Genomic DNA, 57,671 nt, shown 5'->3' with positions numbered 1-57,671 from the left:
CCTGACAAAGTGGCAGGTTGTTCGGTAGGGGCATTAGTGGGTGCTGCCTATGCCAATAATCATTTGGGTGAACTTGAAACCTGGGTGAGTGGATTTTCAAGTTGGGATGTACTCGGGTTAATGGATTTAGGCTGGCGAAAAGGCGGACTTATCAGTGGTGAAAAAGTATTTGATGTATTGGCTAATCGTATTGGCGACCTTAACATTGAACAGCTGAATCGTCCCTTTGCTGCAGTGGCTACCGATTTATATTCTGGGCAAGAGATTTGGTTTAAAGAAGGTGACTTACGCCATGCGGTTAGGGCTTCATGTTCAATGCCGGGCTTTTTACCCCCAGTACAGCAAGGGCATCGCTGGGTTGTGGACGGTGCGGTAGTGAATCCTGTGCCGGTATCATTAGCTCGCTCTATGGGCGTTGATGTGGTTATTGCGGTGGATTTAAATGGCCATCGTCGTGGCCAAATGCACTTAATCCCAGAGCAAGTAAAAAGCCGCAAAGCCACTAAGTCTGAACCTATTGATGAAAAGCGCGAGCTTGAATCTGGCTTTATGGACCTATGGGGTAAAGGCAAAGATTATATGAATGGCTTAACCGATAAATTCTCTTTAGGAAGCTCAAAATCCCATCCGGGTATGCTGGCGGTGATGTCACAATCGATGGATATTTTAGAACAACGCCATAAACGTTCACGCCTAATGGGCGAGCCACCTGATATTTGCATCGTACCTGATGTGGGTGATATTGGCACCATGGAGTTTCATCGCGCTAAAGAAGCGATTAAAGCAGGTGAGCAGGCTGTAAGTGATATTAAACATTTAATCGAAGCGACCTTAAAGAAATGTTGAAGCAGTATCGAATATAGTGGTGTGTTTATGATAAATACACCCGTTGATTGCCGCTGTGTGAATATTTGCTATTTTATCGGTATTTGTCATTAAATCCGCGTTTGTTATTCAACTAGGGCATTGTCTAACCTGCGCAGTCTGATGTAGTTGATAAGATTATTCACTCTCTCATAGTTATCTCATAGTTAACTCATGGTTATTTAGTCATTATCTAGTAGTTATCTAGTAGTGACTTGCCCGCAATGATCTATCCGCAATGGTCTACCCGCAATTATCTAACGATAACTACCGAGTCATTAGATACAGTGGGTACGTTATTTATGTTGTTGATCTAGCCATTTAAGGTTCGATCAATGACTTAATACCGTCATTCAGCACCATTTTAAGTTGTCAAATACAACCCTTATGGCGTTTGCACATCAGATTATCGATTCAGCAAAGCATCCCAAATCGCTAAATTATGTCGATTTTATCCCCTTGTATTAGCCTGTCAAAATTAGTTGCTATTCCTACAATATCTATCGTTGATAGCAAGTGTTTTTTCAATATTAAGTACTGCCGACAATTATGATCTGGATCAAGGTATTACTCCGCGTAAATGTGTCTAATACACTCTATCTTGTGTTGTGCGTGTATTAAAGCGCTATATATAGTGCTTGTAAAGGATGGTTGTATGCTTGTAGTAGTGAAAAGGGATGGATGCCGAACTGCTTTTGATGGATGTCGAATCAAAGAGGCTGTTGTGGCAGCAATGGAGTCTGCAGGTATAGCCGACCATCAATATGCACAGCAGTTAGCGCAGACGGTAGAGCAGCAAATGGCTGTGAAGACCGAAGTTGATATTCACGAACTACAAGATGCAGTTGAAAATTTATTAATGTCGGGCCCGTTTAAGTCGGTGGCGCGTCATTACATTGAGTACCGTCACGATAGAGATAAACACCGTGAAACCCAGAGTAAATTAAATTGTGCTATTCGCGGTTTGGTTGAGCAATCTGATAGTGCCATTTTAAACGAAAATGCCAATAAAGATGCCAAAGTCATCCCGACCCAACGAGATTTATTAGCGGGCATTGTGGCCAAGCATTATGCCAAAACGCATTTACTGCCAAAAGATGTGGTAGCCGCCCATGAAAAAGGCGAAATTCACTATCACGACTTAGATTATGCGCCTTTTTTCCCGATGTTTAACTGCATGCTAATTGATTTAGCCGGCATGTTAACGCATGGTTTTAAAATGGGTAATGCTGAAATTGAACCGCCTAAGTCTATCTCAACTGCTACCGCAGTTACGGCGCAAATTATTGCCCAGGTCGCGAGCCACATTTATGGTGGTACCACGATTAACCGTATCGACGAAGTGTTAGCTGAGTTTGTGCAAATCAGTTATCAAAAGCACCTTAGCGTCGCAAAAAAATGGCAAGTGGCTGACGTAGAAGGTTATGCGATGACACAAACCGAAAAAGAGTGTCATGACGCATTCCAGTCACTTGAATATGAAGTGAATACCCTGCATACCGCCAACGGCCAAACGCCATTTGTCACATTTGGTTTTGGTTTAGGCGTGTCGTGGGAGTCGCGTTTAATTCAGCAATCGATGTTAACTGTACGTATGGCGGGTTTAGGTAAAAATCGTAAAACAGCAGTCTTTCCAAAATTGGTGTTTGCCATTAAAGATGGCGTGAATCATAAAGCGACTGATGTTAATTACGACATTAAAAAGATGGCCTTAACGTGTTCAAGTATGCGCATGTACCCTGATATTCTTAATTATGATCAAGTCGTAAAAGTCACTGGTTCGTTTAAAACCCCAATGGGATGTCGCTCATTTTTGGGCGCCTATGAAGAAAATGGTCAATTGGTCCATGAAGGCCGCAATAATCTAGGTGTTGTCAGTCTTAATTTACCGCGTATAGCGTTGGAAGCAGGTAAAGATGAACAGCGTTTTTATCAAATACTCGATGAGCGTTTGTTAATTGCCCGCAAAGCCTTAGAAACGCGTATTGCCCGTTTAGCTGGCGTTAAAGCACGAGTGGCACCAATCCTTTATATGGAAGGCGCCTGTGGCGTGCGCTTAAATGCCGATGATGATGTGAGCGAAATCTTCAAAAATGGCCGGGCATCAATTTCGTTAGGGTTTATTGGTCTTCACGAAACTATTAATGCTTTATACAGCAATGCTGAACATGTGTTTGATAACACACAATTACGTGATAAAGCTGTCGCCATTATTAGTCATTTAAAGCAAGCCACTGAGTCTTGGAAACAACAAACAGGTTATGGCTTTAGTTTATACAGTACCCCAAGTGAAAATTTATGCAGCCGTTTTTGTCAGCTTGATACTACCCAGTTTGGCGTAGTGGCAGGTGTGACCGACAAAGGCTATTACACCAATAGTTTTCACTTAGATGTCGAAAAGAAAGTAAATCCTTTTGATAAGATTGATTTTGAACAACCTTATCCAGCGATCGCTAATGGTGGGTTTATTTGTTACGGCGAATATCCCAACATGCAGCACAATATTGAAGCGCTCGAAAACGTTTGGGATTACAGTTATAGCCGAGTGCCATATTACGGCACCAATACTCCCATTGATGAGTGTTACGATTGCGGTTTTATTGGTGAATTTAATTGTACTAGTAAGGGCTTTGTGTGCCCTAAATGTGGTAATCATGAGCCAAGCCGAGTGTCTGTTACTCGTCGTGTGTGTGGTTATTTAGGTAGCCCAGATGCACGACCATTTAACTTCGGTAAGCAAGAAGAAGTTAAGCGTAGAGTGAAGCATTTATAATGCATTACAGTGCATATCATAGCGTTGATGTGATCAACGGCGAAGGCACCCGCTGTACGTTATTTGTTAGCGGTTGCGAGCATGGTTGTAAAGGTTGCTATAACCAAAGTACTTGGCGTGTAGATGCTGGCCATGTTTTTAGCCAAACACTAGAAGATCAGATTATTGATGATTTAACCGATACTCGTATTTACCGTCGAGGCTTGTCGTTAAGTGGTGGCGATCCGCTGCATTCCGCCAATCTTGAAGGTGTCTTAAAATTGGTTACGCGGGTAAAGCTGGAATGTCCCGATAAAGATATTTGGCTGTGGACCGGTTATCAACTGGCTGAACTTACACCGCAGCAACAAGCTGTGGTGAACTTTGTGGATGTGTTGATTGACGGTAAGTATGAGCAAGATAAAGCCGATCCCGCGCTATTATGGCGCGGCAGTAGCAATCAACAGATCCATCGTTTTATGCGCTAGCGTTTTATATGAAGGCGTTAAGACGAGTCGCTTAATGTCAGCACTTTAACTGTCAGCGCGCTAATCGTTAGCACGTTAATCGTTAGCAAATAAATGTTTAACCCGCTAATCGTTAACTCGTTAATGATTAGAAAGACCCACAATATGGCGATAACGTTTAGTGCGTTGTTTGGTTTTATATTGATCGATTAATAAACTCCACAATGGTGAATCATTAGTGTGTGGCGACTTACCTTGGCTTACACGACGAAGTTGGCGTTTAATGACGGCCATCATCGCCAGTCCAGCCAAAGGTTTACTCTGCCAATTGACTGTTGGAATTGACGGGACAAACTCTGGCTGAATTTGCCATCTATTGGCTAAGTCAGGATAGAAGGCGAGGGCGCTAGCGATACCACACAATGCAAAACCAGCATCAATAACTTGTTGAGCCACAGGTAGGCGATGAATACCTCCGGTTAACATTAATGGAATAGGGCTACGCTGGACCAATTGCGCTGTTAAACTTAAAAAATAAGCCTCTCGAGCTAACGTTCGCTCATCAGCACTGCGACCTTGCATGGCTGGTGCCTCGTAGCTGCCACCTGATAATTCCACCATTTCAACGTGATACTGTGCCAACATATTAATGACCTTTTCGGCGTCGTCGACATCAAAGCCACCGCGTTGGAAATCAGCAGAGTTGAGTTTTACTGCTACATCGAAATCGGCACCACATTTAAGTCTTACTTGCTTAACCACTTCGAGTAATAACTTGGCACGATTTTCAAGCTTTCCGCCCCATTGATCATTACGTTGATTGGTTAACGGCGATAAAAATTGAGCCAGCAAATATCCGTGTGCAGCATGAATTTGCACTCCATCAAACCCAGCTCGTTGAGCCAATTGTGCCGTGGTAACAAACCGTTGGATAACCTCTTCAATGTCTGCTGTTGTCATCGCTTTTGGTTGAGAGAACATGGATGAGTGTTTGCCTAAATCGAGTGCGATGGCAGAAGGGGCTAGATTTTTACCGCCCATCGCTTTAAACACCTGACGGCCTGGATGATTGATTTGCATCCATATTCTGGCGTTATTTTGCTTAGCTGTTTTGGCCCATTGGATGAACGGCTCAAGTGCGCTGTTGGGATCTAATACTACTCCGCCAGGGCCGGTCATGGCTAAGGGATCAATCATCACGTTACCGGTGATCATTAATCCTACGCCGCCTTTTGCCCATGCTTCATACAAGTTGAACAATGCGTCATCAGGTTGTTGTAAGGTGTTAGCAAGGTTTTCTTCCATTGCGGCTTTAACCAATCTATTGGGGATGATGGCACCATTGCTCAAGGTGTATGGTGTGAAAATGGTATTAGCCATGAAATAATATCCTAAGGTAAGCCGCTGAATTAATGTGTTGTTTATCCTACAAGTAGCCTAGATAGTCAATTGTCCTTATTAGAAAGGGATAAAAAAAGCACTGCCACAGGCAGTGCTTTCATCATCTCGTTACTCAATTTAGCGCTAGATTTAACGCTAAATTGAGATCTAGATTTCGAGCAAACAAAATCCAGATTGATATGTTTTTAAATACGATAAGTTAGGGTTAACTTCGCATTACGCTCTTCGCCGGGTAATCCGCCTAAGAACATGGCTTTATCGTAATATGTTTCATTAAATAAGTTATTAATGTTCAATTGAATTTTATAACGTTCAACGTCATAACTAATCGCTGAATCGATTACCGTATAACTTGGCACATAACCATCTGGAATACCAAAAGAACTAGAGTGTGTGCTGCGTTCATCGACATATTTAGCCCCAAGACTGATTGATACCGGTGCTGGTAAGGCAAATTCTGCGGCATAAGTTACCCAAGCGCCCGCTGTGACGTAAGGTACACCTTTTTGGCGTTGGCCATAATCACTGCTATTTGGATTTTGATTGTCTCTAGCATCTTGGTAAACCGCGTTAACGTTGACTTTCCATTGGTCACTTAAATATGCATTCAGATCTAGCTCCACCCCTTTAGTATCTTCGCTGCCGTCGTAAAAATACGGGAAGATATCAGGTGTTGCTTCGCTGCTTTCGTATTCTGGATTGCTATAAGCCACATTAGTACGTGATGTTTTGAAAAAGACCAAAGATGCAAGCAATTGATCATCAAATGCTTTGGCACGAATACCTAAATCATTACTGATAGATTGAGAATCTTCACGGTCTGCTTCATTGCCTTTTACATCGCCTAACACACTGTATGCTGTACGGCCTTTAGAATGATTAACGAAAATAGAGATATCGTCAGTAGGCATATAAGTTAGGCCTAAATTGTAGGTTACACCGTTATCTGTGGTATCCGCTTCTGGTTGAGGGTCAGCTAAGCTACTACTATAACGAGCATCGACACCCAAGTGTTCATAACTTTGTTTAATTTCATTGAATGCGACACCAATACGGCTAGTAAATCCGCCACCTAAATAACCCACATGTTGTAAGCCCAAGCCCCAAGCTGTGACAGATTTATTGTAGTTACTGGTTAATAATGGATCGTAGTCTTCAAATTCACCTTCGCCCCAATTGGGGTTACGGATATCATAAATATACGGTAGCGAACCTTGATATGACAAATTACCATCGGCATCTTTCAAGGTGTAATCTGCGTCGTAAATTGAATACTGTTTAAAGCGAATATCGCGATCTTCAAAGTTAGCATTAACTAATAATTCGTTACTGATATTGCCAATGTCGAAGTCATAACGTAAGTCGGCAAAATACTGCCATGACTTTTCTTCTGCCGAGACTTTGCGGTATTCCTGACGGCGTGCCGCATAAGGGTATAGAGTGCCATCTTCAACCAAGGGCGCACGTGGGTCAGCGTTAATTACGCCACTACGTTGCCAATAAACATAATTATAAGCCCCTGTTTGACGAGCAAAGCTGGTTTCGTAATTACGGTATTGCAGTTGTTGGTTTAAAAATAAGTCATCGGTTAAGTACACATTATGACTTAGTTTAAAGCGCAACTCTTCGCCTTCATTGTCTTTCGCCATTGGTGAAATAAGACCGTTATGACCAAACTCATACGGTGTTAGGCCATCATTTGCGCTTAACGAGTCGGTTAATTGTTGGCGCTGATCGTCTGTTAGTTGTAAACCATTACTGGTAGGGTCGTTGACTAAGTCTTGCCAGCTGACTTCACCAGCGGTTTTCCCCTCGACTGAAGCTGCGTTATAAATGCGGATAGGATGGCCGATTGAATCGACGGGGATCGCATCGCTAATATATGCTGTTGATAGCATAATATTTTGGTTTTCATTCAATACATATTTAAGCGAGCCATATATTTCATCGCGGTCGGTACCAAGATCTCGATAACCTGTACTACGAGCCGTTTTTGCCACGAGGCGATAGGCTAAATCGTCAGTTATTCCGCCCGTAGAATCAGCCATGAGAGAATAACTATCCCATTGACCCACTTCAGCTTCAAACAACTGTTTACTGTCAAATTGAGGTTTTTTCTCAATAAGGTTAATCACGCCACCCGCGCTGCCCATACCATACAGACCAGTAGCAGGGCCCTTGAGTACTTCAACGGAACTCACGTTGGTTAGTGAACGAGTTGGATTAAAGGTGTTACCTAATCCAGCACCGCCATACATACCATCGTAAGTGTAGTTGGCGCCTAATCCGCGCACGACCAAATTGTCGCCAATACCATAATTATTACCCGCTTGAGTTACGCCGCTGATGTTACGAACCAAATCTTGCATGTTGGTGATGCCTTGGGCATCAATTAATGCTTCATCAACAATCACCACCGCGGCAGGCGTTTCCATCAGCGACATATCAGATTTGGTTGCTAAGCCGGAGTTCATCACTACTTGGTTTTGTCTGCCATAAACTGTTATTCGTTCATAATTGGTAGAGGATGATGCATTGGTCGTATCATCTGCAGGTTGTGTTGTAACCTCAGATTGGGAAGTAGGCGTTTGTGCGTGAGCATAAACGGGAAACAGCACACTTTGACAAGCAAGGGCGAGTAGCGATAAACGTAATGGCGTCATAACGGGTTAGGCTCTTTATTAACAATGTTGCGAATGATAATGATTATCATAAGTATTGCAATGGTGTGTTGTGATAAATGTGGCAAAGAATGGGTTTTGGTGATTTGATTGCTGATCAATTGCACAATTTGAGTGAGGAATGAGCATGGTTAACTTGCCAATAAAGGGCATAAATCATGGTAAAGCTTAGGTATTAAGTGGCTTAAGCACACATTAGTATTTGTTATCCAATAAGTGCACCGCGTCTCACGCTGATGATTAATTGTAATGCGATAATATCCAGATTGTTTGTACAGGGTGAAAAACTTTGCCTGTACATTCATATATGAAGCGTTTGCTATTCGCATCTTAGGTGGTTTTGGGTATATAATCTGCCTCCGAAACGGTGTTGTGATAAACGTATAAGCGTAAACGATTCACTAACACGCCAAAGCACTTAAGGTAATCAAATGAATTTAAAGCTAGAACTGCAGACATTGAATGATAAATTAGACAAGTTTCGTCGCAAGTTAGCTGCGGCTGAAGCACGTGGCGATGCCACGATTGTCCTGCAGTTTAAGAAAGAAGTGGCGACAGTGACTAAGCGAATCGCCAGCATTAAAGGCCAGCAAACTCGCGAGTTTAGCAAAGAAGGTGTGGCGTTGAAAGCGTTAGGATTTAAGCGCGTGCTGACTAAAGCCGAACAAGCCGATATGGGTAAGTTAAACAAGTCGGTTAAAGGTTTAGTCGTTGTGCATCCTTTAACGGCATTAGGCCGTGAAATGGGCATAAAAGATGTGACGGGTTTTGCGCCTGCTAAGTTCTAATATTTTCTTTTACAGTTAGTTGTCGTAAGGTTAATTCATGTCGGTAAAGTATATCGCAACATCTAAGTTACCCACTCCTTGGGGTGTTTTTGCTATGCACGGTTTTGAAGAAACCGCGACAGGTAAAGAACACGTTGCTTTGACATTTGGTCAACTGGATCCCACAGAGCCCATGTTAGGTCGTATTCATTCTGAATGTTTGACCGGTGATGCATTATTTAGTTTACGTTGTGATTGTGGTTTTCAATTACAAGCAGCAATGCAGAGTATTGCTGAACAAGGGCAGGGGTTTCTTCTGTACTTGCGCCAGGAAGGCCGTGGTATTGGGTTGCTTAATAAAATAAGAGCTTACGAGCTGCAAGATGCTGGTGCCAATACGGTTGAAGCGAATGAGCGTTTAGGCTTTGAAGCTGATATGCGTAAATACGACATGGTTTTGCCGATGTTAACGCAAATTGGCGTGACTAAAGTAAAGTTGATGACCAATAACCCGCGTAAAGTGATGGCGATGCAAAATATGGGTATCGAAGTCGCAGAACGTATTCCGTTACAAGTGGGAAAGAATCGCTATAACGAATCATACTTAAAGACCAAATCAACAGAGTTGGGCCATATGATGTCGGAATACCATTTCCACGATGAATAGTCTGCAACAATAATAGTCTAAATGATGATGAAACAAAGGCAGAACTTACCGCTTATTGAATCATCATTGTTTGATTACCTGCGTTTTATAGATGTAACCTTCCGCTTATCTTTGATGATATTGCTTATTGTTTGTAGCAGTATGAGTCATGCTACTGAATTAACGCCGACTACACCACCAGAGCTGATCACTGAACCTGACGCGTCTCATTATGCATTTGCCAATTACCTAGGCAGCGGTGTGTATCGAACTTCTGGCCAAAGCGCTGCTGTCGCCAATATTCCTATGGGATTTGTGCTTGACTCAACAGATGACTATTTATTGAAGTTACGCTTTACTGCATCATTTGGTTTTTTTGATTACTCCTTTAATGACCTACCTCAAGGCAGCATTCCTAACAATGTCGGCACAATTACTCTAACCCCTGGGCTTGAATATCACTGGCTGGTGGACGACAAGTTAACGCTTGAGAGCTATGTTGATTTAGGCTATGGACATAATTTTTCAACTTACAGTCATGTGGGTATTTTTTCCACTGGCGTTTCTGCACTCTATAAACTTGATGCGCCTTTGTTTACCCCTATTTGGGTAAATCGGATTTATTATGCAGGTTACCAAAGTAATCAAAACGACAGCACAGAAGGCTATTCGGTTTTTAAAACAGGTGTAGATTTTGGGGTTAATTATGATTGGCAGTGGCAAGATGTCCGGGTTGAACCGAGATTGTTTATTGCCGGACACTGGTATTTCGATAAACTAAAATTTGTTACCCCAGTTGGGAAAGATGTTCTAACCTCATACACCTATGAAATAGGCGCAACGCTAGCATTCTCTAAACCTATCAACTTGAGTGCGATAGGCTTAGACAGTGTCGAAATTGAACATTTTGGATTAAGTTATCAAGTCGGTGGTGGGCTTAAAGTGTGGCGCTTAATTTTTGAATTTCCGCTATAAGCCCTACCAATGTGAATAGGTGAATACATTAATTTGAGCTAGTTCCCCAAATATTGGCATTCACAGGTTCTGTCGATGCAGTCTCTGAGCTAGCTTTAGCAGAAACGACTTTATTTGCTGCAGGTTTAGCCGCATTCACTTTGGCTTTGGCTGGCCGAGATTTAGCAGAAAATGATCCACGGCTATCTTCTTTAGGCGGCGGTAATGGCAGCTTGTTTGCTTTACGATATAAGTATTCAACTTTGTCACGAGCCCAAGGCGTTTTACGTAAAAACTTCAAGGTTGATTTTACACTCGGGTTATCTTTGAAACACTGAATGTTTATCCTAGATGCGAGCTCTTCCCAGCCGTACTTTTCAACGAGTGAAGTCACGATAGTTTCTAGTTTTATGCCGTGAAGCGGATTGTTTGCTTGTGTCATGAGCCGTGCGAGCTAATTAAGTTTGGCAATATTATACCCACATTGTTGCCAAAGTGATATCAACACAAGAACGGCAGCCGAAGCTGCCGTTTATTGATGATATTAACCTCTATAGCTCGTTGACTAGTTCAACTTTGTCATCTTCGTCAGTGTCAATATCCCCTTTGCCTTTGGTTTTAATAATAATCATTGTCGCAATGATTGCGGTAGTGACTAAACCTGCAATGGTTGACACCGTCATCGGTAGACCTGCACCTAATGTTGATGAGTTCAACATAAAGCTAATCACAACACAGGTCATGAACATAGCCGGTACAGTACAAATCCAATGGAATTTATTGTAGCGCAGCAAGTAAGCTGAAGCGGTCCATAACATTAATACAGCAGTAGTTTGGTTTGCGACACCAAAGTAGCGCCAGATAATGCCAAAGTCTACTTGGGTTAACACGGCGCCGACGACAAATAATGGTAACGCGAGCATTAAACGCTTCGGTAACTCTATTTGCTTGATGTTAAAGAACTCTGCCAAAATTAACCGTGCTGAGCGAAATGCGGTATCGCCAGAGGTGATAGGCAATACAATGACACCTAAGATAGCCAAGAAACCACCAAATGTTCCTAATAACCCATTAGATGCTTCGTATACAACGTTTGCTGGGTTGCCTGCCATTCCGGCATTCAATCCTTCTACACCACCAAAGAATGATAATGCAATTGCACACCAAATTAATGCAATAACACCTTCACCAATCATGGCGCCAAAAAACACAAAGCGACCGTTTGATTCATTTTCAACGCAGCGCGCCATTAAAGGTGATTGTGTTGCATGGAAACCCGATACTGCACCACATGCAATTGTGATGAATAAGGCTGGCCATAATGGCATGTCTTTAGGGTTTAAGTTGGTAAAGAAGTCACCCATTTCAAAACCAGGTAACATGGTATGTTCGGTTGATAATGCTAACGCTATAATCAGTCCGAGTGACATAAAGACCAGTAATGCGCCAAAGAAGGGGTATAAGCGACCAATAATCTTGTCGATAGGCACGATGGTAGCAATTAAATAATAAACAAAAATGATACCAACAAAGAGAGTGACATCCAGTCCGGTAAGTTTGCTTAGTAATCCTGCAGGAGCAGAGATAAACACTACGCCAACTAGTAACAATAAGATAATGGCAAACAAGTTCATAAAGTGTTTGGCGTTGTTACCTAAGTATTTACCAGCCAAGTTAGGAACTGATTGACCATTATTGCGTACCGATAACATCCCCGAAAAGTAATCGTGCACTGCACCGGCAAAAATACAACCAAATACTATCCATAGCATCGCCGCCGGGCCATAAAGGGCACCAAGGATCGGACCAAAAATTGGACCGACACCAGCAATGTTTAACAGCTGAATTAAATATACTTTCCCTTTAGACATCGGTACGAAGTCGACACCGTCTGTCTGAGTGAAAGCAGGCGTTTGTCTTTGGGTGTTAATGCCGAACACTTTTTCGACAAAAGCCCCATAAATAAAATAGCCGCCAATTAGCAGGCCTACACAAAGTAAAAACCACGTCATTTTGTTATCTCCCCATTTTTATAGTGACATCATTTTAAAACATCAAAATAGGGTATTTGGGACTAACTGAGTGACAGGTTAAAAAGGCTGAGTAAGCGGTAAATAGTCATCCTGAGCGGTTTTAGTTGTTTGGTAAGTGTGGTGCATATCACGCTTAATGTGGCGTAAACAATGTTACTGAAATCCAAGCAACTGCTTTAACTCTTTAAGATAACGACGTGACACCGGCACTTTTGCTCCGCTATGGGTGGTGACTTCTGCGCCCGTGTCGGTGATTTCAATTTCTGAAATAGCACTTGTGGCCAGTAAGTATTGTTTATGGCAACGAAATAGCGCGGTTTTTTGCTCTAATACCTTAAGGGTTAATTGGGTGTGACTGAAACCTTTATTGGAGCACACATGAATACCGCCTACATCACTGACAATAAACTCTACATCAGCGGTAGCGACAACTTTGAGTTTATTGCCACTGTAGCAGGGTAAGTGCGCTAATTGAGTTGGCAGTATCTGCGTCATTGGTTGCGGTGTCATGTTGGTGCGTACTTTGTCTAAGGTTTGGTTAAAGCGCTTTTCATCGATGGGTTTAAGTAAGTAGTCGAATGCATTGTTATCAAATGCTTTGATCGCATATTCATCAAATGCGGTAATAAATACTGCTCGTGGCATTTTTTCAGGATTAAGCATGGCGATTAACTCCATGCCATTTATCCGTGGCATTTGAATATCAACAAAAATCAGATCGGGCTTTAACAGGTTAATTTGTTGTAGTGCTTCAATGGCATTACTACACTGTCCAAGGACTTTGATATCAGGATGTTTGTCGAGTAAATCTGCCACTTCTTGGCGGGCGAAGGGTTCATCATCAATGATTAAGCACGAGATCATTGGTCAATTTCCTTTAACGGTAAACGCACACTAACGCGGGTGAATACATCGGGTTCACACTCAACTTCAATACCGTATTGGCTGCCAAATAAATTTTGAATTCGTTTGTGGACTAAGTTCATGCCTAAACCATCTGTGTTTTTAGAGGGTTGATATAAACCGGCATTATCGGTCACGTTGAGCAATAAGTCATCGCCGTCTAATGTGGCTTTAACATCAATAACACCAGCATCAAGCATCCGCGACGTACCGTGTTTAACTGCATTTTCAATCAAAGGCTGTAAGGTAAATGCAGGCATTTTTTGGTGATGATAAATCATAGCAATATCTATGTTGACTTGCAGTTTGTCGATAAAACGGGCGCGTTCAATGGCTAGGTAAGCGTCTATGTGCTCAAGTTCATCAGCCATTGTCACAAGTCCAGTCGTTCGGGTTAAGTTGATGCGTAAAAATTGCGATAACTGCTGTAATAATTGTTTAGACATTTGCGGGTCACGCTTAATAATTGCACTGATTGTATTGAGTGCATTAAATAAAAAGTGTGGATTAACTTGAGCTTGTAGTAGTTTTATCTCTGCTTGCATCAATAAGTTTTGCTGTTGTTCAAAGCGGCCATAAAGAATTTGGTTAGACAGTAACCTGGCAATGCCTTCGCCTAAAGTACGATTAATGTTTAAAAACAATTTGTTTTTAGGCTCGTATAATTTAATGGTGCCAATGACTTCGTCGTTACTGCGCAGCGGAATAACTAGGCTTGAGCCTAAACTGCAATTGGGCGATATAGAACAGGAATAAGTGGTATCGACACCATCAGCAAACATCACACTATTTTGTGCGATGGCTTCGAGAGTGATTTTTGAGGAAATAGGCGTATTAGGTATATGGTGATCGGCACCAAGCCCAATAAATGCCAGTAATTTAGTGGTGTCGGTAATGGCGACTGCGCCGACTTGGGTTTCTTCTATTACTATCTGGGCGACTTTTTGGCTCGACTCTAAATCAAACCCTTTAGACAGTAAGCCGACACTGCGCTCAGCTATTTTGAGTGCTTTAGTCGAAAAGCTGGAAGAAAGTTTATCAAACATGGCCTTTTGGTCGCGAACAATACTCATAAACATCGCCGCGCCTAATGAGTTAATCAGTAGCATTGGCGGGGCGATGAGTTTGACTAATTCCCAGGCTTGGTCAAAGGGTTTTGCGATTAATACAATTATCGACATCTGCATTATTTCAGCCATAAACGTCACACCAAATACCACAATTGGCTGATAAACCATTTCTGATTTACCGGCTTTTTTGAAGTAATAACTGATCATACCCGCGGATAAGCCTTCTAAGGTGGTGGATATGGCGCAAGCAATATCAGTGAATCCACCCATTGAATAACGGTGTAATCCACCTGTTAACCCAACCAGTAGACCAGTGACTGGTCCACCTAATAATCCGCCCAACACAGCGCCCATAGCACGAGTATTGGCGATGGCTCCAGATGTTTGCTCACCAAAGTAAGTCGCCATAATGCAAAAGCTGGAGAACACCAGATAGATAAAAATTTTGTGCGGTAATCTTTTTGATGTTTCTGCGAAAAGTTTAAACAATGGCGTTTTACTGACTAAGTAAACGATAACTAAGTAAACACACATTTGCTGTGTTAGCAGTATTATTAACGACATATATTCTCTTTGGATTAATTAAACGCAGTCAAATTGTGGTGGACATATTATTGACTCTTGTGAGCGTGTATTAACAGGTTAGTCAAGTCTAGTTCTCAGCATCTGGTTTTCAAAATGTGAGTGTAATATAAAACCATACTATTTCAATTTCAGTCTATTGTTAAAAAGCTATCAACAGTAATAATAGGTTATCAACTAAGGTTGTTTTAGAACCGGGATATTGTATTTCGATGCATCGCTGAACTATCACGTTTTGTCACGACTAATGAGTCGACCATGATGAGTTGTCTCAACATATCATTGCTCACAATCGGTAATACGCTATAACTTGGGTATTTGGTGCATCACAGGACCGCATCTATGCCAGTATATTCTGAAGATATTAACCAAAAACTGTTGCTGTTAACGTGATGTTTTACGCAATAAATCAGATTGTTTCACACTACTTTGCTGATAAAACTCATCAATGAGTATTCTGAGAATTTTGGATTTGGCAACTTTGCTGGTTTTGGCTATCTCATCCAATTGTGAAATGCTTTTTTCGGTCAGTGTGAAAGTGGCATGACGATAAATTTTAGTGCTTTTTTTATCGAGCCCTTTTAAGAACTCTTGAGTTGTTGAAGTGATATCGGGTTGACCATGCGATGCCCCAAGACCTAACGCATAATTATTAGCATCTTCGATAAAGTCGTCTACAGATACCTTTACTCGGGTATCTTTGGGTTTCTTGCGCTTAAGATCAGTTAAACTCATAACTATTTTCTGGTGGAATGGCAAAAAGCTCATCGGCAATGGCTCTAATTTCATCTGCCGCTTTACCGCTAGGATCGATTTCAAGCACTGAAGAGCCGCTTTCTTCGCTGTCATCATAGATGTTACGACTAAACGTCACTGAATTCAGTGCGCGTAAACCAAAAGACTCAACCACTTCCTTAGCTTCTAAAATCCGTTTACCTTGAGATGGCAGTGCAGGGCATTGTGTTATCACAATGGCGGCAATCATTTTAGGATTGACCATTTTACAAGTACTGAGCATGTCTTCCATATGAGGTAAGGTTTTAAGATCGCGTCGCTTAGGACGAAGTGGGATAACAACATAGGTTGCGACAGACATGGCAGCTCGCATTGCTAGATTATCCTGGCCACCACAATCAACAATGACATAGTCAAACCGATCATTAAGACTCAGTAGATCATTACGGATTTTTCCATAAAGCTGAATACAATTGATGGCTTTTAGGCTGGGGTCATTATTACGAGCTTGGATCCAGTCGGATGTAGTTCGTTGCGGATCGCAGTCAACCATAAGTACATTCGCATCGTGTTTTTGGCTAATATGTACAGCAATATTTTGTGCTAAACAGCTTTTGCCACTGCCACCTTTTTCTCCACCAACCAGCAATATCATGTTGTGATCCTTGATGCTAGGCGCTTTGTAGCACCGAAAATATCGATTAGTATTTTATCTTGAGTATAGAGCAGCCATAAAGGACTGCATGAAAATAATCAATTAAATTAGCTGTAAAGCAATATGGTAACTATGAGGTGAGCATTCGGTGCAACGGCAAACTTGGCCTTTAATGGTATTTTGTTTATCGGTGTTTTCATTGAACGTTAAGGCTATCAAATCACCCACTTTAAAAGAGGTTTTAAAGTCAAATAATACCCCTTTGCGAGCAAGATCGATGCAGATACCATGGTCGACACATGATTCACCATGAGCATTAATCCAATCTAGGCGGATCCGCTCAGCTTCCATATCTACACGTAACGAACCGCGTTTCTCTTCGAATCCTGTTGGCTCTTGGCCCATCCTGTTTCTCCTTGAAATGATCCGTCTATCGGCATCTTGAACTGTTGTTTGGCGATAATTCAACATCAAGACTATAGATGCCTAATTACCGCTAGCCTTACAACATTCTATTGTTTAGCTCATTATTGTTGTCGTTAACATTCAGTGCTGAGTGTTAACGTTTTACATCGACTTATAAATTTACCTTTCTATGCTGTTAGTAATTTTTAGCATAACTGCTTTGTTAAGCAAGACAAAATTATCATTATAATGCTGAGTCATCGATACTCGGTATGTTGAGTGGCAGTTAAGGCGATTAATTATCGTAGTCTTGGTTTTTAGGGTAAGGCATTTTCAACTGACCCCAACGGATCACAATTACCGTGCCAGCCAGTAAAATTGTCGACAGTGAAATGGCTAAAATACGCCAATCTTCCATGCCTTTCATGTCTAAAATCAAGTATCGAGCCAATGCAACAATTGCAATATAAAGCGGCATACGAATAGGTAATTTACCGGACTCAATATAATTAACGACCATCGCTAAAACTTCAAGATAAATAAACAGTAATAGTAAATCGGCCAGCTCGACGGTTCGAATGGCAATCATGTGGAGAATTTCTTCACCAATAGCAAATACCGTTGCCAGTGCGATAATTAATAATACTAAATGTTCGATATTTTTTAAGGATTTTAGTCCTACTTTTCGCAGTAATGGCATAGTCATCTTCATTAATAAAATCAAAACACTATTATTGACGACTTCCGCATAATTTCCCAGTGATCTGGGTCGATTTTTTGAGATAAACTGTGGTTTGCAGAATAAGTGGTTAATATACTCTCCACTCAATATCGATATAGTATGATTTACGCCGTTATGAGTCATTAGTTAGCGTTTTATCTTTACTAGGCTCAGATTAATCCTTCATGAGGCTAGAGTCATGCCATTCAATAGACATAAAAAAACCGCTAAAGCGATGCTCTAGCGGTTTGTCTAAATAAAGGTAAACGATTAACGTTTTAAACCTTCATTTAGTAGAGGACGCATAGTTTTAACTAATTGCGTGGTCACTTTTGGACTACCAGCCACAATGTTTCCTGAAACCATATAGTTGTGTCCGCCCATAAAGTCAGTAACAGTACCGCCAGCTTCACGACAAATTAAGTCGCCCGCAGCAATGTCCCACGGCTTAAGACCAATTTCAAAGAAACCATCTAAACGGCCTGCAGCGACGTAAGCTAAATCTAATGCAGCAGAACCACCACGACGGATATCAGCACATAATGGGAATACTTCACCCAAAATAGCCATATAGCTTTCAGTGTGTTGACGTGCTTTGAATGGGAAACCGGTGCCAATCATGGTGCTGCTCAAATCATTTACGTTGGTTACACGTAAACGGAAATCATTGAGCTTAGCGCCTTTGCCGCGAATTGCTGAAAATAATTCTTCACGGACAGGATCGTAAATAACGGCAACTTCAATTTTGCCTTTATATTGTAATGCGATAGATACCGCGAAGTGAGGAATACCACGAACGAAGTTGTTAGTGCCATCCAAAGGATCAACAATCCAAATGTAGTCTTTATCAGTACCACGGTTTTCACCGTTTTCTTCACCAATAATGGTGTGGTCTGGATAAGATTTACGAATTTGATATGTAATAGTTGCTTCTACTTCCTTGTCTACACTAGTCACAAAATCATTAATACCTTTACTGCTTACCTCAACACGGTCAAGTTCAGTATAGGCGCGCATAATAGTTTGGCCCGCGGCGCGAGCAGCGCGCGTGGCAATAGTCAGCATCGGATGCATTGCAATCCCCTGGATGTTAAAGAACGAGTAAAATAGCGCCCGCATTATACTTAATTTGACAGTTATATCAAATGCAGATTTTCATATAACGTAATTTTTAACGATTGTGATAATATACGGATAATATTTTTAGCTAAAAGAAAGTGCTACATGCTCAGTAATATTCGTGTTGTTTTAGTTGGTACCTCACACCCTGGTAATATTGGCTCTACTGCTAGAGCGATGAAAACCATGGGCTTATCAAATTTATATCTTGCAGAGCCAAGAACAGAGCCTGATGGGCAATCGATAGCACTAGCTGCTGGTGCGTCAGACATTCTGAAAAACCTTACGCGAGTTGATTCGTTAGAAGAAGCCATAGCCGATTGTAGTCTAGTCATTGCCACGAGTGCACGCAGCCGTACTCTTGATTGGCCGATGCTTGATCCTCGTGAAGCGGGTTTGAAACTCACTAAAGAAAGCTTAAATGGCCCAGTTGCTATTGTTTTTGGTCGTGAGAATCATGGCTTAAGTAATGAAGAGTTACAAAAATGTACTTACCATGTAGCTATTCCGGCAAACCCAGAATATAGCTCGCTAAACTTGGCTCAAGCAGTACAAATTATTTGTTATGAAACTCGAGTTGCCCATCTAGCGCAAACAGAAACACCCACTGTAACGGATGAATATCCATTAACCTCTGAGCTAGAACGTTTCTTCGTCCATTTAGAGTCGACGTTGTCTAAAACAGGGTTTGTGATTAAGAATCATCCTGGACAAGTGATGACTAAACTTCGTCGTTTATACACTCGTGCACGTATTGAAGCACCTGAGATGAATATTCTTCGTGGTATTTTGACTTCCATTGATAAGAAAATGGATAAACAAGATTAAGCAGTAAAGGAACATACCATGGGCGTCATCGATAGACTAAAAGAAGACATTGAATCGATATATCATCGAGATCCAGCCGCAAACAGTACCTTAGAGATAATATTTAATTATCCCGGTATGCACGCGATTTGGATCCATCGTATTAGTCATAAACTCTGGCTTGCCAACTGGCGCTTTACTGCGCGTTGTTTATCAACATTTTCGCGTTGGTTAACGGGTGTTGAAATTCATCCTGGCGCGACGATTGGTCGACGTTTTTTTATTGACCATGGTATGGGTGTCGTTATTGGTGAAACCGCTGAAATCGGTGATGATTGCACACTTTATCATAGCGTTACTTTGGGTGGGACCACCTGGCAGCCAGGCAAACGTCATCCTACATTAGGTAATAATGTGGTTATTGGTGCAGGGGCCAAAGTACTTGGACCTATCACTATGCATGATGGTGCACGTGTTGGCTCTAATTCTGTGGTTGTTAAAGATGTCGCAAGCGATCATACCGTCGTAGGTATTCCTGGACGTGTAGTGGCTTCGCCGACCAACCAGTCAAAAGAAAAAACTGAACGTCGCACCGAAATGGCCAAAAAGTACGGTTTTGATGCGTACGCTGTGTCACCAGACAATCCAGATCCGGTCGCTAATGCGATTGGGCAAATGCTTGACCATATGCATTTGATGGACTCTAAAGTACAAGAACTGTGTAATGCCATTCAACAAATGGGCGGTGAAGTCTGTACTAAAAAGTTGCCAGAGTTAACCGTTGATGCATTCGATGAAGCTTCTCGAGAAGCGGCCACTAATCGTAAACATGACATTGATAAGTTCGACCCGAGTATTTAATAATCCGTAAGTCATTGTAGATTCAAGTCAAAGAAATGGCCGATAATGCGATTAATTTCCTTGTCGGCATTGAATCTTACAAGATAAAAAGGTTAAATACGCCCTGCGAAAACATGGACCTTTTGGTTATAAGCAATGCCATAATACCCGAGTGTTTTAGTAGGATTAATACTTGACTAAATTACTCGGGTATGTTGAAATTACTGCATACTTTTTGGGAGCAGTACAAGTTATGAAACTTACATCAAAAGGTCGCTATGCAGTGACAGCTATGCTGGATGTTGCGATTCACTCTGCTACTGGTCCTGTACCTTTAGCCGATATTTCTGAAAGACAAGGTATCTCTTTGTCTTATCTTGAACAACTCTTCGCTAAGTTACGTAAACATGGTCTAGTGTCGAGTGTCCGCGGACCCGGTGGTGGTTATCGATTAGGTTTAGAAGCCGTCGATATCTCAGTTGGCATGGTCGTGCATGCTGTTGACGAATCTGTAGATGCCACTCGTTGTCAAGGAAAAGGTAACTGCCAAAGCGGTACTCGTTGCCTAACCCATTCTTTATGGGGTGACTTAAGTAAACAAATTTCAGATTTTTTAAACAGTATTTCTCTTGCAGGTTTAATGCAAAAGCGAGATGTAAGATTTATCTCGTTAAAGCAAGATGAAATACAAAAGGAACATAGAGTGAGTTTGTAACTCAGCTATGTTGATTGATATATAATTATTATTTGTACGTTGTATGTAGCCTCATCTGAGACTGCTAAGTACGGAGTGTGTTATGAAGCTTCCTATCTATTTAGATTATGCCGCAACAACCCCTGTAGATCCGCGTGTCGCAGAAAAAATGATGCAACACATGACAATGGACGGTGTGTTTGGTAATCCAGCATCGCGTTCACATCGTTATGGTTGGCAAGCAGAAGAGGCGGTTGATGTCGCCCGTAATCAAGTTGCCGATTTAATTAATGCTGATCACCGTGAAATTGTTTTCACATCAGGTGCGACAGAGTCAAGTAACCTTGCGATTAAAGGTATTGCCCATTTTTATCATAAAAAGGGCAAGCACATCATCACCAGTAAAACTGAACATAAAGCAACGTTAGACACGTGCCGTCAGTTAGAACGTGAAGGTTATGAAGTCACTTATCTTGTTCCCGATGCTAACGGCATTATCCCAATGGAACGCTTAGAAGCGGCGATGCGTGATGACACTATTTTAGTCAGCATTATGCACGTTAACAACGAGATTGGTGTTATCCATGATATCAACGCAATTGGTGAATTATGTCGTTCAAAAGGCATCTTTTTCCACATGGATGCGGCACAAAGTGCTGGCAAAATACCAATTGACGTTCAAACCACCAAAGTTGATTTGATTTCGATTTCTGGCCATAAAATGTATGGACCAAAAGGTATCGGCGCATTATATGTTCGCCGTAAGCCACGTATTCGTCTTGAATCGCAAATGCACGGTGGTGGACACGAACGCGGTATGCGTAGTGGCACACTAGCAACACATCAAATCGTTGGTTTAGGTGAGGCTGCCGTTGTTGCAAAACAGGACATGGCAGCTGATAGCGCACGTATTACTCATCTACGCGATAAGTTGTGGAACGGTATTAAACACATTGAAGAAACCTATATCAACGGTGATATGGAACAACGCTATAGTGGTATTTTTAACGTGAGCTTCAACTTTGTTGAAGGCGAGTCGTTAATGATGGCCTTGAAAGACTTAGCGGTTTCTTCAGGTTCAGCCTGTACTTCAGCAAGTTTAGAGCCAAGCTACGTATTACGTGCTTTGGGTTTAAATGATGAAATGGCACATAGCTCGATTCGTTTCTCTATTGGTCGCTTTACGACTGATGAAGAAATTGACCACGCTATCAAAACGATAACTGAATCTATCGATAAGTTACGTGAAATGTCTCCATTATGGGAGATGTTCAAAGATGGTATCGATTTAGAGCAAGTCCAATGGGCACATCACTAATTTAATCTTATTAAATGAGTGTAATACCATTAAATCGTAAACTGATAACGACACAGATTTTGGAGCAGTATCATGGCTTATAGCGAAAAAGTAATCGATCATTATGAAAACCCACGTAACGTAGGTTCATTTGATAAGAACGATCCATCAGTAGTAACTGGTATGGTTGGTGCACCCGCCTGTGGTGATGTAATGAAATTGCAACTTAAAATTAATGCTGACGGCATTATTGAAGATGCAAAATTCAAAACCTATGGTTGCGGTAGCGCAATTGCATCTAGCTCATTAGTAACAGAATGGGTCAAAGGCAAAAGCGTTGATGAAGCAGCGACGATTAAGAATGCAGACATCGCCGAAGAGTTAGCATTGCCGCCGGTTAAAATTCATTGCTCAATTTTGGCTGAAGATGCCATTAAAGCAGCAATTGAAGAGTACAAAAGCAGACAAGCTAAGTAATACCTGGAGTTAAGATGGCAATTTCAATGACCCCCGCTGCGGCTGATCGAGTTAGATCGTTTCTTGCTAATCGCGGGAAAGGCCTCGGCTTGCGCCTTGGGTTGAGAACATCAGGTTGTTCAGGAATGGCATACGTCATTGAGTTCGTTGACGATCTCAATGACGATGATGAACTTTATAATATCGAAGGTGTGAATATCATCATCGATGCAAAAAGCTTCATTTATTTGCAAGGTATTGAACTTGATTTTGTCAAAGAAGGCCTAAACGAAGGTTTTCAGTTCAATAACCCTAACGCAAAGGGTGAGTGTGGTTGTGGTGAAAGTTTCACCGTTTAATCATTGTTCACCTAATTAAGCCGTTTTATATCAAACAGTAAGCATGATATCTGCCCATGAATTATTTCGACCTGTTTAATGTAGTACCTGCCTTTGATATCGACACCGCCTTACTTGCAGAGCGCTATCGCGACCTGCAAAGGGCGGTTCATCCCGATAAATTCGCTAATGATACCGAGCAACAAAAGCTCCTTTCAGTACAGCGTACTGCACAAGTTAATGATGGCTATCAAACGTTAAAGAATCCCTTACGCCGTGCTGAACATATGTTGAGCTTGCGCGGAATTGAATTAAGTCATGAAACCACAACATTGAAAGATGGTGCATTTTTGATGCAGCAAATGGAGTGGCGTGAAGCACTTGAAGACATCAAAGATAGTAGTGAACCACAGTCATCAATTGATGAACTGTATGATTCGTTTGCTGAATTTGAGTCAACATTATTCACTAAGCTAGCGACGCTATTGATTAGTGATGAAAGTTCAGATGCTTTATTAGCGGCAGATCAAATTCGTAAGCTAAAATTTATGGCAAAATTACATGATGAGTTAGCCCGTATTGAAGATGGCTTGCTCGACTAATTGGCCCTAAATTCTAAACCTTATTATTTATGATTAGCTTGGCTAATCGATAACACAACAAGTTGGAACACTATGGCACTGTTGCAAATTGCAGAACCTGGCCAAAGCGCCGCACCGCACCAGCATCGTCTTGCGGTTGGAATTGATCTTGGTACCACCAACTCACTTGTTGCTGCGGTAAGAAGTGCTCAAGCATTAACTTTGCCTGATGAGCAAGGTCGTCATTCATTGCCGTCTGTGGTGCATTATGGCGAAACCAATGTGTTAGTGGGCTATGAAGCTCAAGAAAAATCAGCTTTAGATCCACAAAATACCATCGTTTCGGTGAAGCGTTTTATGGGACGTAGCCTCACTGATATTCAGTCTGGTGTACATCGTTTACCCTACGCATTACACGCGAGTGAAAACGGTTTGCCAGTGTTTACTACGCCGATGGGACAAGTTAATCCTATTCAAGTGTCTGCCGAAATTTTAAAACCTTTAATTGCGCGAGCTGAAACCACATTAGGTGGTGAATTAGAAGGTGTGGTGATTACCGTACCTGCGTATTTTGATGATGCACAACGTCAAGGCACCAAAGATGCTGCTGAATTATTGGGTGTTAAAGTATTACGTTTATTGAACGAACCCACTGCTGCAGCCATTGCTTATGGATTAGATTCAAAGCAAGAAGGTGTGATTGCCATTTACGACTTGGGCGGCGGTACTTTCGATATCTCGGTTTTACGATTAAACCGTGGCGTATTTGAAGTGTTAGCCACAGGTGGTGATTCTGCATTGGGTGGTGATGATTTCGATCACTTACTCGTGAGCCATTTACAACAGGCATGGCAGATAACAGAACCAGGCAGTCAATTAGCACGTCAATTACTGATTGAAGCTCGCCGAATTAAAGAAGCGTTGACTGACAATGACAGCGTTGAAGCTTCTGTCGTCATGGCTGAAAAGACATTAACCTGCATTGTCGATAAAAGCTTACTTAACGAGTTAATTGGCGCGTTGGTGAAAAAAACTATCGGCAGTTGTCGTCGTACTTTACGTGATGCTGGCGTGAGTGTGGATGAGGTTATTGAAACCGTCATGGTCGGTGGCTCAACTCGCGTGCCATTGGTGCGTGAACAAGTTGAAACTTTTTTCAAAAAGACACCATTGACATCAATCGATCCTGATCGTGTTGTTGCTATTGGTGCCGCGATTCAAGCAGATATTCTTGTTGGTAATAAGCCTGAATCGGATTTGTTACTATTAGATGTGATTCCATTATCCCTAGGTGTTGAAACCATGGGCGGCCTGGTTGAAAAAGTGGTTACTCGTAATACCACTATTCCCGTTGCTCGCGCACAAGAGTTTACCACGTTTAAAGATGGTCAAACGGCCATGGCATTCCATGTGGTGCAAGGTGAGCGTGAACTCGTTGATGATTGTCGCTCATTGGCCCGTTTTACCTTACACGGTATTCCGCCTCTAGCGGCAGGTGCTGCACATATCCGGGTGACATTCCAAGTGGATGCTGATGGCTTGCTTAGTGTTACCGCGATGGAAAAGTCCACCGGGGTTAAGACATCGATTCAAGTTAAACCGTCATTTGGTTTATCTGATACTGAAATAGCCACCATGTTAAAAGATTCGATGAAGTATGCTAAAGATGACATTACTCGTCGTATGCTGGCTGAACAAAAAGTTGAAGCGGCGCGGGTGATCGAATCGCTTAATGCTGCTTTGGCAAAAGATGCAGCGCTTCTAGATGAGCAAGAACGCGAAGAGTTAGTCGTTGCGATTGCCCAACTTGATGCCGTAGCACAGCAAGATGATATTGATGCCATTGAAAAAGCGATTGCAAATCTCGATGATAAAACCCAAGATTTTGCGTCAAGACGTATGGATAATTCTATTAGAGCGGCGCTAAAAGGGCAGTCGGTCGACAACATATAGGTGAAATGATGCCACAGTTAGTATTTTTACCCCATCAAGAACTTTGTCCAGATGGCGCAGTACTTGAAGCAGAAGTGGGTGAGACCATTTTAAACGTTGCGCTGCGTAACGGTATTCATATTGAACATGCGTGCGAAAAGTCATGTGCTTGTACTACATGCCATGTCATTGTGCGTGAAGGTTTTGAACAGCTTGACGAAAGTGATGAGCTAGAAGACGACATGCTAGATAAAGCATGGGGACTTGAGCCTGAAAGTCGTTTATCTTGCCAAGCTAAAGTGGTGGATTGCGATATGATTATCGATATTCCTAAATACACAGTCAATATGGTCAGCGAAGGTTAGTGTTTGCCGAAGTATTAGCGTATCAATATTCCCATTTATAGCGGGTAATTGATCACAAAAAAAAGAGCCAATCTTGCTAGATTGGCTCTTTTTTTATCTGTGGTCATTCCAGTCATTGATTTTAAATAAACTCAGCGTATGATGCGCGAAAATTCCAATTTTGGAGCACTCTGTGCGCATCGCAATACTGTCTCAAGGCCCGCAATTATATTCTACTAAACGCTTAGTTGAAGCTGCTGTCGCCCGCGGACACGAAGTCAAAGTTATTAATCCATTAAAGTGCTATATGAATATCAATATGACCAAACCTAGCATTCATATGGCGGGTAAAGATCTGGGGCATTTTGATGCTGTCATCCCTCGTATTGGTGCTTCAGTGACCTTCTACGGTTCTGCAGTATTACGTCAATTTGAAATGATGGGTGTGTATGCGGTTAATGGTTCAATTGGAATAGCGCGTTCACGAGATAAATTGCGTTCAATGCAGCTGTTATCACGTCAAGGTATTGGCTTGCCGATCACTGGTTTTGCCAATAAACCCAGCGATATCCCTGATTTGATTGATATGGTCGGCGGTGCGCCATTAGTGGTTAAATTGTTAGAAGGTACTCAGGGCATTGGCGTGGTATTAGCTGAAACCCGCAAAGCTGCAGAGAGCGTGCTTGAGGCCTTTATGGGACTCAAAGCCAATATTATGGTGCAAGAATATATTGCTGAAGCACAAGGCGCTGATATTCGCTGTTTTGTGCTGGGCGATAAAGTGATTGCTGCGATGAAGCGCCAAGCAAAGCCGGGTGAGTTTCGTTCTAATTTACATCGTGGCGGCAGTGCTACTTTGGTTAAATTAACTCCGGAGGAGCGATCAGTCGCGCTTCGCGCTGCAAAAACAATGGGGTTAAATATTGCTGGGGTTGATTTATTACGTTCTAACCATGGTCCGGTTGTGATGGAGGTCAACTCATCTCCTGGTTTAGAAGGCATTGAAAAAGCGACTCAAAAAGACGTTGCCGACGCCATTATTGGCTTTATGGAAAAGAATGCCAACAAGTCCATCAAGTCAGCACAATAAGATTTAGCGATTACCAAAGAGCAGAAATTGGGTCATGTTAATAAAAATGACTCAATTTAGTGATGAAATATCACCGTAAAAGCGGATAAGGCTAGGAATATATGGCTAAATTACGTATAATCCGCGCGAATTTTTTAAACTTGCTCACATTAAGGAAGCTAGTTATGGCGATCGAACGCACATTTTCTATTATCAAGCCAGATGCAGTTGCTAAAAACCACATTGGCGCTATTTATAACCGTTTTGAATCAGCTGGTCTTAAGATCATTGCTTCTAAAATGGTACAACTATCTAAAGAACAAGCTGAAGGTTTCTACGCTGAACATAGCGCACGTCCTTTCTTTGGTGCTTTAGTTTCTTTCATGACTTCTGGTCCAGTAATGGTTCAAGTGTTAGAAGGCGAAAACGCTGTTCTAGCTAACCGTGAAATCATGGGTGCAACTAACCCAGCTGAAGCTGCTCGTGGCACCTTACGTGCTGACTATGCTGCAAGCATCGACGAAAACGCAGTTCACGGTTCTGATGCAGTTGAATCAGCGGCACGCGAAATTGCTTACTTCTTCAGCGCTGACGAAGTGTGCCCACGCACTCGTTAATCGTTGCTGTAAGTTGATAAAAAAGGGGCTTCGGCTCCTTTTTTGTGTCCGCTCTTCAGATATTGAGCACTTTGTTTGATAACGACTTCTTCGTGTTTAAATCGACTATTTCACCGTATTGCGTTGACTAAAAACACAACATTTAATTAACAATAATATTGCGAATTGGTGTGTTGATATAGTGTTAAATAAGGTATTTGTACTCCGTCAGAAAGTTCCTAATCTTATACTAAATATCACCAAACAGGCTTTTTTGCCGTTTAATAAACAGGACTTCTCAGGACCGATATTAAGGTCGTTTTGAATAGATTTAGTCTATAAAAATGCTAACAAGTTACTTTTCTGAATAAATACTCAGTAATATTGAAATGTCATTCTGACGTTTTTTACGACAAATAATCTATTTTATTTAAAATATTGAAAATTAATTTTTGATGCATTTTGTGATCAATTGTTTTTAAATTGTTATCTGTGTTTCGTTTTTGTATTTCAATATGTATTTATTTGTTTTTTTATGGTCTTTAATTTGTATTTTTATTTGCGGTTTAAAATGTTAACAATCTTGATAAATGCCGTTAAATTCGGTAACTTATTGATTTTAAATGAATCGATTTAAGTCAAATTAATTATCAATCCACATGTTAAATGTGATGTTGTTCACATGTTGCCCTTATTGACTAAAGGTTTTTTATTCATTAATAATGTTTTTCAATAATCGGCAATGACCAATTATTCATAATTAAAAATATAACGACTTGTTTTATTTTATATCAAGTTATAGGGAGTTTATTCATGAGTTCAGTCACATTAACTGCTAAGGCAATTCGCCGTAGTTTACTAGCAGTAGCAGCAACAAGTGTCGCGACAACAGGCTTATTTTCTTCAGCAGCATTTGCTGCCGATGAGCAGAAAGTTGAAAGAATCGAAGTCACCGGTTCTCGTATTCAGCGTCAAGACATGGAAACGGCTTCTCCAGTTACCATTATCTCTGCAGAAGCTATTCGCGCAGAAGGTTTCACTTCAGTTGACCAACTACTTCAAGCTCAAACGTCAATGGCTGGTGCTGCTATTGGTTCTAGCACAAACAACGGTGCAGATGGTGTAGCACAAGTTGATTTACGTGGTATGGGAGCAGCACGTACTTTAGTACTAGTGAATGGCCGCCGTATGGTTAACTCAGGTTCAGGTGCAGATAGCTCTGTTGATTTGAACTCTATTCCAGTAGCAATGATTGCACGTGTTGAGATCTTAAAAGACGGCGCCTCAGCTGTTTATGGTTCAGATGCGATTGCTGGCGTAGTGAACATTATTACCAAGAAAGATTTCGAAGGTTTACAGTTGGACGTTAACGGCAGTGGCACCGATAAAGGTGATGGCGAAAACGGTGACGTAAGTATGCTTTACGGTTTCAATACCGATGGCGGTAACTACACAATTGGTGCAGCTTTCTCTGACCGTCGTGATATTGTGCAGTCAGACCGCGATTGGACTGAATTAGCGACAAGTGGCATTATTCCTACAGGCACGTTGGAAGGCTTATCAAGAGACTCTAGTGGTAACTGGGTTCCTCGCGCTGATCTTTATGAACGTTATGACTATACCCAAGATAGCTACTATCAAACACCAAGTGAGCGTCGTAGCTTGTTTGCGAATATGACACAAGAGTTAGGTAATGATGTCGTATTAACTGCTGATGCTATTTACACTAATCGCCGTTCAAACCAACAATTAGCGGGACAGCCAGCACAGATTTATTTAGATGTGTGCGGTCAACCAGGTGTCGATCCTTTAAACTGTATGACCATTGACAGCAGCATGACTGCGGCTGGCATTGAAGCTAATGATGACGGTCAAGTGTTCTATGCAAGACGTACCAAGGATGTGGGTCCTCGTATATATTCTCAAGATACGAATACATGGCGTATGTCTGCAGGTTTAGCAGGATTACTTGATGTACACACCGGTATGAACTGGGATGTGTCTTACACTTTCGGTAAGAACGAAGCGTCAACGTCAGTTGATAACTCTATCAATGCAAATGATATGATCAACTCAATTTATGCTGATCAAGATTCATGGTTTTCTGGCGCTCCGTTAACTCAAGATCAAAAAGATGCTGTAGGATATTCAGAGAAAGCTAACGGTGGTAACGAGCAACAAACTCTGTCTGCTGGTTTAAATGGTGAGTTATTTGAATTGTCTGCTGGTGCGGTTGGTTTTGCTATCGGTGCTGAGTATCGTCGTGAAAGTGGTTTCTACAATCCAGATCCAATAGTGGTCGCTGGTGAAAGTACTGCTGCACAACAAGATCCAACTGAAGGTGAGTACAACGTTATCTCTTTTTTCCAAGAGGTTAGCGTACCTTTCACTGAAAAGTTAACTGGTGAATTTGCACTGCGTTATGACGATTACTCAACATTCGGTAAAGCGTCTACTTGGAAAGTCGGTTTAACTTATGAAGCAACTGATGATTTGATGCTTCGTACAGTAGCAGCCACTGGTTTCCGTGCTCCAAGTGTATCTGAATTGTATGCAGGTAATTCAGGTTCATTCGATTACCTAACAGATCCTTGGTTATCAGACGCTGATCAACCAGGTCAAATATTAGTTAATCGTACATCAGATCCAGATCTAAAACCTGAAGAGTCAGAATCATACACTGCAGGTTTAGTGTACTCACCAAACTATGTTGAAGGTATGTCTGTAACATTAGATTACTGGCGTTTCAAAGTTGATAACGCAATTGCACGTTTAGACACTCAAGCTGGTTTAGACGATTGTAAAGCTGGTAAAGCGTCTGCTTGTGAAACGTTTAATATCACACAAGAAGGTGATTTACGTAGTTTAACAAATGCGTTAACTAACGTGGGTACTCAAGATACTAGTGGTGTTGACTTTAACTTAGCCTATAACTTTGAAGGTTTAGGTTTAGATTGGAAAATTAACAATGACATGACTTATCTGCTTAATTTCGAGCAAGATGGTCAAGATTATACTGATACTATCGACGGTAACTTTGGTGCTTACGCGAAAGTTCGCAACAACTTTAGCGTTTCAGCTGGTCAAGATTCTTGGAGTGTAATGTACTTCAACCGTTATGTCGGTGAGATGACTGATTTAGCAGAAGGCACAGATGTTGATTCAATTCTGTACCATAATGTTTCAGGTACTTATTATGTTACAGACATGATTACTTTAACCGCTGGTGTTAAAAACTTAAGCGACGAAGAGCCATCACGTGTTTCTAACGGTAGCGATGGCGGTACTGTTCCTGAAGTGTATGACACTATTGGCCGTCAGTACTTCGGTGGCGTAACGGTTAAGTTCTAAATAACGATTTAGTTATTGAGCTACACATCAGACAGTGTGACAGCTACATTGTCTGACATAAAAAGGCCTACATTATTGTAGGCCTTTTTATTACGTTGATTTTTATGTCAATAATATAGAAATCTAGTGATTTAAGCGTAATTCATGTCGATGTTCTCGACGGAATTTTTGTTCACAACCGGTACAACGTTGTTCTGTTGGATCGGCGATTAAGCGGGGCGGTTCTATGTCCATTTCACAATCAGAGCAAAGACCATATAAACCCAGTTCAAGCTGACAATAAGCAGCATCTAGCTTCATGAACTTAGTAAAAATATCAGTATTGATTAGTTTGACTTGTGGTAGGTAATCAATCACTTTCACCAGAGGGGTTTCCATTGAAATATGAGCAACTTCAGTAGCTTTTAATGAATCCTTGATAACCAGCATTAACTCACGCCTCAAAATAAGTTCAAGTTGTTGAAGTTTTTGCTGTATGTCCTGAGTGTTGTGCAACGGAGATAACCTTAACTGACTATGCCAATGTAGGTAATCTATTTTAGGCACAAATAAAGCAGGCGTTATGACGAAGATCAATTCTCGATAAGATTTCTGTGATAAAAACATGAATAATAATTTATCATTTATTCATCTCAGCCAACGTTATGTGTCTGTCTTAGCGATAAGCTAGGATTGATTGTCGCGTATATATGGTTAATTAATCGCAGCTGATTGAACACAAAAAAAGATAATTTCGCTATTTTGTGATGACTTAGGATTCACACGGTTCATAACCTTGATGACACATTTCCATCAAGGTTGATTTAATCCGAAATAGTATAGTTGGTGCGTTGTTGAAGCTTATATGAGCGATCTATGAGCATGCTGTAGAACCTTAACGATTTCTTCAGTAGTTTTGAATATTCGTAATTCTCTAAACAAAGTATCCGCTTCGGGATATTGACGGTTCAAGTAACTAAACCACTGTTTAATCCGTGAAGGGTAGTAATCGGACTTACGACCGTTGAGCTCTTTATCGGTATAGGCCATAAGTAAGCTTAGGGTTTGTTGCCAACTGAATGGGGTCGCGCCGGTTTTAATGGTATCGCCTAAGTTAGGCAAAGAAATAGCTCCTCGGCCAATCATTATACTGTCACATCCGGTGACATCCATGCATCTCTGAGCATCAGCGGCATTCCAAATCTCTCCGTTAGCGATAACAGGAATAGGCAGGCGCTGTCTCACCTCAGTAATGTATTCCCAATATGCCGGTGGTTTATAACCGTCGGTTTTACTTCTAGCATGAATAGCAAGCTCTGTAGCGCCAGCCTCATATACCGCTAAAGCGTTTTCCATAAATAACGACTTATCTTCGTAACCTAAACGGATTTTAGCTGTAACAGGATGCTCAGACGGTACTGCGTCGCGCATGGCTTTGACGATACTGTAAATATTCTCAGGATATTGGAGTAATACTGCGCCGCCTTTGCTTTTATTGACGGTTTTGGCTGGGCAACCAAAATTAGCATCAACGCCATTTGAACCTAGTTCTACAGCTCTTATGGCATTTTGTGCCATCCACTCAGGTTCTTGGCCTAATAACTGAACACGTACAGGTGTTCCTGATGCGGTTAGCCCTTGATGGAGTAGCTCAGGACACAGTTTATAGAACACTTTGTCTGGTATGAGTTGATTGACGACCCTGACAAATTCAGTCACAACCAGGTCAAATGGATTGATGGCAGATAATATTTCACGCATATGGTCATCAACCACACCTTCCATTGGAGCTAAAATAACGCGCACAGTACACCTTGCTGAAGTCAAAAGTGCGCTATTTTAGCGTGTTTATTCTTTGATATCAGTACTAAATTGCTATGCGCGTTTTTTTGTCGATTAACTAAACAAATTCTTGCTAATAATCATATTGATAGCGATCTTGTTGTATTTATGTTAAATATACATGGCATTAGTTTTGAGGCTTGCCTAACAAGTATTTGTGTTAAATAAATAGACATTTTTCACGTTTTTTTAATTTTTTTGCAATAAAATTTACTTACTACAGGTCTCTTTAACCAAGCCGGCAATGATGTTGGTCACCATACACAATTAAGATATAGGAAGATAATTATTATGAATTCAATCAAACAAACTACTTTAGCGGTTGCATTAGGTTCTGTTGTAATGACTGCAGGCTTTTCTGCTCAAGTAGAAGCTAACCCATTTGGTTTTCAACAATTAACTTCTGGTTATCAAATTGATGGCGGAGAAGGCAAGTGTGGTGAAGGTAAATGTGGTGCCGACAAAGCTAAAGAAAAAGCTGTTGAAGGTAAATGTGGCGAAGGAAAGTGCGGCGGCGATAAAATGAAGTCTGCTGAAAAAGCGGCTGAAGGCAAGTGTGGCGAAGGCAAATGCGGCGGCGACATGAAAAAGTCTGCTGAGAAAGCGGCTGAAGGTAAGTGCGGCGAAGGCAAATGTGGTGGCGACATGAAAAAGTCTGCTGAGAAAGCCAAAGAAGGTAAGTGTGGTGAAGGTAAGTGTGGCGGTCAGAAATAATTAATGACTTCTATTTGATAATGCCTTGGCTTATCTGACGCAATTAAGGCCTGAGATTCAGGCCTTAGTTTTATCTGTTTTTTATTTTTAAGGACGCATTATGTCTATTCAGCATCGCAACGCACAGGGTCAGGCTAGTGTTGGTTTAGGACTTCGCCGTGAAATGCTGGATGAATTTTGTCAGCAGGTGCCATCTGCCATTAATTTTTTCGAAGTTGCACCTGAAAATTGGATGACATTAGGCGGCAAGTTTGGGCGTCAGTTTAAAACATTAACTGACCAACACGCTTTTTTCTGCCACGGGCTTTCATTATCCATTGGTAGTCCTGAACCGCTTGATAGTCACTTTGTACAAAATATAAAACGCTTTTTAGATGAGCATAATATAGAAGTGTATTCAGAGCATTTAAGTTATTGCTCAGGGACTGGCCATATGTATGATTTGATGCCAATCCCATTTACTGATGATGCAGTCATCCATACCGCTAAGCGGATAAAGCAAGTCGAAGACATACTCGAGCGTCCATTAATTTTAGAGAATGTGTCATTTTATGCGGCGCCAGGTGCACAAATGACCGAACAAGAGTTTGTTAATGCGGTGCTGCAAGAGGCCGACTGCAAATTACTGCTTGATGTAAATAACATTTACGTTAATTCAATTAACCATCAATACGATGCTGCAGCTTACTTAGCGGCTATGCCTACCAAACGAATCGCTTATCTGCATATTGCAGGGCACTATGAAGAAGAGGCCGACTTAATGGTTGATACTCACGGTGCGGATATTATCGATCCAGTATGGGCCTTATTGCAGCAGTGTTACCAATTACATGGCGTGCACCCGACCTTGCTTGAGCGTGACTTTAATATTCCTAAAACAGACATACTTCTTAATGAGATTAATCAAATTCATCAGTATCAACAAAATGCCTTAACGCAACAGTCAATATTGAGGAAGGCATAATGGGTTTCATTGAAGTACAACAACAATTTATGCACTATATACGCGATCCTAGTTTGCCATTGCCCGAGGGGATTGAACCTAGGCGCATGAAAATCTATCGAGAATTATTTTTTAATAATATTGCAGGTTTTGTGTCGAGTGCGTTTCCGGTGTTGAAAAGTGTATATCAGGACGACCAATGGCAGGCCTTAGTACAACAATTTTTTGTAAGCCACGATTGTAAGACACCAATATTTGTTGAAATAGCCGGTGAGTTTTTAGCGTTTTTACAACATGAATACCAGATGACAGAAGATGATCCTGTTTTTATGTTGCCGTTAGCACATTATGAATGGTTAGAATTATGTGTCGCCGTCGCGCCAGATACTCCCGCAGCTCAATCGATCAATACCATCGAACTAAACCAGCATAGGTTATGCCTAGCAGCTTGTGCCAAAGTGGCGCAATATGCCTTTGACGTTCAACATATTAGTGTTGACTACCAGCCTATAGAGCCGACAGCACAAGCGAACTTTTTTTGTGTATTTAGAGGTGCTGATGATGACGTCGCATTTTTACAGCTAACACCATTAAGTGCGCAAGTGTTAGCTTACATTGAACAAATGACTCATTCTCAACAGGGTGTAACAGTCGATGCCATTATAAGTTGGTTAAGTGAGCATTATCCACAAATGCCAAATGACACCTTGTTGTCAGGTTGCTTGCCTTTATTGCAACAACTGGCCCAAAAGGGCATTGTTATTTCATCAATCGAGTCATAATAGGCTTATTATATTTAAGGTTTTTATTTTGTGAAGATGGGTCTAAAATAAAGCACTTTTTGTGATCCACTTCACGTCTATTGTCCGCTATGCTAACTGAGCAGTTGGCATAATATAACAAATGAAAGACGTGAGTTATCGCAGTCACAACATCACCTTAATCTAGGAATAATCATGAGTCAGCCGTTTAAAGACCCGTTTAACATCTTTTATTTTATTGGTTTTATTTTGGTTTTATTAATTCCAACATTACCCGCGAGTCTTTCATGGTTGAAAGCAACAGGATTAATTTAACGCTTACTTCAGGTTAACCTGTCATGATATTGTCTTATTAAACCACTCGGATAGAGTGGTTTTTTTGTTTGTATGAGGGCGCATATGGCAGTGAAACGCGGATTTTTTCTCATTATTGGTTTGTGCAGTCTAGTGTTAGGCATTATTGGCATTGCACTGCCTCTTTTACCTACAGTGCCATTTATTTTATTGGCTGCGTTTTGTTTTGCTCGATCTAGTGATCGCCTTCATCATTGGCTAATCAATCACCCTTGGTTTGCTGAAGGTATCTCTCAGTGGCAATCGAAACGTGCGTTGAGCCGATCTCTCAAGCGAAAAGCCATGTTAATGAGCGGCCTTAGTTTTACGATTAGTATTATGATTGTACCGATAATATGGGTGAAAATTATGTTGTTGTGCATGATGCTTGTTTTATTATTTTTCTTGTGGCGGATCCCAGAGTTAGAATAATAAATAGCCTGGTTAATGCATGCCTGTTGCAACTGAGATTAAACGGGCATAAGATCACACCAGTATTTTTACCAGAGTCCACCATTGACGTGGACTTTTTTATTGCGTAATCACTTTCAGATAGAGTTAACTACATTATGATGAACCAAGACAGTTTAGCGCTTATTAAGCAGAGCATTAAAACCATTCCTGATTATCCAATACCAGGCATCATGTTCCGTGACGTCACCAGTTTGCTTGAAAATGCAGAAGCTTATAAAGCCACGATTGCGATTCTAGTCGCTCATTATCAATCAAAAGGTTTCACTAAAGTGGTTGGTACTGAAGCGCGTGGTTTTTTATTTGGTGCCCCACTTGCGTTAGAGCTCGGCGTTGGTTTTGTACCTGTACGTAAACCGGGTAAATTACCCCGTAAAACCATAAGCCAAACTTATGACTTAGAATACGGTAAAGACACCTTAGAAATTCATGTCGACGCGATTAATGCTAATGATAAAGTGCTCGTTATTGATGATCTATTAGCCACCGGTGGCACGATTGAAGCGACTGTAAAACTTATTCGTCAATTAGGCGGTGAAGTGAGCCATGCTGCGTTTGTTATCTCATTACCAGAAATTGGTGGCGAGAAGCGCTTACAAGGTATGGGAATTGAAGTGTTAAGTTTATGCGAGTTTGACGGCGAGTAAGTAAAGTAAAATAAACTGCCATTTTATTAAGCAGTTAACTAGATTTTGCTCTATCAAATGCTTGCTCAACAATAGCATGCCGGCCCTTGGCATGTTATTGTTAACCCCTTTAAAGGGATTGACTCCCGATAGCTCTCTGTGGGGAATTTCATGTCTTACCAAGTACTCGCCCGCAAATGGCGTCCAGCTAAATTTGAACAAATGGTCGGCCAATCCCATGTATTAATGGCATTAACCAATGCACTGAGCCAACAACGCTTACATCATGCTTACCTGTTTACCGGTACGCGCGGCGTGGGTAAAACCAGTTTGGCACGTTTGTTTGCTAAAGGTCTTAATTGTGAAACAGGCGTTACTGCTACGCCGTGCGGTGAATGCTCTAGTTGTATTGAAATTGCCCAAGGTCGATTTGTCGATTTAATTGAAGTCGATGCTGCTTCGCGCACCAAAGTTGATGATACTCGTGAACTTCTCGACAATGTACAGTATCGCCCATCCCGTGGTCGTTTTAAGGTTTACTTAATCGATGAAGTCCACATGTTATCGCGTAGTAGTTTTAACGCACTCCTAAAGACCTTAGAAGAGCCTCCAGAGCACGTTAAGTTTTTATTAGCGACGACCGATCCGCACAAACTGCCAGTTACTGTGTTATCCCGTTGCTTACAGTTTAATTTGAAAAGTTTATCGCAGGACGAAATTAGCAAGCAACTTGAGTATGTAATTACTCAAGAAAAGTTACCATTCGAATCGCAAGCGCTGAGTTTATTAGCCAAAGCGGCTAATGGCAGTATGCGTGATGCGCTCAGTTTAACGGATCAAGCGATAGCGTTTGGCAGTGGCCAAGTGATGCTTACACAAGTGCAAACCATGTTGGGCAGTATTGATGAGCAACATGTGCTCGCGTTATTGAAAGCCTTGTGTGATGCCGATGTTGGGCCATTAATGCAAACAGTGGCAAAAGTATTGGCATTTGGCGCAGATGCCGAAGAAGTATTGCGTAGCTTATTAGAATTATTACATCAAATCACCTTAACTCAATTTGCCCCAGCTGCTGCACAGCAATCGCTGTTTAGTGAGCAAATTTTGGCATTCGCGCAGCAATTAGCGCCTGAACAAGTACAGCTTTATTACCAAATGCTGCTTAACGGCCGTAAAGATTTACCCTTTGCTCCCGATCCTAAATCGGGCTTGGAAATGGCACTGCTTCGTGCGGTAGCCTTTACGCCCGAGAAACAAGTAAAACGTTGGGTAACAACGACACCGGCTAATATTGATTTAAGTGTTATTGATCACTCATCAACTTCAGCGCAAGAGGTCATTGAAACAGGCCCAAAGCCTGATGTTCTGCCTCAAACGCATAATGATTTAACGATAGCAGTACCCGCTATTCAGGCTGAAGAGTTGCCGACCCCCGAAGTTGAAGATATTGATGTTCTCGATGATATCGCTGTCGAGCCATCGTTGGTTGCTGAGCAAGCTTTATTGTTGGACCAAGCACAAAGCTTAGGGTTTAACTCATTGCCGCCCAAAAGTGTCGATGTGCAGTCTGACCAGCTTATTAATGATGATGTCGATAAAGCTGCCGAAGCTGATGTTGTTAGTGCAACTTCATCTGATGATGTTGTTCATAATGCTGATACTGAAGCAACTGTTGAATCCAATACTGAAAATTTGGCTAATGATATTACCGAGTCTGAAGAGGTTGCAGAGCAACCTACATTAGTGCCGAGTAAAGCAGACACCAATACAGTAGAAAATAGCCAATCGAGTGATAGTGCAGATAAGAGCTCACTTGATGCCTATTCCTTTATGGATTATGACGAAGCAGACGATCCGTCAATGGAATATCAACCCTCGGATCATGACGAATATGTTGCGTTTTCGGTTTCAAACGAGATAACTGAAGCTAACAATGTTACTGAAGCTTCGGAGTCGATGTCTGAACCGAAAACGGTTAATCATCTTGTTGACAATAACAGCGACTTGATGAGTGATAATGCTCGTCAAAACCTCACTAGCGCAGATGATAACTTAGACGACTTTTTAGATGAAGTGTTAGCCAGCCGAGATTCTCTCATTGCAGATGTTGGTGTATTACAGCAACAAGAAGAACTTGCCAAAAAAGAGTCTACAAAAACAATCAGTTCTAGAGTGAGCAAAGCGGCTGCGGCATCAACATCAACAACGGCCGCTAATGAGTCTTCTGATAAGTCAGAACAGGCTGAGTTTAGCGCACCTACAGCCAACGAAGCATCATCTGTAACGCTCAACGGAATAGACAAGTCTAAAGTTGTGGCCGATTATGATAGGCCTCCTTGGGTCGCGCCCAAAGAGGGTGAGATCGTTAATGCGTTTGCAGATATTAATCAAGAGACTAAACCAGCAGTTGAAGCAACATTTCAACCATCGAGTTCAGTCAGTCAGCAAGCTGGTCATCAACATCAAAAACCGGCCAGCGCACAAATAACCCGTTCACTGGCTGCTGATCCGCAAAACATTAATGCAGAGCCGGTGATTCAATCTAATGTGCTCGCCAAATTTGAACCACACAGCATTCAAGGCGATGAAGTTGATTTACATTGGTATAAAATAATGACTAATGTGTCCGTTGGCGGAAGGGTTAGGCAATTAGGGGTGAACTCCGTGTGCCCAACATTGTCAAACCCAATAGTATTGGTGTTAAAACCAGACCAGAAACATTTGTCTGCGCAAACTGCTATCGATCAATTACAAGTAGCGTTATCTGAGTACCTTGAGCGACCAACTGAAGTTGAGATACAGATTGGTGTGGTGCAAAAACGAGAAACACCACTTGAGTTACGTAAACGTTTTCATCGGGAGCTTATTGCGCAAGCGCAACAATCTATTTTGCTTGATGACAACGTTCAGTGGATGATCCAGCACTTATCGGCTCAGTTAGACAGTGACACGATTGAATATCCATCGGAGCAACTAGGGCAAATAGCGCAGGATATTGCACTCATCAGCGCTTCATAAGTACACAAATAGGGGGGTTTTACAGAAAATGAATATATCTTCATCTCAAAAATGTATCTGTAATATTGCCAATCGATTTTATTTCAGTAAGATTGTCGCCATTATGACGACTTGCTAACAACCTTAATTAGAGAGAGACGACTATGTTTGGTGGAAAAGGCGGTATGGGCAATTTAATGAAACAAGCCCAAATGATGCAAGACAAAATGGCTAAAGTGCAGGAAGAAATTGCACGCACAGAAATGACGGGTGAAGCGGGTGCTGGCTTGGTTAAAGTAACCATGACAGGTAACCACAATGTGCGTAAAGTTGAAATTGATCCAAGTTTGATGGAAGACGATAAAGAGATGCTAGAAGATCTTATCGCCGCAGCGTGTAATGACGCAGCCCGTCGTATAGAAGAAAATCAAAAGACTAAAATGGCCGAAGTGACTGGTGGTATGCAATTACCTCCTGGAATGAAAATGCCATTTTAATCATGTCGTTAATTAATAAAAAAGCTCAAGCATAATGCTTGAGCTTTTTTATTTACAGCGCTAAACCGCTTTCATCGCAGCTTGTTGGTCAATAATTACATAGCCTTGTGCTTGGTACTCATTAATGCATTGCTGAAATTTATTTTCAAGTTTAACTTTATCAAAAAAACCTAAGGCATAAGAATCACATTTCACTTTCATTTTTTGGTCATTTATCAATAGTGTTTCTTTTTTTAATTCAGCGAAACCTAATGAGTATGCGATTTCAACAAATTTGAGGTTAATAAAGTAACCTAATAAAACTGCAACAATAACAATGATGATTTTTTTCACAATAATGTCCTTAATATTATTCTATAAATCCATGAGTAACTCATCTAGTTATAGCAATTTATACGCCAAAATAAAAACTAAATATAATCAATAAGTTATTTGTTCTCTATTCTGTAACTTAGTTATTTTACTCATTAAGTTATGAGTTTGACCAATCTAAGCAATCTATTTAGTTAACCAACCTTGTGTCGGTTCATGCAGCCATAGACTTTGCTATTACCCTTATGTAAAGCATTTAAATATTAACTCAAAGTAAAAAATATTTGACATTGATTGACATCAAACTATCATGAGGTGAGTTAAATATTTTTTACTTTGAGTTCGCTGGGGTTAACATGAGTAATAAACAAAAAGTACACCAATGGTTGCAAGAAACCAGCTTTCGCGAGCTAACGCTATCGATAGATTTTTTGGTAACAGGTTATATTTTCTATCTTTATTTGAGCCAGTTGTTTAATGCAACCCCAGAGCAACTTGCATCTATTGAATGGTTATCAAGTTTACTGCTTGAGATCATCATTTACTCAATTGTACTGATGGTTGTCAGTTATATTTTATTAGCGTTAATTAGCGACGATGAGTTATCACAACCGATGGATGTGAGAGAAAAACAAATCAGTTTAGTCGGTTATAAATATTCGGCTATCATTTTGCAAGTGGGCGTTGTATTTGCCATTTTTCAGTATAATATCGCCGCCCAAGATTTTGATTTTATGCAACAACGGACTGTGCCGTATTTACCACTGCATATTTTAATTGTGGCTTTTCTAACTGCTGAACTGGCACATTACGGTGTGCAATTGTATAAGGGGCGCACTGGTGATATTTATGGATAATCGGGATGATGTAAAAGTAGGGATTTCAAATACTATTCGTACGTTACGCTTTTTACATAACGAAATGACGCAGAAGCAACTGGCCGAACAAATTGGTGTGACGCGTCAAACGGTGATGGCAATAGAGTCAAATAAATACTCTCCAACACTTGAAGTGGCGTTTAAAATTGCAGAGGTGTTTAATTTACCGCTGGATAAGGTTTTTACTTATCGTTCAGGTAAGTAACCTAAACACGTGATAATAAAATCCCCTCAAACAGCCTTTTGTTACGTTATTTGCGTCCTGTCTAAGCCACTCTCACTTGATTACGGCCATTTTGTTTTGATTGATAGAGTGCTCTGTCTGCATTTTTAATCAGACACTGGTAATCTTTACATTCAGATGTCATTCCAGCAACACCTACACTCACAGTGACACCAATGGGAAGTATATCTATCTCAGACTCACCAGGCAGTACTAACTGAGTGTTTTCGATAATCGTTCTGAGTCGTTCAGCAAGTGTATAAGATGTGGAGACTTGGGTTAGCGGGAGGATGACAATAAACTCTTCACCACCATAACGAGCCACTATATCTGATTCTCTTAACGACATTTTAATGTTCTGGGCGATATTTTTCAAAACTAAGTCACCAATCTGATGGCCATACTTATCATTAATGTTTTTGAAATGGTCAATATCGATAAGGAAGATGGATAGTGGTTTAGAATAACTTTGCGCCCTTTGTGTTTCCTCTTTGAGGCGACGATCTAAGTATCGACGGTTAAAAATCCCTGTTAGTGAGTCGGTGATGTTTTCTTGTTTAAGGGCATGTATCTGCATAATGTCACTGGTGGTTTTGAGGGATAGGCTACACACAACAAATACAAAAATAGCTCCGCAAAAAAATATCACTGGCACTACTAAATCGAGTGGTTGAGAAAATGTAACCACGCAAAATTTAGCGTAAATGACATAACCTGTGATGAAAAACAGGATCAGCAAAATAAGAAACCCCCAACTGTGGCTCAATTCGCCGGTTGGAAGTCGGTTAAATATCGTCCATACCGGTGTGATAGCCATTGCAAGTATTAGCGCTCCGCAAATAACCAACCCACTAGCTAATAATGGTAAAGTATCTTGCATATTGGGTCCTTGTATAGGTGACACTTTAATTTGAAAACTCATATTTTTGGTGGTGTTTTTAATATTATCGTGAATGACCTCCTTAGGTCCTCACAGGCAATATTAAGTTCTGAATAGTAGAATATCAGATGGATTGAACAAAAAAAGTGATGGCTTTCAAAAGTTAATTAACGCCTTATTTGCGGTTGTGTCTAAAGCCATAAAGATGAGTCAATAGAGTATCTTTAAGCTGGTTTGCTTGGTTTGCTTGGTTTGCTTGGTTTTAAATTGCTGTAGCGACACGTTTTTTCGTTATTAATCTGCTCCCGTAATCATGGTAATTTTTTACTAAAAAGTAATCGTTGAGCAATTCACGTACCTACGATGGCTGTGGTCATAGAGTTAACGTTTTCAATAAGAACACTGTTAATTCGTCGATTGTGGCTTCATTTATTGCAACAGAGGTTTTAATCTTTGCATTCAAACGCTGCACAGACAATAATCGCACTGCTTTGGTGTTTCCGCATATTGGCTTAGCCAATCACAAGACGGTTTCACCATGACATTACAATGAGTTTAGCTATTAAGGTATTGGCAATTTTATGAAATTTAGTCCTTTGGTCGATGAATTAATTCAATCTTTACGTGCGTTGCCTGGCGTCGGCCCTAAGTCTGCACAGCGTATGGCATTTCAATTACTTGAGCGTGAACGTAAAGTGGGCCTTAAGCTCGCAGATTCGTTGCAAAAAGCCATGTCTGAGGTAGGGCATTGTCAAAGTTGTCGTACGTTTACCGAACAAGATTTATGCCCTATATGCAGTAGCCATCGTCGCATCAATACTGGGATCATTTGCGTGGTTGAAACGCCTGCTGATGTGCTTGCTATTGAAGCTGGTGGTCATTTTAATGGCCGTTATTTTGTGCTGTTAGGGCACTTGTCGCCGTTAGACGGTGTTGGTCCTGAAGAGTTGGGTTTAGCGTTACTTGAACGCCATTTAACATCAGATGACGTGAGCGAGCTTATTCTTGCTACCAATCCGACCGTTGAGGGTGATGCAACTGCACATTTTATTGCTGATATGGCCAGAAGACACAATGTGGTGATTAGTCGTATCGCACATGGCGTTCCCGTGGGTGGTGAGCTTGAATACGTTGATAGCACCACCTTAGCGTTATCTTTTAATGGTCGTATTCCGCTGTAATAGCCGCATACCTGATTAGAAACCAAGATGCCAGCAAGTTTAATAATTAGATTTGTTGGCATTTTTTATTCCACCATGGATGCGTCATGAGGAAAACAGGCTGCTAAAATGTGTCATATTGAGCCGATTTGGTCTTATCTGATGATTTATTATTCAACAAGGCGGTGTTGCCCCTTGAAAATATTGTAACGTCCCCCATCTCTTGGTTAACACAGAATTTTAGGCGAGTGGATTTTTCGACTCGTGATTGTTTAAACGTAACACCAAGGGAAATACTCATGTCACAACAAGAAACTCATGGCTTTCAAACCGAAGTAAAACAACTTCTGCAATTGATGATCCACTCTCTGTATTCGAATAAAGAGATTTTCTTACGTGAGCTAGTCTCAAACGCGGCCGATGCAGCAGATAAGCTTCGCTATTTAGCATTAACTGACGATACCTTATATGAAGGTAACGGTGATTTACGCGTTCGTGTAAGTGCGAATAAAGAAAAGGGCACAGTCACCATTTCAGATAATGGTATTGGTATGACCCGCGATAGCGTCATCGAACATTTAGGGACTATCGCCAAGTCTGGCACTAAAGAATTTTTTAATAATCTTTCAGGCGAAGCGTCAAAAGATTCACAATTAATTGGTCAGTTTGGTGTGGGTTTTTATTCGGCCTTTATCGTGGCGAAAAAAGTTACTGTACGCACTCGCGCTGCCGGCCATGCTGCTAACGAAGGTGTCTTGTGGGAATCTGAAGGCGAAGGTTCATTCAATGTAGAAAGTATCACTAAAAATGAACGTGGTACTGAAATTGTGCTGCATTTACGTGACGAAGAAACTGAATTTGCAGACGATTACCGTTTACGCTCAATTATCACTAAGTACTCTGATCATATCTCTGTTCCAGTTCAAATGTGGAATGAAGGTACACCTGAGTCAGACGGCCCTGATGGAGAGAAAGTCGCGGCAACGGAAGGTGAGTGGAAAGTGATGAACAAAGCGACAGCGCTTTGGACTCGTAATAAGTCAGACATCACGGAAGAAGAATACCAAGAATTTTACAAGCACATTTCTCACGATTACAGCGACGCATTAAAATGGTCTCACAATCGTGTTGAAGGTAAGCAAGAATACACCAGTTTACTGTACATCCCAGCTAAAGCGCCTTGGGATATGTGGAACCGCGACCATAAGCATGGCTTGAAATTGTTTGTTCAACGTGTATTTATTATGGATGAAGCGGAACAGTTTTTACCTACATACTTACGCTTTGTACGTGGATTAATCGATTCAAATGATTTGCCATTAAACGTATCTCGCGAAATTTTACAAGATAATCAAGTAACAACAGCAATGCGCGTGGGTATCACCAAACGTGTGTTAGGCATGCTTGAAAAACTGGCTAAAGATGAGCCAGAACAGTATCAGTCTTTCTGGGCTGAATTTGGGCAAGTATTAAAAGAAGGCCCTGCAGAAGACTTTGCTAATAAAGAACGCATTGCAGGTTTATTGCGTTTTGCTTCTACTCATGACAACTCTGCCGCAACAACAGTGTCATTAGAGGCCTATATTGAGCGCATGAAAGCCGGTCAAGACAAAATATATTATATCGTTGCTGACAGTCATGAAGCTGCTGCTAATAGTCCTCATCTTGAGTTACTGCGTAAAAAAGGCATCGAAGTATTGTTATTGTCTGAGCGTATCGATGAGTGGTTAGTTAATCACTTAACTGAGTTCAAAGACAAGAAGTTGCATTCAGTGACACGTGGTGATTTAGAGTTAGGTGAACTTGAAGATGCAGCTGATAAAGAAGCGCATGACAAAGTAGCCGAAGAGTCTAAAGGTTTAATTGAGCGTGTTAAAGCTGCGTTAGCAGACAGCGTTTCTGAGGTTCGTGTTACTTCACGCCTAACTGACACGCCAGCGTGTGTGGTAGCGGGCGAAGGTGAAATGTCGACGCAGATGATTAAGCTGATGCAAGCAGCTGGTCAGCCTGTGCCAGAGTCTAAGCCAACATTTGAGATTAACCCAACGCATCCTTTGGTTGAGCATTTGAATAACGAAACTGACGAGCAATTGTTTGCTGATTGGGCTAACTTGTTATTACAACAGGCATTGTTATCCGAGAAAGGCAGTTTGGCTGACCCTTCAGCGTTTATTAAACTGACCAATCAAATGTTATTGGCGAGTGTAAAGTAAACTCGATTTAAGCAGTAAAAGCGGACAATAAGTCCGCTTTTGTTTTTGTCATTCTGCGGAGGCAATATGGACTACCTCATTAATCTTACTAAAGATAATATTCAACAAGTTGTTGATACCTCAATGCAAAAAATGGTGGTATTAGCATTTTGGGCGCAACAACAGCCCGAAAGTGTACAAATGTTGCAGACGCTGGAGCATCTTGCCAATAGCCAAGGTGGGCGATTTATTCTCGCTAAAGTGGATTGTGAAACTGAGTTAGAAATTGCGAATTACTTCCAAATTCAGAACGTACCGACCACATTGATTTTAGATAAAGGTAGACCCATTGATGGTTTTTCTGGGGCGCAAAGCCAAGAACAAATTAGTGATTTGCTCGACAAACATTTACCGCCAATGTGGATACAAGAGTTTGATGATGTTAAGCAGCAATTAGCCCAAGGTGAGTTATCGCCAGAAGATTTAGCTAAAATTTCTGACCAGTTAAAAACAATTTTTATCGATTCACAACAAGCACCTGAAGTTGCATTGGTGATGACTGATGTGGCGTTACAGCAAGGTTTACTCGCAGAAGCCAAAAGGCTACTTGCCCGTATAGGTTTAGCGGATCAAGATAGTTACTATCATAATTTAGTGGCTAAATTAGCCTTAGCGGAAGATGCGGCAGATACTCCAGAAATTCGTCAGCTGCAACAAAATGTCGCAGAGCAACCTGATAATCTAGACGCAGTTGTTATATTAGCCAAAGCATTAAATGTTGCTCAACGTAACGAAGAAGCCCTTGAATTATTGTTTGTTATTTTACAAAAAGATATGAGTGCTGCTGATGGCAAAGTTAAACAAGTCTTCATGGAAATTCTAACCGCGATAGGTCAGGGCAATACGTTAGCCAATCAATATCGCCGTAAATTGTATACCTTGTTGTATTAAACAAATTGAAGCTGTTTTGTTACAACCCTTATTAGATCTTGGTCTAATGTCATAACAAAAGCGCTATTAAAAGTGCGGCAGATGTGCGAAAATCGCCGCCCTAAAAAGAACACAAACTTAAAAGAGGACTTTTGAGATGCGCATTATTTTATTGGGTGCCCCAGGTGCCGGTAAAGGTACCCAAGCTCAGTTCATTATGGAACAGTATGGTATCCCACAGATCTCAACTGGTGATATGTTACGTGCAGCGGTTAAAGCTGGTACGCCATTAGGTTTAGAAGCTAAGAAAGTAATGGATGCAGGTCAATTAGTTTCAGACGATCTTATCATTGGGTTAGTGAAAGAGCGTATTGCTCAAGAAGATTGCGTAAAAGGCTTCTTACTTGACGGTTTCCCTCGCACAATTCCTCAAGCTGATGCTATGGCTGAAAATGGTATTGAGATTGATCATGTTATCGAAATCGATGTGCCTGATGAAGAAATCGTTAAGCGTATGAGCGGACGTCGTGTTCATTCTGGTTCTGGTCGTGTTTACCACGTGGTGTTCAATCCACCGAAAGTGGAAGGTAAAGACGATGTCACTGGCGAAGATTTATCTATCCGCCCAGATGACGAAGAAAGTACCGTACGCAAGCGTTTAAGCATTTACCATGAGCAAACTAAGCCATTAGTTGATTATTATGGCAAAGTTGCTGCTGCTGGTAAGACTCAGTACAACAAGTATGACGGTACTCAATCTGTCGCTAAAGTGAGTGAGCAACTAGCCAGCGTATTAAAATAATCGCCGATTAGCTCCGCCATTAAAAGCCTGCTTTGCAGGCTTTTTTTATGCCTAAAGAATAACCTAACCGTTGCTGTATATTAGTGGGAATACTTTTCACTAATATTGAATAACTGATATTGAATCACTCATATAGAATCAATGTTTATTTAACCTCCGCTCGAGATTGTAAACACGATTATCAAATTCTAATGCCACCATTGCATCGGCTCGCTATTGAAGTCTTCATGCGCCTTGATAGTCATACAATGGCAAGTTTCACATGACTGTTGAACAGTCCTTTTACTCGATTTACCCAATCTATCAGCCCAAACTTAAGTTATTCAATACAGCACTATTGAGGTTAATGTGTGATTGAACGGACTAATATTGTCCAGTTGATTTAGCCAGAGGCAATATATCGGCGTAGGTCAAAAACTAATAAAATAAGACTGATGACCTCAACGGAACATATTTAGGCCGTGAATGTGATAAAAGTGATATAGGATTGACGCTTACCTATGATAAAATCTGCCGCCATTTTCGCGGATGACGACTCATATAAAATTGAATGAGTGTCAGTGGTAATTAATTTCACACTTGCACGGACGCCAAGCTATGAGAGCCCAATATGAAGTTTCCTGGTCAACGTAAGTCCAAACACTATTTCCCTGTAAACAGTCGTGATCCGTTATTGGCTCAACTTACGCAGCAGCCTCAACCTTTTTCTACTTACATTTGCGGTATCGATCAAACCTTGGTTGATATCGAGGCTAAAGTAGAAGACGAGTTACTTGAGCGATATGGCTTACCTAAAGGCAACTCTACTCTCATTAATGATGAGCAAGCCCATAATTTGTACCATGAACTTAAATCCAATGAGATGATCAGCGATGAATTTGCCGGTGGCACTATTGGTAACACCGTCCATAATTATTCGATTTTAGCCGATGACCGCTCAGTGCTTTTTGGGGTTATGAGCCAGCATATTATGGTGGGTAGCTATGCATATCGCTATTTATGTAACACTTCCTCAAAGGTTGACCTCAACTTTTTACAACCTGTCGATGGTCCTATCGGTCGCTGCTTTACGTTAATTTCCGATTGTGGTGAACGCACGTTTGCTATCAGTAAAGGCGCGATGGATAAGCTAACACCTGAGTATATCGATAAAGAGGTGATACAAGGCAGTTCGGCGTTAGTATTAACGGCATACCTGATGCGAGCAAGCGAAGGTGATGGCATTACAGATGCGGCAATGACGGCCATTAATTACGCTAAAGAAGCCGATGTACCAGTGGTGTTAACCTTAGGGACACGCTTTTTAATTCAAGAAGATCCGCAATGGTGGCAAAATTTTATTAATGAGCATGTCACTATTTTAGCCATGAATGAAGACGAAGGTGAAGCGTTAACGGGTTTTAAAGACCCGTTGCTTGCCAGTGAAATGGCGCTAGATTGGTGTGACATGGTGCTAACCACGGCGGGTGCGATAGGGCTTTATACTGCGGGTTATACTGAAGATGCTGAAAAGCGTGAAACCAGCCATACCTTATTACCGGGCGCCATTCCTGAATTTAACCGTTATGAGTTTTCTCGCCCTAAATTACAAGTGGATTGCGATACGCCAATAAAAGTGTACGCTCACATTGCCCCTTACATGGGTGGACCAGAATTAATTCGTAATACCAATGGTGCTGGTGATGGAGCTTTGTCTGCGTTGCTTCATGATTTATCAGCCAATACGTTCCATAAAACCAATGTGCCTGGTTCGAGTAAACATAAACGAGATGGTTTATGTTATTCGTCGTTTTCACAAGTGTGTAAATACGCTAATCGCGTTGCATACGAAGTGTTAGCGCAGCATAGTCCACGTTTATCTCGTGGTTTACCAGAGCGAGAAGACAGTCTAGAAGAGTCATATTGGGAACGATGATTGGTCATCGATAAAAATAAAACGATAATGATGCATCATTATCGTTTTTTTTTGTGTAGATTTTTATAGAATAGGCACCGAAAGTCAGAATATTAATAAGCAATCAGGAGCGTCACGTGAAAGGACAAATCTTAAGAGAGATGCATGTACTTAAGGCTATTGAGCCTGAGTTTGAGATCCAACGCAGAATTGCTTTTATTAAGGCAAAATTATCAGATGCTCACAGCAAAACTTTAGTCTTGGGGATCAGTGGCGGTGTTGATTCATCACTTGCTGGACGTTTATGCCAACTGGCAGTGAATAGCCTTAATCAAGAAAAAACCAGTGACGAGTATCAGTTTATTGCAGTGCGCTTACCTTACCATGTCCAGCAAGATGAAGCTGAAGCTCAGCTAGCCTGTCAGTTTATTCAGCCTTCAAAACAGGTGACCGTGAATGTTCATGATGGTGTTGTTGGCATCCATAATGCCACTATAGTGGGTCTCACCGCCGCGGGTTTAGCATCAACAGACGCTGCTAAGACTGACTTTCTCAAGGGTAATGTTAAAGCCCGAATGCGCATGATAGTCCAATATGATATCGCAGGTGCTATGGGCGGCCTTGTTGTGGGCACTGATCATAGTGCGGAAAATATTACTGGTTTCTATACCAAATGGGGCGATGGGGCTTGCGATTTAGCGCCGTTATTTGGCTTAAATAAACGTCAAGTACGTCAATTAGCAGCCTATTTAGGCGCGCCAGAGATATTGGTCAAAAAGGCCCCTACAGCTGACTTAGAAGACAATAAACCTCAACTTGAAGATGAGGTCGCTTTAGGGCTGACCTATGATCAAATTGATGACTTCTTAGAAGGTAAAGATGTTGCTAAGTCTGTGGAAGATAAATTGGTGAGTATCTATAAACGTACCCAGCATAAACGTGAGCCTATTCCGACGATTTACGATTAATATCTTACACTTTGCTTAAGGTGATGTGTTGTCGGGTGAGTTCTATTAGCGCATTAGCATATTGTCGATAATCTAAATATGGCGTCAGTAACACCGTGTGCTGGTGCTGTATTTTCTGCTTTTCATCTAGTGATGTATACTGCCGAGGATCGGATATTCCCATACGTTGCTGGGCTTCTTTACCACATAAAATATGCCAAAATTCAGGAAGAAATACTACCTCGTCGTGATGTTCAATATTGGGGTTAACAATACGTAATTGGCAATGCAAGCGTGATGGAGTGTTGATGTGTTTTCCGGTTTGTGGGTCATGATGGTCATTAAATAATTGGTCACGGATCTGTTTCCAATTAATCCCTTTATTAGCATTAATATCGTGCTCTAAACAGCAAATCTTCGCCATTATGGTGACAATTTTCCGCCAGTGATTACCATTTAATGTGACCAATTGTGTGATTGCATCGGGATGCGTGGCTTGCCAGTGCGCGGGTAGCTCTGGAGGCGTAGGTAAATAAAAAATGATATCGGGATTCATCGGTCCCCATATATGGCTATATAAACCTGATGACATATTATTTCCAGTATTGTTATGAATAGTAAGTGCCTGACAGTTCAGCAGTAAATGTTACGCTATATTTTTGTTTGTATTCGGTATCTATTTTTTAAGGTAATTATGCGTGCAATTGTGATTGGATCGACAAAACATTTTTTATTTGCCGCATTTTATGGTGCTTTAGGTATTGGGTTAGCGTTAATTATTACTGCTGTTTGGATGCTTAATGCGCGGCCTAATTTATCATTATGGCACACGACACATCTAACCTCTGAATACCATCAACAGTCTGGTTTAACTGATTTTAGCCAATATTTACAATTAGAAGATAAACTTTTTGCTGAAGTAGAACAGCAGGTTTACCGTCAATATCAACCTGAAATAGCATCCCCAATTAATCGTTATGAGCGTAATAGCCTGTCTGACCCTGGGTTATGGCAACAAAATTGGAATCGTTCTTTCGAATGGAAAAACCCCCAAGCTGAGTTTGGCCTTTTATTACTACACGGCATGTCTGACTCACCTTATGTAATGTCGCATTTTGCGCAGCATTATCAACATCAGGCTTATGTTTTAGGGTTGCGCTTGCCAGGACACGGTACCATTCCGTCAGGATTAACCGATATTACTTGGCCTGATCTTGCTGGGGCGGTATCACTTGCTGTTGCCCGCTTGTCTGCCCAATTACCCGGTAAACCGATTTATGTGGTCGGGTTTTCGACAGGAGCTGCTTTAGCATTAAACCATGAACTTGAGAATATCAGTTTAGATAAGCCTACAAGCTTTGCCGGTATGGTCATGTTATCACCAGCCATTGGTCTTGCTCCCATTGCAGCAGGCGCTTATTGGCAAGCTAAACTGGGTAAATTACTCGGCCAAGATAAACTGTATTGGAACAGCATTCAAACGGAATATGATCCCTTTAAATATCGGTCTTTTGCTGTTAATGCTGGCGATGTTGTATATCAGTTAACTCAGCGTAACCAGACCTTATTAGCGTCATTATCGCCGCAACAGTTTGATGCTATTCCTGCAATATTAACGTTTCAGTCAGTTGTTGATGATACGGTCTCTTCACTTGCTGTGGTTGATTTGCTATATCAAAAATTGCCGCTAAACAAAGGCCATCAATTGGTGCTCTTTGACGTCAATAGGACGAAGAGTAACAACCAATTACTGTTTCAAGATCCACTGGCGACTTTTGCTCCATTTTGGCTACCAAAGCAATTACCTTATCGCTTAAGTTTGGTTGAAAATGATCCGCAACAAGATAATCATGTTCAGGTTAGGGAGCTAGCTGATAAATCGATAACCGATGATGTGTTAGCGTTAAGTTTAACTTGGCCTAATGATGTGTATTCTTTATCTCATGTGGCGTTAAGTTTTCCGATTGAAGATACCCTTTACGGGCCTCTACCAGGTATTGATTCGGATAAAATCCAAATTGGCAGAGCAATTTATCAAGGTGAACGGGGCATTTTCAGTGTGACGGCCGATGACATGTTGCGTCAGAAGTGGAATCCATTTTATCCTTATATGATGACTCGCATTGATGAGTTTACTCAAGGGCATCAATCTGAGTCACTATTAGACAGTAAACCAGTAAACCAGTAAACCAGTAAACCAGTAAACATTAGTCGCTAATGATGCTAATAATTGTTTTATTACGTCCCTGTTGTTTTGCTTGGTAGAGATGATCATCAGCGACTTTAATCCACTTATCGAGTTCAGCTTCATAATCAGCACTGGCCGTAATAGCACCAATACTGACCGTCACGTTGAATGACTGTTTATCTTCGGGTGAGGTGATTTCTAATTGCGACAGTGCTTCTCTAAAGCCATTGAGATGGTGTTCAATATGTAAGGTATTGGACAAAGGCAGAATAAGCAAAAATTCTTCTCCGCCGTAACGGGCCACAATATCAATGTCGCGTTTAAAGTATTTCTGTAATAAATGCGACACGTTCCGCAAGCACTCATCTCCAGCTAAATGGCCATAATTGTCATTTACTTTTTTGAAGAAATCTAAATCAAGCAATACAACAGTAATGGCCTGATTGCTTCGCAAACAAAAATCCACTAACTCACCAAATTTACGTTCAGCATAACGGCGATTATATAAGCCAGTTAACGGATCTCTATCAACCAGCTCGGTGAGTTTTTTGTTGGCCTTTTCTAATTCCGCGGTACGATTAGCCACAGTCTCTTCTAATTCGACTTGATGCGCGATGAGTTGTTGCTTACTGGCTGCTAATCGTTGATACAGGTTGAATACTTCTCTGGGTGAATTATCGTCAATTGCCGAGGTTTTTTCTGGACTTGAATATGACTGACTGAATTGATTGGCGACAGCTTCTAATGGCACCGTTAGCAACGCGCTGAGCTTTTTTGAAATATAGAAGGTACCCAATAATGCAATCAACAGCATGATAAAACTACTGAACATTTGTTCTTCAGCGAGTTTTAGTAGCGGCGAAAATTCTTTTAAAATATACACTGTCCAACCATTATCGAGCTCCCGGTGAGCATACATATATTCAGGCACAATTGAGGTAGTATTGTGAATATTGATTAACTCAAGATTGGCACGATACACACCTTTATTTATTGCGAAATTAAATTGTGAAAGTGGTTTTAAACCGAGTTTTTTAGAAGCATAAATAATTTGATTTTGTTCATCAACCATCACTACAGATTCATCTTCGGTATATTCATTTACTTGATCAATATGTGAAAAATGAGTTAAATCAAGCGAACCTTCTACTATTCCTGCTACTTGTGTGCGTTGCTCATCGAGATAAAAGGGAGCGCTCATGGCAATAATCGCGTCATTACCAAAACCGCGGCCCAGAAAGGCAGATGATACGAATAGGCGTTGGTTATAGAATGACTCAATAAAATAATCTCTATCGTTAATGTTGATACTTTGTTCTGGTAATTGCTGTGTTAATAGTCTTGATACTGGGCTGGCTGCCACAATATTGGCTGCCGGATTGGCGATCAACATACTGATAAAACCGGGATAGTTTTGATGTGAGCTTGATAAAATGCCTTGCCATTGCTCTGGTTTATCGGCAACTAAATCTAATTGACTTGCTGTATTTTGGATCACAGTTTGATGGTTTTTGATATAATTTTGTGCAGAGGTCGATAGGTGGGCGACCGCTTCCGTCATGTTTTGTTTTAACATGACTTGTTGACGTTCTAAAAAATAAAAATTAAAGATTAACGCTGAAAACAATAATGTTAACGTCACCATTAAGGTGAAGAAATAAGTCAGTTGCGCGCTTAATTGTCTACGGTTGCGGTCTTTAACTTTGTCTTTTAAAAACCATAACTTTGGAATAGCTAAAATAAGTAATGATGCAATACTGGTATATATCAGTCCGTTGATGCCTTGCTTTGAAATAATAAAGCCTAAGTGAGATGGCGGTATATCCATCAATAGAACCACATATAAATACACCATTGGTGCACCTATAAATAACCAATAAGCGGCATCGGCATATAAGGCATAGATATCACGGCGTCTGGCATAGCCTAAAAATAATGCTTCAAGCCCAAAAAATAAGTAAACATGCGGGCTATCCCATATCAACATTAATCCTGTTGATGCCATCATTGCGGTCAAAAAGGCATACCAAGGCCCCAATAAAACGGCAGCAATGACAGTCACCGTGTTACCTAATACAAATTGCACGTTAGCAAAAAATTGTATCGGGTAACAATTGATGAACAATCCTATTACTCCCAAGATAATTGAGAATAAAAGGTGTTGTTGATTAATGCGAGGCAATGTCAAAAAAATATCCTTATTATTTGTATTCTAAAAAGATTTATTCCTATCTAAGCATTTATCTCAGGAAATAGAACAGATTTCAACGCAAACGAAGTTTTTTTTACTCACAAATATTCCTTTTTATCTTTTGTGATGCAGATCTCAATCTTTTAATGGCGAAATCTTGTTCGACCTTGGTCTAATTAAATTGAAAAACAAGAAGTTCATTTCAATTCATTATTTCTCAATCATCTGATTTTTATACATTTTAATATTTTACGTTAACGTTTGTTAATCAAGTACGACTAAGGTCTTGATTGTGATGGCCCCCTGAATTGCTAAATTAACAATGGCTTTACAAAAAATAACTTAGGGGAGTCGCAATGAGTTTCGAAAATAACGATAAGGCAGCGGGTTACTGGCGTGAGAATTTACGTTTAGTACTTAGCTTGCTTGCAATTTGGGCTGCAGTGTCATTTGGCTGCGGTATTCTATTAGTAGATGTGTTAAACGAAATTACCTTTATGGGATTCAAACTGGGTTTCTGGTTTGCGCAGCAGGGTGCAATGTATGTATTCGTGGCGCTGATTTTTGTTTATGTGGCGAAAGCTAATACATTAGACAAAAAATACAATGTTCAGGAAGACTAAGGGGCACTAAGATGGATGTTCAAACACTAACATATTTAATTGTCGGCGCGACTTTTGCGCTGTACATCGGGATCGCCATTTGGACTCGTGCTGGTTCAACTAAAGAGTTTTATGTTGCAGGTGGTGGTGTTCACCCTGTTCTAAATGGTATGGCAACTGCAGCCGACTGGATGTCAGCAGCATCGTTTATTTCATTAGCCGGTATTGTATCTTTTACTGGTTATGATGGCTCAGTTTATCTAATGGGTTGGACCGGCGGTTATGTGCTATTAGCATTATGTATGGCGCCTTATTTACGTAAATTTGGTAAATTTACGGTTCCGGACTTTATTGGTGATCGCTACTACTCTCAGACGGCACGTACAGTCGCTGTTATTTGTGCCATCTTTATTTGTTTTACCTACATTGCAGGCCAAATGCGTGGTGTTGGCGTAGTGTTCTCTCGTTTCTTAGAAGTTGACGTAGAAACAGGGGTGTACATTGGTATGGCAGTCGTATTCTTTTATGCTGTATTAGGTGGCATGAAAGGGATTACTTACACACAGGTAGCACAATACTGCGTTCTTATTTTTGCCTTTATGGTTCCTGCTATCTTTATCTCAGTAATGATGACAGGTCACATATTACCGCAAATTGGTTTTGGCGCTGAGATGATTGATGCCGCAGGTAATGGTACGGGGGTGTATTTACTCGATAAGCTCGATGGATTATCGGCAGAACTCGGGTTCTCCCAATATACCGAAGGCTCCAAGTCGATGATAGATGTGTTCTTTATTACCGGTGCATTAATGTTTGGTACAGCTGGCTTACCGCATGTGATTGTTCGTTTCTTTACTGTTCCTAAAGTAAAAGACGCGCGTATTTCTGCGGGCTGGGCTTTAGTATTTATCGCTATTATGTACACCACTATTCCTGCATTGTCTGCTTTCTCTCGCGTTAATATGATTGAAACCATCAATGGACCAGAATCAACTGGCGTGCCTTATGAAACTGCGCCAACTTGGATTAAAAACTGGGAAAAAACGGGTTTAATTACATGGGACGATAAGAACAACGATGGCAAGATTTTTTACACCAATGGTGAAAAAAATGAGATGAACATTGACCGCGATATTATGGTTCTTGCCACGCCTGAAATTGCCAATCTTCCTGCATGGGTTATTGCATTAGTTGCCGCGGGTGGTTTAGCTGCAGCATTGTCTACATCTGCGGGTTTATTACTGGTAATTTCAACCTCTGTGTCGCACGATTTACTCAAGAAAAATCTAATGCCGGATATTTCGGATCAGAAAGAGTTAATGTATGCACGGATAGCTGCTGGTTTCGGGGTTGTTATGGCGGGTTACTTTGGTATTAATCCTCCTGGATTCGTAGCCGCGGTGGTGGCCATTGCATTTGGTCTCGCAGCAGCCTCGTTATTCCCTGCTATTATCATGGGGATTTTCTCTAGAACCATGAATAAAGAAGGTGCTATTTCAGGTATGGTGATCGGGCTATTATTTACTGCTAGTTATATCGCCTACTTTAAGTTTATTAATCCTGCATCGAATACATCTGAAAACTGGTTATTTGGTATTTCACCAGAAGGTATTGGTATGGTGGGAATGATGGTTAACTTTGGTGTCGCTTTTGCTGTCAGTAAAGTTACCGCTAAAATTCCTGACGAAATAGTCGCAATGGTTGAGTCTATTCGTTTCCCTAAAGGGTCAGGCGAAGCACACGATCATTAAACTGCTGTAATCAACACTGTTTAAAAAGAGCGCTTAGGCGCTCTTTTTGTTGGGCTTTAGTCCTATAGCAGATAAGCGAAACGCTTTGTTATAGTGATATTGTTCGCCCATGCACAATAGGGAAATGATTAATGGATGCCAGTGAGTTACAACCCGTAGAGCAGTTTTTAGCAGCACATTCGCCTTTCGACACGCTACCTAAAGAGAGTATTCAATATTGTGCGAGAAAGATTAGCGTCGGTTATTACAGTAAAGCGTCTGCCTTTGTTGAGTTCGATAAAGACAATCCGAAATTGTACATTGTGCGCAGTGGTGCATTTGAAGTGCGCGATCCTGAAGGTGTATTGGTTGACCGTGTTGGCGAAGGAGAATGTTTTGGTTTTTCCACCTTATTATCGGGTGAAAAGGTCGTTAATAAAGTCAATGCCGATCGTTTAAGGGCACTTGACCGATCTTGCAGATGAAAGATAATCCCTACCAGTATTCTGGTGGGGATTT

General features: G+C 41.1%; 53 protein-coding genes and 1 pseudogene (1 of these 54 running past the window's edge). 37 read left to right on the top strand and 17 right to left on the bottom strand.

Features of this window, described 5'->3' with window-relative positions; all coding sequences use genetic code 11:
• From rssA to nrdG, 3 genes are all read left to right on the top strand, one after another.
• A protein-coding gene (gene rssA, locus AAEY98_RS19320; RefSeq protein ID WP_101088100.1) for a patatin-like phospholipase RssA crosses the window boundary here: on the top strand, nucleotides 1-846 show its 3' portion. It extends 99 nt beyond the left edge of the window; only the last 846 of its 945 coding nucleotides appear in the window; its start codon lies beyond the left edge, outside the window; the stop codon is at nucleotides 844-846.
• A gap of 673 nt (nucleotides 847-1,519) precedes the next feature.
• A complete protein-coding gene (gene nrdD, locus AAEY98_RS19315) occupies nucleotides 1,520-3,637 on the top strand; it encodes an anaerobic ribonucleoside-triphosphate reductase (protein ID WP_101088102.1) in 2,118 nt (705 codons plus the stop codon).
• On the top strand, nucleotides 3,637-4,104 hold the full coding sequence (gene nrdG / locus AAEY98_RS19310) for an anaerobic ribonucleoside-triphosphate reductase-activating protein (protein ID WP_351018926.1): 468 nt from the start codon (nucleotides 3,637-3,639) through the stop codon (nucleotides 4,102-4,104). Before nrdD ends, nrdG begins: the two co-directional genes overlap by 1 nt.
• A 120-nt stretch (nucleotides 4,105-4,224) precedes the next feature.
• On the opposite strand, the gene AAEY98_RS19305 is transcribed toward nrdG, so the two are convergent.
• Both AAEY98_RS19305 and AAEY98_RS19300 read right to left on the bottom strand, forming a co-directional pair.
• The gene (locus tag AAEY98_RS19305) at nucleotides 4,225-5,463 is read right to left on the bottom strand and encodes an NADH:flavin oxidoreductase/NADH oxidase family protein (protein WP_351018923.1); all 1,239 of its coding nucleotides are present in this window, start codon (nucleotides 5,461-5,463) and stop codon (nucleotides 4,225-4,227) included.
• A gap of 206 nt (nucleotides 5,464-5,669) precedes the next feature.
• Nucleotides 5,670-8,147: a TonB-dependent receptor gene (locus AAEY98_RS19300; protein WP_350979277.1), complete on the bottom strand. Its 2,478-nt coding sequence runs from the start codon at nucleotides 8,145-8,147 to the stop codon at nucleotides 5,670-5,672.
• Nucleotides 8,148-8,596: 449 nt separating this feature from the next.
• Between AAEY98_RS19300 and AAEY98_RS19295 the strand changes: the two genes are divergently transcribed.
• The 3 genes from AAEY98_RS19295 to AAEY98_RS19285 are packed head-to-tail and all read left to right on the top strand — an operon-like array spanning nucleotide 8,597 to nucleotide 10,553.
• Nucleotides 8,597-8,953 carry a YibL family ribosome-associated protein gene (locus tag AAEY98_RS19295; protein ID WP_059746680.1) on the top strand — a complete coding sequence of 119 codons (357 nt, stop codon included), beginning with the start codon at nucleotides 8,597-8,599 and terminating at the stop codon, nucleotides 8,951-8,953.
• Between the two features lie 37 nt (nucleotides 8,954-8,990).
• Nucleotides 8,991-9,599, top strand: a complete 609-nt coding sequence (gene ribA / locus AAEY98_RS19290) for a GTP cyclohydrolase II (protein WP_101088110.1) — start codon at nucleotides 8,991-8,993, stop codon at nucleotides 9,597-9,599.
• 21 nt (nucleotides 9,600-9,620) lie between these two features.
• A complete protein-coding gene (locus AAEY98_RS19285) occupies nucleotides 9,621-10,553 on the top strand; it encodes a hypothetical protein (protein WP_350979278.1) in 933 nt (310 codons plus the stop codon).
• A 28-nt stretch (nucleotides 10,554-10,581) separates the two neighbouring features.
• Here AAEY98_RS19285 and AAEY98_RS19280 read toward each other — a convergent pair whose 3' ends face one another.
• The 9 genes from AAEY98_RS19280 to suhB form a co-directional block, all read right to left on the bottom strand.
• Complete coding sequence (locus tag AAEY98_RS19280) at nucleotides 10,582-10,974, bottom strand: VF530 family protein (RefSeq protein WP_101088114.1); 393 nt, start codon at nucleotides 10,972-10,974, stop codon at nucleotides 10,582-10,584.
• A gap of 109 nt (nucleotides 10,975-11,083) precedes the next feature.
• Nucleotides 11,084-12,544 carry a carbon starvation CstA family protein gene (locus AAEY98_RS19275; RefSeq protein WP_351018920.1) on the bottom strand — a complete coding sequence of 487 codons (1,461 nt, stop codon included), beginning with the start codon at nucleotides 12,542-12,544 and terminating at the stop codon, nucleotides 11,084-11,086.
• A gap of 174 nt (nucleotides 12,545-12,718) precedes the next feature.
• Nucleotides 12,719-13,429: a two-component system response regulator BtsR gene (gene btsR, locus AAEY98_RS19270; protein ID WP_351010429.1), complete on the bottom strand. Its 711-nt coding sequence runs from the start codon at nucleotides 13,427-13,429 to the stop codon at nucleotides 12,719-12,721.
• Nucleotides 13,426-15,102 carry a LytS/YhcK type 5TM receptor domain-containing protein gene (locus AAEY98_RS19265; RefSeq protein ID WP_351010430.1) on the bottom strand — a complete coding sequence of 559 codons (1,677 nt, stop codon included), beginning with the start codon at nucleotides 15,100-15,102 and terminating at the stop codon, nucleotides 13,426-13,428. The genes btsR and AAEY98_RS19265 overlap by 4 nt, the downstream gene beginning before the upstream one ends.
• 402 nt (nucleotides 15,103-15,504) lie before the next feature.
• Complete coding sequence (locus tag AAEY98_RS19260) at nucleotides 15,505-15,855, bottom strand: replication protein RepA (protein WP_101088122.1); 351 nt, start codon at nucleotides 15,853-15,855, stop codon at nucleotides 15,505-15,507.
• On the bottom strand, nucleotides 15,842-16,510 hold the full coding sequence (locus AAEY98_RS19255) for an AAA family ATPase (protein ID WP_011637885.1): 669 nt from the start codon (nucleotides 16,508-16,510) through the stop codon (nucleotides 15,842-15,844). Before AAEY98_RS19255 ends, AAEY98_RS19260 begins: the two co-directional genes overlap by 14 nt.
• A 102-nt stretch (nucleotides 16,511-16,612) precedes the next feature.
• Nucleotides 16,613-16,915: a PilZ domain-containing protein gene (locus tag AAEY98_RS19250; RefSeq protein WP_101088124.1), complete on the bottom strand. Its 303-nt coding sequence runs from the start codon at nucleotides 16,913-16,915 to the stop codon at nucleotides 16,613-16,615.
• A 295-nt stretch (nucleotides 16,916-17,210) separates the two neighbouring features.
• Nucleotides 17,211-17,615, bottom strand: a complete 405-nt coding sequence (locus AAEY98_RS19245; RefSeq protein WP_041413049.1) for a phosphate-starvation-inducible protein PsiE — start codon at nucleotides 17,613-17,615, stop codon at nucleotides 17,211-17,213.
• A 291-nt stretch (nucleotides 17,616-17,906) separates the two neighbouring features.
• The gene (gene suhB, locus AAEY98_RS19240; protein ID WP_011637882.1) at nucleotides 17,907-18,710 is read right to left on the bottom strand and encodes an inositol-1-monophosphatase; all 804 of its coding nucleotides are present in this window, start codon (nucleotides 18,708-18,710) and stop codon (nucleotides 17,907-17,909) included.
• Between the two features lie 150 nt (nucleotides 18,711-18,860).
• Between suhB and trmJ the strand changes: the two genes are divergently transcribed.
• From trmJ to AAEY98_RS19180, 12 genes are all read left to right on the top strand, one after another.
• Complete coding sequence (trmJ, locus tag AAEY98_RS19235) at nucleotides 18,861-19,583, top strand: tRNA (cytosine(32)/uridine(32)-2'-O)-methyltransferase TrmJ (RefSeq protein ID WP_182744314.1); 723 nt, start codon at nucleotides 18,861-18,863, stop codon at nucleotides 19,581-19,583.
• 18 nt (nucleotides 19,584-19,601) lie between these two features.
• Nucleotides 19,602-20,423 carry a serine O-acetyltransferase gene (cysE, locus tag AAEY98_RS19230; protein ID WP_011637880.1) on the top strand — a complete coding sequence of 274 codons (822 nt, stop codon included), beginning with the start codon at nucleotides 19,602-19,604 and terminating at the stop codon, nucleotides 20,421-20,423.
• 232 nt (nucleotides 20,424-20,655) lie between these two features.
• Entirely contained in the window at nucleotides 20,656-21,117 is a 462-nt protein-coding gene (gene iscR, locus AAEY98_RS19225) for a Fe-S cluster assembly transcriptional regulator IscR (RefSeq protein WP_101088228.1), read from the top strand.
• Nucleotides 21,118-21,199: 82 nt separating this feature from the next.
• Complete coding sequence (locus AAEY98_RS19220) at nucleotides 21,200-22,414, top strand: IscS subfamily cysteine desulfurase (RefSeq protein ID WP_101088128.1); 1,215 nt, start codon at nucleotides 21,200-21,202, stop codon at nucleotides 22,412-22,414.
• 72 nt (nucleotides 22,415-22,486) lie between these two features.
• Nucleotides 22,487-22,870 carry a Fe-S cluster assembly scaffold IscU gene (gene iscU, locus AAEY98_RS19215; RefSeq protein WP_011637877.1) on the top strand — a complete coding sequence of 128 codons (384 nt, stop codon included), beginning with the start codon at nucleotides 22,487-22,489 and terminating at the stop codon, nucleotides 22,868-22,870.
• A 14-nt stretch (nucleotides 22,871-22,884) separates the two neighbouring features.
• The gene (gene iscA / locus AAEY98_RS19210) at nucleotides 22,885-23,208 is read left to right on the top strand and encodes an iron-sulfur cluster assembly protein IscA (RefSeq protein WP_011637876.1); all 324 of its coding nucleotides are present in this window, start codon (nucleotides 22,885-22,887) and stop codon (nucleotides 23,206-23,208) included.
• A gap of 56 nt (nucleotides 23,209-23,264) precedes the next feature.
• On the top strand, nucleotides 23,265-23,789 hold the full coding sequence (gene hscB / locus AAEY98_RS19205) for a co-chaperone HscB (RefSeq protein ID WP_101088130.1): 525 nt from the start codon (nucleotides 23,265-23,267) through the stop codon (nucleotides 23,787-23,789).
• A gap of 72 nt (nucleotides 23,790-23,861) precedes the next feature.
• Nucleotides 23,862-25,721, top strand: coding sequence for a Fe-S protein assembly chaperone HscA (hscA, locus tag AAEY98_RS19200; protein WP_351018916.1), 1,860 nt, complete (start codon nucleotides 23,862-23,864; stop codon nucleotides 25,719-25,721).
• An 8-nt stretch (nucleotides 25,722-25,729) separates the two neighbouring features.
• Nucleotides 25,730-26,065 (top strand): ISC system 2Fe-2S type ferredoxin, encoded by a 336-nt coding sequence (gene fdx, locus AAEY98_RS19195; protein ID WP_101088135.1) that lies wholly within the window; start codon nucleotides 25,730-25,732, stop codon nucleotides 26,063-26,065.
• Nucleotides 26,066-26,237: 172 nt separating this feature from the next.
• Nucleotides 26,238-27,134 (top strand): 30S ribosomal protein S6--L-glutamate ligase, encoded by an 897-nt coding sequence (rimK, locus tag AAEY98_RS19190; RefSeq protein ID WP_101088137.1) that lies wholly within the window; start codon nucleotides 26,238-26,240, stop codon nucleotides 27,132-27,134.
• A 164-nt stretch (nucleotides 27,135-27,298) separates the two neighbouring features.
• The gene (gene ndk, locus AAEY98_RS19185; protein WP_041413046.1) at nucleotides 27,299-27,730 is read left to right on the top strand and encodes a nucleoside-diphosphate kinase; all 432 of its coding nucleotides are present in this window, start codon (nucleotides 27,299-27,301) and stop codon (nucleotides 27,728-27,730) included.
• Nucleotides 27,731-28,522: 792 nt separating this feature from the next.
• Complete coding sequence (locus tag AAEY98_RS19180; protein ID WP_351018913.1) at nucleotides 28,523-31,060, top strand: TonB-dependent receptor plug domain-containing protein; 2,538 nt, start codon at nucleotides 28,523-28,525, stop codon at nucleotides 31,058-31,060.
• A 123-nt stretch (nucleotides 31,061-31,183) separates the two neighbouring features.
• Here AAEY98_RS19180 and AAEY98_RS19175 read toward each other — a convergent pair whose 3' ends face one another.
• Both AAEY98_RS19175 and dusC read right to left on the bottom strand, forming a co-directional pair.
• Complete coding sequence (locus tag AAEY98_RS19175; protein ID WP_157822830.1) at nucleotides 31,184-31,555, bottom strand: TraR/DksA C4-type zinc finger protein; 372 nt, start codon at nucleotides 31,553-31,555, stop codon at nucleotides 31,184-31,186.
• Nucleotides 31,556-31,900: 345 nt separating this feature from the next.
• The gene (gene dusC, locus AAEY98_RS19170) at nucleotides 31,901-32,845 is read right to left on the bottom strand and encodes a tRNA dihydrouridine(16) synthase DusC (RefSeq protein WP_101088143.1); all 945 of its coding nucleotides are present in this window, start codon (nucleotides 32,843-32,845) and stop codon (nucleotides 31,901-31,903) included.
• 327 nt (nucleotides 32,846-33,172) lie between these two features.
• Here dusC and AAEY98_RS19165 point away from each other — a divergent pair, with 327 nt between their 5' ends.
• From AAEY98_RS19165 to AAEY98_RS19135, 7 genes are all read left to right on the top strand, one after another.
• Entirely contained in the window at nucleotides 33,173-33,595 is a 423-nt protein-coding gene (locus AAEY98_RS19165; protein WP_182751156.1) for an HvfA family oxazolone/thioamide-modified RiPP metallophore, read from the top strand.
• Between the two features lie 100 nt (nucleotides 33,596-33,695).
• Nucleotides 33,696-34,559, top strand: coding sequence for an HvfB family MNIO-type RiPP peptide maturase (locus tag AAEY98_RS19160; protein WP_351018908.1), 864 nt, complete (start codon nucleotides 33,696-33,698; stop codon nucleotides 34,557-34,559).
• Entirely contained in the window at nucleotides 34,559-35,320 is a 762-nt protein-coding gene (locus AAEY98_RS19155; protein ID WP_351018905.1) for an HvfC family RiPP maturation protein, read from the top strand. The genes AAEY98_RS19160 and AAEY98_RS19155 overlap by 1 nt, the downstream gene beginning before the upstream one ends.
• A gap of 378 nt (nucleotides 35,321-35,698) precedes the next feature.
• Complete coding sequence (locus tag AAEY98_RS19150) at nucleotides 35,699-36,064, top strand: YbaN family protein (protein WP_101088151.1); 366 nt, start codon at nucleotides 35,699-35,701, stop codon at nucleotides 36,062-36,064.
• Between the two features lie 134 nt (nucleotides 36,065-36,198).
• A complete protein-coding gene (gene apt / locus AAEY98_RS19145) occupies nucleotides 36,199-36,750 on the top strand; it encodes an adenine phosphoribosyltransferase (RefSeq protein WP_101088153.1) in 552 nt (183 codons plus the stop codon).
• A gap of 150 nt (nucleotides 36,751-36,900) precedes the next feature.
• Complete coding sequence (gene dnaX / locus AAEY98_RS19140) at nucleotides 36,901-39,747, top strand: DNA polymerase III subunit gamma/tau (RefSeq protein WP_351018902.1); 2,847 nt, start codon at nucleotides 36,901-36,903, stop codon at nucleotides 39,745-39,747.
• Between the two features lie 143 nt (nucleotides 39,748-39,890).
• The gene (locus tag AAEY98_RS19135) at nucleotides 39,891-40,223 is read left to right on the top strand and encodes a YbaB/EbfC family nucleoid-associated protein (protein WP_011637860.1); all 333 of its coding nucleotides are present in this window, start codon (nucleotides 39,891-39,893) and stop codon (nucleotides 40,221-40,223) included.
• 60 nt (nucleotides 40,224-40,283) lie between these two features.
• On the opposite strand, the gene AAEY98_RS19130 is transcribed toward AAEY98_RS19135, so the two are convergent.
• Entirely contained in the window at nucleotides 40,284-40,556 is a 273-nt protein-coding gene (locus AAEY98_RS19130; protein ID WP_162022812.1) for a hypothetical protein, read from the bottom strand.
• 335 nt (nucleotides 40,557-40,891) lie between these two features.
• Between AAEY98_RS19130 and AAEY98_RS19125 the strand changes: the two genes are divergently transcribed.
• Both AAEY98_RS19125 and AAEY98_RS19120 read left to right on the top strand, forming a co-directional pair.
• Nucleotides 40,892-41,392, top strand: a complete 501-nt coding sequence (locus AAEY98_RS19125) for a hypothetical protein (protein WP_059746794.1) — start codon at nucleotides 40,892-40,894, stop codon at nucleotides 41,390-41,392.
• The gene (locus AAEY98_RS19120; protein ID WP_101088159.1) at nucleotides 41,385-41,618 is read left to right on the top strand and encodes a helix-turn-helix transcriptional regulator; all 234 of its coding nucleotides are present in this window, start codon (nucleotides 41,385-41,387) and stop codon (nucleotides 41,616-41,618) included. Before AAEY98_RS19125 ends, AAEY98_RS19120 begins: the two co-directional genes overlap by 8 nt.
• A gap of 61 nt (nucleotides 41,619-41,679) precedes the next feature.
• Here the strand turns inward: AAEY98_RS19120 and AAEY98_RS19115 are convergent, their stop codons facing one another.
• Nucleotides 41,680-42,516 carry a GGDEF domain-containing protein gene (locus AAEY98_RS19115; RefSeq protein ID WP_351018899.1) on the bottom strand — a complete coding sequence of 279 codons (837 nt, stop codon included), beginning with the start codon at nucleotides 42,514-42,516 and terminating at the stop codon, nucleotides 41,680-41,682.
• Between the two features lie 581 nt (nucleotides 42,517-43,097).
• Between AAEY98_RS19115 and recR the strand changes: the two genes are divergently transcribed.
• From recR to nadE, 6 genes are all read left to right on the top strand, one after another.
• Nucleotides 43,098-43,697 (top strand): recombination mediator RecR, encoded by a 600-nt coding sequence (gene recR, locus AAEY98_RS19110; protein WP_101088163.1) that lies wholly within the window; start codon nucleotides 43,098-43,100, stop codon nucleotides 43,695-43,697.
• A 278-nt stretch (nucleotides 43,698-43,975) separates the two neighbouring features.
• The gene (htpG, locus tag AAEY98_RS19105; protein WP_101088165.1) at nucleotides 43,976-45,889 is read left to right on the top strand and encodes a molecular chaperone HtpG; all 1,914 of its coding nucleotides are present in this window, start codon (nucleotides 43,976-43,978) and stop codon (nucleotides 45,887-45,889) included.
• 66 nt (nucleotides 45,890-45,955) lie between these two features.
• A complete protein-coding gene (locus AAEY98_RS19100) occupies nucleotides 45,956-46,819 on the top strand; it encodes a tetratricopeptide repeat protein (protein WP_351000619.1) in 864 nt (287 codons plus the stop codon).
• 136 nt (nucleotides 46,820-46,955) lie between these two features.
• Nucleotides 46,956-47,600 (top strand): adenylate kinase, encoded by a 645-nt coding sequence (adk, locus tag AAEY98_RS19095; protein WP_101088169.1) that lies wholly within the window; start codon nucleotides 46,956-46,958, stop codon nucleotides 47,598-47,600.
• 610 nt (nucleotides 47,601-48,210) lie between these two features.
• Complete coding sequence (locus AAEY98_RS19090; RefSeq protein ID WP_101088171.1) at nucleotides 48,211-49,515, top strand: inosine/guanosine kinase; 1,305 nt, start codon at nucleotides 48,211-48,213, stop codon at nucleotides 49,513-49,515.
• A 116-nt stretch (nucleotides 49,516-49,631) separates the two neighbouring features.
• Nucleotides 49,632-50,462: an NAD(+) synthase gene (gene nadE, locus AAEY98_RS19085; RefSeq protein WP_351018896.1), complete on the top strand. Its 831-nt coding sequence runs from the start codon at nucleotides 49,632-49,634 to the stop codon at nucleotides 50,460-50,462.
• Nucleotides 50,463-50,466: 4 nt separating this feature from the next.
• On the opposite strand, the gene AAEY98_RS19080 is transcribed toward nadE, so the two are convergent.
• Entirely contained in the window at nucleotides 50,467-51,033 is a 567-nt protein-coding gene (locus tag AAEY98_RS19080; RefSeq protein WP_351000616.1) for a DUF6942 family protein, read from the bottom strand.
• 102 nt (nucleotides 51,034-51,135) lie between these two features.
• Here AAEY98_RS19080 and AAEY98_RS19075 point away from each other — a divergent pair, with 102 nt between their 5' ends.
• Nucleotides 51,136-52,629: an alpha/beta hydrolase gene (locus AAEY98_RS19075; RefSeq protein WP_351018893.1), complete on the top strand. Its 1,494-nt coding sequence runs from the start codon at nucleotides 51,136-51,138 to the stop codon at nucleotides 52,627-52,629.
• Nucleotides 52,630-52,648: 19 nt separating this feature from the next.
• Here the strand turns inward: AAEY98_RS19075 and AAEY98_RS19070 are convergent, their stop codons facing one another.
• Complete coding sequence (locus AAEY98_RS19070) at nucleotides 52,649-54,817, bottom strand: diguanylate cyclase (RefSeq protein WP_351018890.1); 2,169 nt, start codon at nucleotides 54,815-54,817, stop codon at nucleotides 52,649-52,651.
• A 359-nt stretch (nucleotides 54,818-55,176) separates the two neighbouring features.
• On the opposite strand from AAEY98_RS19070, the gene AAEY98_RS19065 reads away from it, so the two are divergent.
• The 3 genes and pseudogenes from AAEY98_RS19065 to AAEY98_RS19055 all read left to right on the top strand — a co-directional run.
• Entirely contained in the window at nucleotides 55,177-55,443 is a 267-nt protein-coding gene (locus AAEY98_RS19065; RefSeq protein ID WP_011637017.1) for a DUF4212 domain-containing protein, read from the top strand.
• A gap of 11 nt (nucleotides 55,444-55,454) precedes the next feature.
• A complete protein-coding gene (locus AAEY98_RS19060; protein ID WP_101088178.1) occupies nucleotides 55,455-57,173 on the top strand; it encodes a sodium:solute symporter family protein in 1,719 nt (572 codons plus the stop codon).
• A 131-nt stretch (nucleotides 57,174-57,304) separates the two neighbouring features.
• Nucleotides 57,305-57,595: pseudogene (locus tag AAEY98_RS19055) on the top strand (cyclic nucleotide-binding domain-containing protein); the annotation flags it as partial.
• Nucleotides 57,596-57,671 lie beyond the last annotated feature (76 nt).

The organism is Shewanella sp. AC91-MNA-CIBAN-0169 (assembly GCF_040310165.1).
Lineage (GTDB): Bacteria > Pseudomonadota > Gammaproteobacteria > Enterobacterales > Shewanellaceae > Shewanella.
This window is presented reverse-complemented; position numbering and strand designations above follow the sequence as displayed.

What these genes read in the sequence shown, in the direction of transcription:
- nrdD (WP_101088102.1), top strand. Translation starts at nt 1,520, where the DNA reads ATGCTTGTAGTAGTGAAAAGGGATGGATGCCGAACTGCTTTTGATGGA.
- nrdG (WP_351018926.1), top strand. Translation starts at nt 3,637, where the DNA reads ATGCATTACAGTGCATATCATAGCGTTGATGTGATCAACGGCGAAGGC.
- AAEY98_RS19305 (WP_351018923.1), bottom strand. Translation starts at nt 5,463, where the DNA reads ATGGCTAATACCATTTTCACACCATACACCTTGAGCAATGGTGCCATC.
- AAEY98_RS19300 (WP_350979277.1), bottom strand. Translation starts at nt 8,147, where the DNA reads ATGACGCCATTACGTTTATCGCTACTCGCCCTTGCTTGTCAAAGTGTG.
- AAEY98_RS19295 (WP_059746680.1), top strand. Translation starts at nt 8,597, where the DNA reads ATGAATTTAAAGCTAGAACTGCAGACATTGAATGATAAATTAGACAAG.
- ribA (WP_101088110.1), top strand. Translation starts at nt 8,991, where the DNA reads ATGTCGGTAAAGTATATCGCAACATCTAAGTTACCCACTCCTTGGGGT.
- AAEY98_RS19285 (WP_350979278.1), top strand. Translation starts at nt 9,621, where the DNA reads ATGATGATGAAACAAAGGCAGAACTTACCGCTTATTGAATCATCATTG.
- AAEY98_RS19280 (WP_101088114.1), bottom strand. Translation starts at nt 10,974, where the DNA reads ATGACACAAGCAAACAATCCGCTTCACGGCATAAAACTAGAAACTATC.
- AAEY98_RS19275 (WP_351018920.1), bottom strand. Translation starts at nt 12,544, where the DNA reads ATGACGTGGTTTTTACTTTGTGTAGGCCTGCTAATTGGCGGCTATTTT.
- btsR (WP_351010429.1), bottom strand. Translation starts at nt 13,429, where the DNA reads ATGATCTCGTGCTTAATCATTGATGATGAACCCTTCGCCCGCCAAGAA.
- AAEY98_RS19265 (WP_351010430.1), bottom strand. Translation starts at nt 15,102, where the DNA reads ATGTCGTTAATAATACTGCTAACACAGCAAATGTGTGTTTACTTAGTT.
- AAEY98_RS19260 (WP_101088122.1), bottom strand. Translation starts at nt 15,855, where the DNA reads ATGAGTTTAACTGATCTTAAGCGCAAGAAACCCAAAGATACCCGAGTA.
- AAEY98_RS19255 (WP_011637885.1), bottom strand. Translation starts at nt 16,510, where the DNA reads ATGATATTGCTGGTTGGTGGAGAAAAAGGTGGCAGTGGCAAAAGCTGT.
- AAEY98_RS19250 (WP_101088124.1), bottom strand. Translation starts at nt 16,915, where the DNA reads ATGGGCCAAGAGCCAACAGGATTCGAAGAGAAACGCGGTTCGTTACGT.
- AAEY98_RS19245 (WP_041413049.1), bottom strand. Translation starts at nt 17,615, where the DNA reads ATGCCATTACTGCGAAAAGTAGGACTAAAATCCTTAAAAAATATCGAA.
- suhB (WP_011637882.1), bottom strand. Translation starts at nt 18,710, where the DNA reads ATGCATCCGATGCTGACTATTGCCACGCGCGCTGCTCGCGCCGCGGGC.
- trmJ (WP_182744314.1), top strand. Translation starts at nt 18,861, where the DNA reads ATGCTCAGTAATATTCGTGTTGTTTTAGTTGGTACCTCACACCCTGGT.
- cysE (WP_011637880.1), top strand. Translation starts at nt 19,602, where the DNA reads ATGGGCGTCATCGATAGACTAAAAGAAGACATTGAATCGATATATCAT.
- iscR (WP_101088228.1), top strand. Translation starts at nt 20,656, where the DNA reads ATGAAACTTACATCAAAAGGTCGCTATGCAGTGACAGCTATGCTGGAT.
- AAEY98_RS19220 (WP_101088128.1), top strand. Translation starts at nt 21,200, where the DNA reads ATGAAGCTTCCTATCTATTTAGATTATGCCGCAACAACCCCTGTAGAT.
- iscU (WP_011637877.1), top strand. Translation starts at nt 22,487, where the DNA reads ATGGCTTATAGCGAAAAAGTAATCGATCATTATGAAAACCCACGTAAC.
- iscA (WP_011637876.1), top strand. Translation starts at nt 22,885, where the DNA reads ATGGCAATTTCAATGACCCCCGCTGCGGCTGATCGAGTTAGATCGTTT.
- hscB (WP_101088130.1), top strand. Translation starts at nt 23,265, where the DNA reads ATGAATTATTTCGACCTGTTTAATGTAGTACCTGCCTTTGATATCGAC.
- hscA (WP_351018916.1), top strand. Translation starts at nt 23,862, where the DNA reads ATGGCACTGTTGCAAATTGCAGAACCTGGCCAAAGCGCCGCACCGCAC.
- fdx (WP_101088135.1), top strand. Translation starts at nt 25,730, where the DNA reads ATGCCACAGTTAGTATTTTTACCCCATCAAGAACTTTGTCCAGATGGC.
- ndk (WP_041413046.1), top strand. Translation starts at nt 27,299, where the DNA reads ATGGCGATCGAACGCACATTTTCTATTATCAAGCCAGATGCAGTTGCT.
- AAEY98_RS19180 (WP_351018913.1), top strand. Translation starts at nt 28,523, where the DNA reads ATGAGTTCAGTCACATTAACTGCTAAGGCAATTCGCCGTAGTTTACTA.
- AAEY98_RS19165 (WP_182751156.1), top strand. Translation starts at nt 33,173, where the DNA reads ATGAATTCAATCAAACAAACTACTTTAGCGGTTGCATTAGGTTCTGTT.
- AAEY98_RS19160 (WP_351018908.1), top strand. Translation starts at nt 33,696, where the DNA reads ATGTCTATTCAGCATCGCAACGCACAGGGTCAGGCTAGTGTTGGTTTA.
- AAEY98_RS19155 (WP_351018905.1), top strand. Translation starts at nt 34,559, where the DNA reads ATGGGTTTCATTGAAGTACAACAACAATTTATGCACTATATACGCGAT.
- AAEY98_RS19150 (WP_101088151.1), top strand. Translation starts at nt 35,699, where the DNA reads ATGGCAGTGAAACGCGGATTTTTTCTCATTATTGGTTTGTGCAGTCTA.
- dnaX (WP_351018902.1), top strand. Translation starts at nt 36,901, where the DNA reads ATGTCTTACCAAGTACTCGCCCGCAAATGGCGTCCAGCTAAATTTGAA.
- AAEY98_RS19135 (WP_011637860.1), top strand. Translation starts at nt 39,891, where the DNA reads ATGTTTGGTGGAAAAGGCGGTATGGGCAATTTAATGAAACAAGCCCAA.
- AAEY98_RS19125 (WP_059746794.1), top strand. Translation starts at nt 40,892, where the DNA reads ATGAGTAATAAACAAAAAGTACACCAATGGTTGCAAGAAACCAGCTTT.
- AAEY98_RS19120 (WP_101088159.1), top strand. Translation starts at nt 41,385, where the DNA reads ATGGATAATCGGGATGATGTAAAAGTAGGGATTTCAAATACTATTCGT.
- AAEY98_RS19115 (WP_351018899.1), bottom strand. Translation starts at nt 42,516, where the DNA reads ATGCAAGATACTTTACCATTATTAGCTAGTGGGTTGGTTATTTGCGGA.
- recR (WP_101088163.1), top strand. Translation starts at nt 43,098, where the DNA reads ATGAAATTTAGTCCTTTGGTCGATGAATTAATTCAATCTTTACGTGCG.
- htpG (WP_101088165.1), top strand. Translation starts at nt 43,976, where the DNA reads ATGTCACAACAAGAAACTCATGGCTTTCAAACCGAAGTAAAACAACTT.
- AAEY98_RS19100 (WP_351000619.1), top strand. Translation starts at nt 45,956, where the DNA reads ATGGACTACCTCATTAATCTTACTAAAGATAATATTCAACAAGTTGTT.
- adk (WP_101088169.1), top strand. Translation starts at nt 46,956, where the DNA reads ATGCGCATTATTTTATTGGGTGCCCCAGGTGCCGGTAAAGGTACCCAA.
- AAEY98_RS19090 (WP_101088171.1), top strand. Translation starts at nt 48,211, where the DNA reads ATGAAGTTTCCTGGTCAACGTAAGTCCAAACACTATTTCCCTGTAAAC.
- AAEY98_RS19080 (WP_351000616.1), bottom strand. Translation starts at nt 51,033, where the DNA reads ATGTCATCAGGTTTATATAGCCATATATGGGGACCGATGAATCCCGAT.
- AAEY98_RS19075 (WP_351018893.1), top strand. Translation starts at nt 51,136, where the DNA reads ATGCGTGCAATTGTGATTGGATCGACAAAACATTTTTTATTTGCCGCA.
- AAEY98_RS19065 (WP_011637017.1), top strand. Translation starts at nt 55,177, where the DNA reads ATGAGTTTCGAAAATAACGATAAGGCAGCGGGTTACTGGCGTGAGAAT.
- AAEY98_RS19060 (WP_101088178.1), top strand. Translation starts at nt 55,455, where the DNA reads ATGGATGTTCAAACACTAACATATTTAATTGTCGGCGCGACTTTTGCG.